54 protein-coding genes (2 of these 54 running past the window's edge) are annotated in these 55,609 nt (G+C 68.2%); 36 read left to right on the forward strand and 18 right to left on the reverse strand.

Going from position 1 to position 55,609, the window contains the following annotated elements; all coding sequences use genetic code 11:
• Positions 1-532, forward strand: partial view of an NAD(P)-dependent oxidoreductase gene (locus G7A98_RS05475; protein ID WP_163648475.1) — the 3' portion only. The gene continues 269 nt to the left of window position 1, outside the view; the window shows 532 of its 801 coding nt (coding positions 270-801); its start codon lies off the left edge, out of view; it ends in the stop codon at positions 530-532.
• A 177-nt stretch (positions 533-709) separates the two neighbouring features.
• Entirely contained in the window at positions 710-1,432 is a 723-nt protein-coding gene (locus G7A98_RS05480) for a FadR/GntR family transcriptional regulator (RefSeq protein WP_163648476.1), read from the forward strand.
• Between the two features lie 263 nt (positions 1,433-1,695).
• Here G7A98_RS05480 and G7A98_RS05485 read toward each other — a convergent pair whose 3' ends face one another.
• Together G7A98_RS05485 and G7A98_RS05490 are read right to left on the reverse strand one after the other, a co-directional pair.
• The gene (locus G7A98_RS05485) at positions 1,696-2,121 is read right to left on the reverse strand and encodes a universal stress protein (protein WP_163648477.1); all 426 of its coding nucleotides are present in this window, start codon (positions 2,119-2,121) and stop codon (positions 1,696-1,698) included.
• 113 nt (positions 2,122-2,234) lie between these two features.
• Positions 2,235-3,182: an AEC family transporter gene (locus G7A98_RS05490; protein WP_163648478.1), complete on the reverse strand. Its 948-nt coding sequence runs from the start codon at positions 3,180-3,182 to the stop codon at positions 2,235-2,237.
• Positions 3,183-3,454: 272 nt separating this feature from the next.
• Between G7A98_RS05490 and G7A98_RS05495 the strand changes: the two genes are divergently transcribed.
• Entirely contained in the window at positions 3,455-4,321 is an 867-nt protein-coding gene (locus G7A98_RS05495) for an alpha/beta fold hydrolase (protein WP_163648479.1), read from the forward strand.
• Between the two features lie 20 nt (positions 4,322-4,341).
• Complete coding sequence (locus tag G7A98_RS05500; protein ID WP_163648480.1) at positions 4,342-5,376, forward strand: patatin-like phospholipase family protein; 1,035 nt, start codon at positions 4,342-4,344, stop codon at positions 5,374-5,376.
• A gap of 6 nt (positions 5,377-5,382) precedes the next feature.
• On the opposite strand, the gene G7A98_RS05505 is transcribed toward G7A98_RS05500, so the two are convergent.
• Positions 5,383-5,955 (reverse strand): Smr/MutS family protein, encoded by a 573-nt coding sequence (locus tag G7A98_RS05505; RefSeq protein WP_163648481.1) that lies wholly within the window; start codon positions 5,953-5,955, stop codon positions 5,383-5,385.
• Between the two features lie 136 nt (positions 5,956-6,091).
• Between G7A98_RS05505 and prmB the strand changes: the two genes are divergently transcribed.
• From prmB to phaC, 5 genes are all read left to right on the forward strand, one after another.
• Entirely contained in the window at positions 6,092-7,045 is a 954-nt protein-coding gene (gene prmB, locus G7A98_RS05510; RefSeq protein WP_163648482.1) for a 50S ribosomal protein L3 N(5)-glutamine methyltransferase, read from the forward strand.
• A gap of 20 nt (positions 7,046-7,065) precedes the next feature.
• On the forward strand, positions 7,066-8,151 hold the full coding sequence (gene aroC / locus G7A98_RS05515) for a chorismate synthase (RefSeq protein ID WP_163648483.1): 1,086 nt from the start codon (positions 7,066-7,068) through the stop codon (positions 8,149-8,151).
• Positions 8,152-8,283: 132 nt separating this feature from the next.
• Positions 8,284-8,652, forward strand: a complete 369-nt coding sequence (locus G7A98_RS05520) for a hypothetical protein (RefSeq protein ID WP_163648484.1) — start codon at positions 8,284-8,286, stop codon at positions 8,650-8,652.
• Between the two features lie 105 nt (positions 8,653-8,757).
• Positions 8,758-9,291, forward strand: a complete 534-nt coding sequence (locus tag G7A98_RS05525; RefSeq protein WP_163648485.1) for a phasin family protein — start codon at positions 8,758-8,760, stop codon at positions 9,289-9,291.
• A gap of 127 nt (positions 9,292-9,418) precedes the next feature.
• Entirely contained in the window at positions 9,419-11,257 is a 1,839-nt protein-coding gene (phaC, locus tag G7A98_RS05530; protein WP_163648486.1) for a class I poly(R)-hydroxyalkanoic acid synthase, read from the forward strand.
• A 33-nt stretch (positions 11,258-11,290) separates the two neighbouring features.
• Here the strand turns inward: phaC and G7A98_RS05535 are convergent, their stop codons facing one another.
• Positions 11,291-12,184 carry a LysR family transcriptional regulator gene (locus G7A98_RS05535; protein ID WP_163648487.1) on the reverse strand — a complete coding sequence of 298 codons (894 nt, stop codon included), beginning with the start codon at positions 12,182-12,184 and terminating at the stop codon, positions 11,291-11,293.
• Positions 12,185-12,355: 171 nt separating this feature from the next.
• Here G7A98_RS05535 and leuC point away from each other — a divergent pair, with 171 nt between their 5' ends.
• From leuC to G7A98_RS05615, 16 genes are all read left to right on the forward strand, one after another.
• Positions 12,356-13,795: a 3-isopropylmalate dehydratase large subunit gene (gene leuC / locus G7A98_RS05540; protein WP_163648488.1), complete on the forward strand. Its 1,440-nt coding sequence runs from the start codon at positions 12,356-12,358 to the stop codon at positions 13,793-13,795.
• Positions 13,796-13,798: 3 nt separating this feature from the next.
• Complete coding sequence (gene leuD, locus G7A98_RS05545) at positions 13,799-14,446, forward strand: 3-isopropylmalate dehydratase small subunit (RefSeq protein WP_163648489.1); 648 nt, start codon at positions 13,799-13,801, stop codon at positions 14,444-14,446.
• A gap of 130 nt (positions 14,447-14,576) precedes the next feature.
• On the forward strand, positions 14,577-15,656 hold the full coding sequence (gene leuB / locus G7A98_RS05550) for a 3-isopropylmalate dehydrogenase (RefSeq protein WP_163648490.1): 1,080 nt from the start codon (positions 14,577-14,579) through the stop codon (positions 15,654-15,656).
• A 295-nt stretch (positions 15,657-15,951) separates the two neighbouring features.
• On the forward strand, positions 15,952-17,067 hold the full coding sequence (asd, locus tag G7A98_RS05555; RefSeq protein ID WP_163648491.1) for an aspartate-semialdehyde dehydrogenase: 1,116 nt from the start codon (positions 15,952-15,954) through the stop codon (positions 17,065-17,067).
• Between the two features lie 204 nt (positions 17,068-17,271).
• Positions 17,272-19,437: a FimV/HubP family polar landmark protein gene (locus G7A98_RS16585; protein ID WP_205596224.1), complete on the forward strand. Its 2,166-nt coding sequence runs from the start codon at positions 17,272-17,274 to the stop codon at positions 19,435-19,437.
• A gap of 115 nt (positions 19,438-19,552) precedes the next feature.
• Entirely contained in the window at positions 19,553-20,488 is a 936-nt protein-coding gene (gene truA / locus G7A98_RS05565) for a tRNA pseudouridine(38-40) synthase TruA (protein WP_163648492.1), read from the forward strand.
• Between the two features lie 29 nt (positions 20,489-20,517).
• Positions 20,518-21,141, forward strand: a complete 624-nt coding sequence (locus tag G7A98_RS05570; RefSeq protein ID WP_163648493.1) for a phosphoribosylanthranilate isomerase — start codon at positions 20,518-20,520, stop codon at positions 21,139-21,141.
• A gap of 28 nt (positions 21,142-21,169) precedes the next feature.
• Positions 21,170-22,384 carry a tryptophan synthase subunit beta gene (gene trpB / locus G7A98_RS05575; RefSeq protein ID WP_163648494.1) on the forward strand — a complete coding sequence of 405 codons (1,215 nt, stop codon included), beginning with the start codon at positions 21,170-21,172 and terminating at the stop codon, positions 22,382-22,384.
• A gap of 10 nt (positions 22,385-22,394) precedes the next feature.
• On the forward strand, positions 22,395-23,198 hold the full coding sequence (trpA, locus tag G7A98_RS05580; RefSeq protein WP_163648495.1) for a tryptophan synthase subunit alpha: 804 nt from the start codon (positions 22,395-22,397) through the stop codon (positions 23,196-23,198).
• 83 nt (positions 23,199-23,281) lie between these two features.
• On the forward strand, positions 23,282-24,283 hold the full coding sequence (gene accD / locus G7A98_RS05585; protein WP_163648496.1) for an acetyl-CoA carboxylase, carboxyltransferase subunit beta: 1,002 nt from the start codon (positions 23,282-23,284) through the stop codon (positions 24,281-24,283).
• The gene (folC, locus tag G7A98_RS05590) at positions 24,284-25,573 is read left to right on the forward strand and encodes a bifunctional tetrahydrofolate synthase/dihydrofolate synthase (RefSeq protein WP_163648497.1); all 1,290 of its coding nucleotides are present in this window, start codon (positions 24,284-24,286) and stop codon (positions 25,571-25,573) included. It begins immediately after the preceding gene.
• 35 nt (positions 25,574-25,608) lie between these two features.
• Positions 25,609-26,271: an SPOR domain-containing protein gene (locus tag G7A98_RS05595; RefSeq protein ID WP_163648498.1), complete on the forward strand. Its 663-nt coding sequence runs from the start codon at positions 25,609-25,611 to the stop codon at positions 26,269-26,271.
• Positions 26,268-26,879: a CvpA family protein gene (locus tag G7A98_RS05600; protein WP_163648499.1), complete on the forward strand. Its 612-nt coding sequence runs from the start codon at positions 26,268-26,270 to the stop codon at positions 26,877-26,879. Before G7A98_RS05595 ends, G7A98_RS05600 begins: the two co-directional genes overlap by 4 nt.
• A 6-nt stretch (positions 26,880-26,885) precedes the next feature.
• Positions 26,886-28,403 (forward strand): amidophosphoribosyltransferase, encoded by a 1,518-nt coding sequence (gene purF / locus G7A98_RS05605; RefSeq protein WP_163648500.1) that lies wholly within the window; start codon positions 26,886-26,888, stop codon positions 28,401-28,403.
• 13 nt (positions 28,404-28,416) lie between these two features.
• Positions 28,417-29,613: an O-succinylhomoserine sulfhydrylase gene (locus G7A98_RS05610; RefSeq protein WP_163648501.1), complete on the forward strand. Its 1,197-nt coding sequence runs from the start codon at positions 28,417-28,419 to the stop codon at positions 29,611-29,613.
• Between the two features lie 139 nt (positions 29,614-29,752).
• Positions 29,753-30,436 carry a type 1 glutamine amidotransferase domain-containing protein gene (locus G7A98_RS05615; RefSeq protein ID WP_163648502.1) on the forward strand — a complete coding sequence of 228 codons (684 nt, stop codon included), beginning with the start codon at positions 29,753-29,755 and terminating at the stop codon, positions 30,434-30,436.
• An 87-nt stretch (positions 30,437-30,523) separates the two neighbouring features.
• Here G7A98_RS05615 and G7A98_RS05620 read toward each other — a convergent pair whose 3' ends face one another.
• Complete coding sequence (locus G7A98_RS05620) at positions 30,524-31,660, reverse strand: FAD-dependent oxidoreductase (protein ID WP_163648503.1); 1,137 nt, start codon at positions 31,658-31,660, stop codon at positions 30,524-30,526.
• Positions 31,661-31,841: 181 nt separating this feature from the next.
• On the opposite strand from G7A98_RS05620, the gene dkgB reads away from it, so the two are divergent.
• Complete coding sequence (gene dkgB / locus G7A98_RS05625; protein ID WP_163648504.1) at positions 31,842-32,654, forward strand: 2,5-didehydrogluconate reductase DkgB; 813 nt, start codon at positions 31,842-31,844, stop codon at positions 32,652-32,654.
• Positions 32,655-32,839: 185 nt separating this feature from the next.
• On the forward strand, positions 32,840-34,129 hold the full coding sequence (locus tag G7A98_RS05630) for an MATE family efflux transporter (protein WP_163648571.1): 1,290 nt from the start codon (positions 32,840-32,842) through the stop codon (positions 34,127-34,129).
• A 167-nt stretch (positions 34,130-34,296) separates the two neighbouring features.
• Here G7A98_RS05630 and G7A98_RS05635 read toward each other — a convergent pair whose 3' ends face one another.
• The 4 genes from G7A98_RS05635 to G7A98_RS05650 all read right to left on the reverse strand — a co-directional run bounded on the left by G7A98_RS05635 (position 34,297) and on the right by G7A98_RS05650 (position 36,923).
• The gene (locus G7A98_RS05635; protein ID WP_163648505.1) at positions 34,297-34,938 is read right to left on the reverse strand and encodes a LysE family translocator; all 642 of its coding nucleotides are present in this window, start codon (positions 34,936-34,938) and stop codon (positions 34,297-34,299) included.
• A gap of 27 nt (positions 34,939-34,965) precedes the next feature.
• Positions 34,966-35,547, reverse strand: a complete 582-nt coding sequence (locus G7A98_RS05640; RefSeq protein WP_163648506.1) for an exopolysaccharide biosynthesis protein — start codon at positions 35,545-35,547, stop codon at positions 34,966-34,968.
• 55 nt (positions 35,548-35,602) lie between these two features.
• Positions 35,603-36,013: an NINE protein gene (locus G7A98_RS05645; protein ID WP_163648507.1), complete on the reverse strand. Its 411-nt coding sequence runs from the start codon at positions 36,011-36,013 to the stop codon at positions 35,603-35,605.
• A 67-nt stretch (positions 36,014-36,080) separates the two neighbouring features.
• Positions 36,081-36,923 carry an isopenicillin N synthase family oxygenase gene (locus tag G7A98_RS05650; protein WP_163648508.1) on the reverse strand — a complete coding sequence of 281 codons (843 nt, stop codon included), beginning with the start codon at positions 36,921-36,923 and terminating at the stop codon, positions 36,081-36,083.
• Between the two features lie 253 nt (positions 36,924-37,176).
• Between G7A98_RS05650 and G7A98_RS05655 the strand changes: the two genes are divergently transcribed.
• Positions 37,177-37,380: a cold-shock protein gene (locus tag G7A98_RS05655; RefSeq protein WP_163648509.1), complete on the forward strand. Its 204-nt coding sequence runs from the start codon at positions 37,177-37,179 to the stop codon at positions 37,378-37,380.
• Between the two features lie 87 nt (positions 37,381-37,467).
• Here the strand turns inward: G7A98_RS05655 and G7A98_RS05660 are convergent, their stop codons facing one another.
• Entirely contained in the window at positions 37,468-38,640 is a 1,173-nt protein-coding gene (locus G7A98_RS05660; RefSeq protein ID WP_163648510.1) for a fumarylacetoacetate hydrolase family protein, read from the reverse strand.
• Between the two features lie 147 nt (positions 38,641-38,787).
• Between G7A98_RS05660 and G7A98_RS05665 the strand changes: the two genes are divergently transcribed.
• The 8 genes from G7A98_RS05665 to nanR all read left to right on the forward strand — a co-directional run bounded on the left by G7A98_RS05665 (position 38,788) and on the right by nanR (position 46,708).
• Positions 38,788-39,552: a glucose 1-dehydrogenase gene (locus G7A98_RS05665; RefSeq protein WP_163648511.1), complete on the forward strand. Its 765-nt coding sequence runs from the start codon at positions 38,788-38,790 to the stop codon at positions 39,550-39,552.
• Entirely contained in the window at positions 39,549-40,544 is a 996-nt protein-coding gene (gene pdxA / locus G7A98_RS05670) for a 4-hydroxythreonine-4-phosphate dehydrogenase PdxA (RefSeq protein WP_224414479.1), read from the forward strand. The genes G7A98_RS05665 and pdxA overlap by 4 nt, the downstream gene beginning before the upstream one ends.
• Positions 40,537-41,685 carry a four-carbon acid sugar kinase family protein gene (locus G7A98_RS05675; RefSeq protein WP_163648512.1) on the forward strand — a complete coding sequence of 383 codons (1,149 nt, stop codon included), beginning with the start codon at positions 40,537-40,539 and terminating at the stop codon, positions 41,683-41,685. The genes pdxA and G7A98_RS05675 overlap by 8 nt, the downstream gene beginning before the upstream one ends.
• 128 nt (positions 41,686-41,813) lie before the next feature.
• Positions 41,814-42,812, forward strand: coding sequence for a sialic acid TRAP transporter substrate-binding protein SiaP (locus G7A98_RS05680; protein ID WP_163648513.1), 999 nt, complete (start codon positions 41,814-41,816; stop codon positions 42,810-42,812).
• Between the two features lie 75 nt (positions 42,813-42,887).
• Positions 42,888-43,442, forward strand: coding sequence for a TRAP transporter small permease (locus G7A98_RS05685; protein ID WP_163648514.1), 555 nt, complete (start codon positions 42,888-42,890; stop codon positions 43,440-43,442).
• A gap of 58 nt (positions 43,443-43,500) precedes the next feature.
• Positions 43,501-44,844, forward strand: a complete 1,344-nt coding sequence (locus tag G7A98_RS05690; protein ID WP_276207476.1) for a TRAP transporter large permease — start codon at positions 43,501-43,503, stop codon at positions 44,842-44,844.
• Between the two features lie 13 nt (positions 44,845-44,857).
• Positions 44,858-45,928: an Ldh family oxidoreductase gene (locus G7A98_RS05695; protein ID WP_163648516.1), complete on the forward strand. Its 1,071-nt coding sequence runs from the start codon at positions 44,858-44,860 to the stop codon at positions 45,926-45,928.
• Positions 45,929-45,985: 57 nt separating this feature from the next.
• Complete coding sequence (gene nanR, locus G7A98_RS05700) at positions 45,986-46,708, forward strand: transcriptional regulator NanR (protein WP_163648517.1); 723 nt, start codon at positions 45,986-45,988, stop codon at positions 46,706-46,708.
• Between the two features lie 112 nt (positions 46,709-46,820).
• Here the strand turns inward: nanR and G7A98_RS05705 are convergent, their stop codons facing one another.
• The 8 genes from G7A98_RS05705 to G7A98_RS05740 form a co-directional block, all read right to left on the reverse strand.
• Positions 46,821-48,461, reverse strand: coding sequence for an altronate dehydratase family protein (locus G7A98_RS05705; protein ID WP_163648518.1), 1,641 nt, complete (start codon positions 48,459-48,461; stop codon positions 46,821-46,823).
• Between the two features lie 51 nt (positions 48,462-48,512).
• Positions 48,513-49,355, reverse strand: coding sequence for a fumarylacetoacetate hydrolase family protein (locus tag G7A98_RS05710; RefSeq protein ID WP_163648519.1), 843 nt, complete (start codon positions 49,353-49,355; stop codon positions 48,513-48,515).
• Positions 49,356-49,411: 56 nt separating this feature from the next.
• Positions 49,412-50,161, reverse strand: a complete 750-nt coding sequence (locus tag G7A98_RS05715; protein WP_163648520.1) for an SDR family oxidoreductase — start codon at positions 50,159-50,161, stop codon at positions 49,412-49,414.
• A gap of 234 nt (positions 50,162-50,395) precedes the next feature.
• Complete coding sequence (locus G7A98_RS05720; RefSeq protein WP_163648521.1) at positions 50,396-51,823, reverse strand: FAD-binding oxidoreductase; 1,428 nt, start codon at positions 51,821-51,823, stop codon at positions 50,396-50,398.
• A gap of 19 nt (positions 51,824-51,842) precedes the next feature.
• Positions 51,843-53,099 (reverse strand): TRAP transporter large permease, encoded by a 1,257-nt coding sequence (locus G7A98_RS05725; protein WP_163648522.1) that lies wholly within the window; start codon positions 53,097-53,099, stop codon positions 51,843-51,845.
• Positions 53,096-53,581, reverse strand: coding sequence for a TRAP transporter small permease (locus G7A98_RS05730; protein WP_163648523.1), 486 nt, complete (start codon positions 53,579-53,581; stop codon positions 53,096-53,098). Before G7A98_RS05730 ends, G7A98_RS05725 begins: the two co-directional genes overlap by 4 nt.
• Positions 53,582-53,642: 61 nt before the next feature.
• On the reverse strand, positions 53,643-54,695 hold the full coding sequence (locus G7A98_RS05735) for a TRAP transporter substrate-binding protein (protein ID WP_163648524.1): 1,053 nt from the start codon (positions 54,693-54,695) through the stop codon (positions 53,643-53,645).
• A 193-nt stretch (positions 54,696-54,888) separates the two neighbouring features.
• Positions 54,889-55,609: the 3' portion of an L-fuconate dehydratase gene (locus tag G7A98_RS05740; protein WP_163648525.1), read on the reverse strand. 584 nt of this gene lie beyond the right edge of the window; the window shows 721 of its 1,305 coding nt (coding positions 585-1,305); its start codon lies beyond the right edge, outside the window — the gene reads right to left on this strand; its stop codon occupies positions 54,889-54,891.

Genomic DNA, 55,609 nt, shown 5'->3' on the forward strand with positions numbered 1-55,609 from the left:
GTACAACCTCTACGAGGCGGCTCGTCATGCCGGCCGGCCCCGCATCGTGTTCGCCAGCTCCAACCACGCTATCGGCTTCTACCCGCGCACGCAGACCCTCGACACCGAGGTGCCGCACCGGCCCGATTCACTGTATGGCGTTTCCAAGTGCTTCGGCGAGGATCTGGCCAGCCTGTATTTCGACAAGTTCGGGGTCGAGACGCTGAGCGTGCGCATCGGTTCCTGTTTCCCCGAACCCGCGGATACGCGGATGATGGCCACCTGGATGAGTGTCGATGACTTCGTGGCCCTGCTGCAGCGCGCCTTCTGCACGCCGAAGCTGGGCAATACGGTGATCTACGGGGTCTCGGACAACAGCGAGACGTGGTGGGACAACCGCAAGTCGAGCTTCCTCGGCTGGCGCCCTCGGGACAGCTCTGAGCCCTGGCGCGCGCAGGTCGAGGCCCGGGACACCGGCCTGGACCCGCAGGACCCGGTCGTTGTCTACCAGGGCGGCAAGTTCGCCGCGGCGGGGCATCCCGATGATGCCTGAAGCAACCGGGTGGCGGGTCAGGGGAGCCCCGGAAGACCGGGTGATGGACAACGGCAGCGGTGCCTGACATGCGATACTGGGGCGTCGGATCTGGGCAACCGGGGGACAGCGTTCCCGGCCGGGTCGGGCAGAGCAGATGACAGGGGTTGGAATCCGGTACAGGCAATGGAACAAGCAATGAATCAGCTCGGTGTCTCACGTGTCTCGCAGTCGGGCAGCCTTTCGGGCCAGGTCTCGAAGCAGCTGGAGCAGCTGATCCGCGAGCAGCGCATCGCCGTCGGCGACAAGCTGCCGCCAGAGAATGCCCTGTGCGAGATGTTCGGGGTCAGCCGCACCGTGGTCCGCGAGGCGATCACGCATCTCAAGTCGCTGGGGCTGGTCGAGACGCGGCGCGGCATCGGCACCCGGGTGCTGCGTGCGACGCCGCTCGAGGCGTTGCCGGCCAAGCGCATCAGCTTGACCACCGTCGAGGACATCCTGCATATCCTGGAACTGCGCCTGACGCTGGAACCCGAGGCGGCGGCCCTGGCGGCGGCCCGTCACGATGCCGAGGATCGCCGTCGCCTCGAGGTGGCGCATCAGGCTTTCGTGACGGCATGCCGGGACAACTCCCAGGCACGCGAGGAAGACTTCGTGTTTCATTTCGCGATCGCCCGCGCCACGCACAATCCGGCCTTCGCCACCTTCTACGAGCAGTTCGACCAGGGGGCGATTCCCCGGGCCAAGCTGCTGGACGTCGAGCTGGATGTCGAGGCCACGCGACGCTATCTCGAGCGAGTCGGCGAGGAGCACGCCGAGATTCTCGACGCGATCCTCGCGCGGCGGGTCGAGGCAGCCCGCGAGGCCATGCGCTATCACCTGACGCGGGCTCGCGACAACTACGCCTCCTATCGCCAATGACCTTCATTTTTCACCGACACGGGAGAGGCTCATGACCCTGGAAGGCAAGCAACTCATCGGCCAGCAGGCGGTGCGCGGCACCCGCGGCGAGGCGTTCGATGACGCCGATGACGACGGCGTCCGGTGACGGGGCCCGCGCGACTGACGTCGCTGCCACGGCCAGGCACCGGATGAACAGCCCGCCGAGACAGCACCGCTGGCGCATGAACCCGACGGGACGGCTTCGGCCGTCCCGTCGCTGTTCCGGGGGCGCGTCGCCGGCTTCAGTCCCGGGGAGGGCGTACCAGAAACACCGAAGCCCGGGTATGGGTGGCGACCTTGCCGCCGTGGGAGGGGATCACCACATCCAGATGCTTCGGCGGGTGCGTCGGCATGATCACCAGGTCGGCCCCGGATTCGTCGATGGCGTCGATCAGCCGGTCGTCCAGGTCGGCGATGGGGTCCGGGCAGATGATGAGGCGCGTGCTGACCGGCTGGCCATGCACCTCGGCGCGCTCCTGCGCGAAGGCGTCGAGTTTCTGCTGATGCTCCTCGGGGGTGCGCGCCACGGCCCCCGGGGTGTTGGCGGCGACCGCCACGTAACAGACTTCCGCATCGTAGAACTTGGCCTGGTCGGCGACCACCTGCAGCGAGGGCTCGATCACGTCGAAATGGGCGAGATCCACTGGCACCAGGATCTTCTTGAACATGCCTGTGCTCCTTGCGGCTTGCGAGAGTATCCACCAATGACACTCCCAGTGTGGCTGCTGGATGCGAAATCGGGCAATGGCCTTTTCAACGCAATCCGGTGGCCGGGCCGGGCTCAGATCAGGCCGGCGGCCTTGAGCAGGAAGACGCCCGCGCTGATGGTGAACAGCGACGCCAGGGTGGTGATGACGATGACGTTGGCGGCGAGCTGGGCGTTGCCGTTCACCGCCTTGGCCATCACGAAGCTGGCGGCGGCGCCGGGGCTGCCCAGGAACAGGAACAGGATGCCCAGTTCGGCGCCGCGGAAGCCCAGGGCCAGGGCGCCGAGCACCCCGAGCAGGGGGATCCACACGATCTTCCAGAGGCTGGCGTCCAGCGCCAGGCGGCTGCCGCGCTTGACCGACGTGAACGACAGGGTGCCGCCGATGCATATCAGGGCCAGGGGCAGCGACATGGCGCCGAAGTAGTCGCCGGAGGTCATCAGCCAGGAGGGCAGGTCGATGCCGAAATAGGCGAAGGGAATGGCCAGCAGGACGCTCAGGATCAACGGATTCCTGGCGATGTGCTTGAGGATCGAGCCGATCCCGGATTTCGCGCTGGCGCTGTAGTAGGCGAGGATCGCCGCCGCCAGCACGTTGTAGACGATGATGATGCCGCCGGCGAGGATGCCGCCCAGCGACAGGCCGTAGTCGCCGTACTGGCTGGCGGCGAGCGCCAGGCCGACGATGCCGCAGTTGCCGCGGAAGGCACCCTGGGCGAACACGCCGCGATCGGCGAACGGGCAGCGCAGGATGGCCCAGCCCCAGGCCAGGAAGAAGCTGAACGCCGAGAATCCCAGGAAATAGAGAATCACGTCCGGCTTGAAGGCGACATCCAGGTCGGCGCGGACGATACTCAAAAAGATCAGCGTCGGCATGGTGGCCTTGAACACTAGGGTCGAGGCGGTGGAGACGAACTGGGCGTCGATCCAGCCGATGCGCTTGAACAGCACGCCCAGGAAGACCATGGCGAAGACCGGCAGGGTGACATCGAGGGTGTGCAGGAAGACCCCGAGAAGATTCATCGAGCCGCCTCCTAGCGAACCAGCCAGAAGCCGACGATCAGGGCTGCCGTGACGGTGGCGATGAACAGGGTATTGCGCAGGCGAGTGGGGCGGGGGGCTCGGGGCACGATGCACTCCTGGGTGGATGCGAAAACGACGAGGGGCCGGCGCGTGCGCTGGCATGCCCATGATAAACCCGATAGCCTGCTAAACCCAGTCGACGCCCGTCACCAGCGCTTTCCAGCGGCGTGACGCGGCCTCGACGATCGTGTACTGCCGACTGAGAGAATGCCATGATCTGCGAGGAATTGAGTCTGGCCGACGGCCGCCTGGCGGCGTTGAGCTGGGGTCGCGACGGCGCGCCCGTGTGGCTGGCCCTGCATGGCTGGCTGGACAATGCGGCCAGTTTCACGCGGCTCGCCCCTCGCCTGGCCGAGGCCTTGGACATCCGGCTCGTCGCCCTCGACTTCTCCGGGCACGGCCACTCCCGCCATCACCCGGCGGGGAGCGACTATGCCATCTGGGACTACCTGCACGATGTGCTCGATGCCATGGCCGATCTGACGCTCGAGTCCGCCGTGCTGGTCGGGCATTCCATGGGGGCCGGGGTCGCCGGGCTGATGGCGGCGGCCCTGCCCGAGAAGGTCACGCGGCTGATCCTGCTCGATGGCCTGGGCACCCTGACCACGCCGGACGAGGCCACCGCCGACCAGTTGCGTCGCGGGCTGCTGGGGCATCGCCGGCCGCCCCGGGGCGTGCCCGCCTACGCCGGACTCGACGAGGCCGTGGCGGCACGGGTCGCCGGCGGCGTGACGCCCATCGATGCGGCGACGGCGCAGCCGCTGGTCGCGCGCAATCTGGCGCCGCTGACCGAGGGCGGCTATCGGCTGCGCACCGATTCACGGCTGATGCGCCCCTCGCTGGTGCGCTTCAGTCCCGGGCAGGCGCTGGGGCTGCTGGCGAGCATCGAGGCGCCGGTGCTGCTGATCGAGGGCGATCGCGGCATACTGGCGGAGCGGGCCTTCGCGCGCCGGGCGCGGGAGGCCGTGACGAGCCTGACACGGTGCGTGATGCCGGGCGGCCATCACCTGCACCTGGAGCCGGAGCGAGTCGATGCCGTCGCCGCGGCCATCATCGACTCGATCGTGGCGTCGCCCTGAGCAGCTGGCAGGAGGCGGTCATGAGCAAGCGTGTCGCACTGGTGCTGGGCAGCGGAGGCGCCCGGGGCTATGCGCATATCGGTGTCATCGACGAGCTGGAACGGCGCGGCTACGAGATCGTGGCCATCGCCGGCTGCTCGATGGGCGCGGTGATCGGTGGCGTCCATGCGGCCGGTCAGCTGGAGGGGTATCGGGAATGGGTCACTCAGCTGGACTACTTCGACGTGCTGCGCCTGGTGGACGTGACCTGGAGCCCGATGGGCGCGATGCGGGCCAGCAAGGTGATGGCCCGGCTCGGCGGCCTGATCGGCGAGCGCGAGATCGAGGACCTGCCGATTCCCTTCACCGCGGTGGCCACCGACCTGAAGCGTCAGCGCGAGGTCTGGTTCCAGACCGGCTCGCTGCTGCGGGCGATCCGTGCCTCCATGGCCGTGCCCGGCCTGATCACCCCCGTGCATCAGGGCGACCAGGTGCTGGTCGACGGCGGGCTGCTCAATCCGTTGCCGATCATTCCCACCGTGGCCTCGCACGCCGACCTGATCCTGGCGGTCAATGCCACGGCGCAGACCCACCAGCCCGTCTCGCTCGAGGAGCTGCTGCCCGACGACGAGGCGGCCGAGGAACGCGAGCGCGAGGCGCGGCTGGAGGCCGAGGGCCGGGGGCTCGGCGAGTGGTTCAACGGCGTGCGCGACCGGGCCCAGAAGATGTTCGGCAACGGCAATGGCAGCGAAGCGAGCTGGGACGAGGAGAAGGCGCCGCCGGGACGCGACAGCGTGCGGGCCTGGGGCAAGCTCGATATCATGCTCACCTCCTTCGAGATCACCCAGGCGGCGCTGGCCAAGTACAAGGTGGCCGGCTACCCGCCGGACGTGCTGGTGGAGATTCCCAAGACGGTCTGCGGCGCCTACGAGTTTCATCGTGCCAATGCGCTGATCTGTCTGGGGCGGCATCTGGCTGCCCAGGCGCTGGATCGCTACGAACGCCCCGGCTACGGACATGCCCAGGGCGGGCAGGTGATGGTCAGCGAGCCGCCCACCGGTAAGCCGGCCAACTGACGGCGATCACTCGCCGCCGCGGCGGCGCAGCAGGACATAGGCCGCGCCGGTGCCGCCGTCGGCATCGGTGGCCGAGCAGAATGCCAGCACGCTCGGCCACTCGCGCAGCCAGGCGTTGACGTGGCTCTTGATCACCGGGTAGTCGGCCATGCCGGTCCAGGCCTTGCCGTGGACCACCAGCACGCAGCGCTGCCGCTGATGGCGGGCATCGTGGAGGAACTGCTCGAGCTGTGCCCGGGCCTCCTCGAGCGTGTAGCCGTGCAGGTCGAGGCCGGCTTCCCAGGCGATGCGGCCGCGTTTCAGGGCACTGTGGGTGCGGTAGGGCAGGTCGGGCACGGCGAAGTCGAGCGGCGTGCTGGGGCGCAGCGGCTCCACGCGCCCGTCGCTGGTGCGGCTGTGGCCGGCATCGGTCGCGGCGGAGACGGCGGCATCGCGGCGCGCGGCCAGCCGTTGCGGATCGTCGCGACGCGGCGTGCCGGGGTCGGCGCGATCGCTGAACAGGCGCTGGACACCGGCCTCCTGCAGGGCCTGGCGAAACAGCGATACCTCTTCATCTGGCGTGCCGCGTCGACGGCTCATGCGACCCTCTCTTTCCAGCCGGGGGAACGGTTGCTCGAACGGCGCTCCAGTATAGCGGCTGACACGCGACTGTGAAGCGCGCCGGCGGCCGGTTACAATCGCCGTTCACTCTTGGCACCCCGACAGGTTCTATTCCGTGGCTGTTTCCCCGCTCCCCGCCGCTTCCACCCTGACGCTGGACGACCAGCGCCTGGCCGACCAGCTGCTGACCCTGCGCGACTGCCTGCGCTGGGCGACCAGCGAGTTTCATGTCGGCCGGCTGCATTTCGGTCATGGCACGGCCAGTGCCTGGGACGAGGCGGTGGCGCTGGTGCTGGGGGCGCTGCACCTGCCCTGGGATGTCGATCCCGCGGTCCTCGACGCCCGGCTGCTGGACGTGGAGCGGGCGCGGATCGTGGCGCTGGTGCGTTCGCGCATCGAGACCCGCACGCCCTTGCCCTACCTGCTGGGCGAGGCGTTCTTCGCCGGCTACCCCTTCACGGTGGACGAGCGCGTGCTGATTCCGCGCTCGCCGATCGCCGAGCTGATCGAGCACGACTTCGCGGCCTGGTTCCCCGAGCAGCCGCCGGCACGGGTGCTGGATCTGTGCACCGGGTCGGGCTGCATCGGCATCGCCACCGCGCTGCACCTGCCGACCGCCGAGGTCGACCTGGCCGACATCAGCCCCGAGGCGCTGGCCGTGGCCAAGGTCAACATCACCCGTCACGACGTGGGCGCGCGGGTGCGCGCCGTGGCCTCGGACCTGTTCGAGGGCCTGGCCGGGCAGCGCTACGACCTGATCGTCGCCAACCCGCCCTATGTGGATGCCCGCGATCTGGCCACCATGCCCGCCGAGTTCCGGCATGAACCCGCCCTGGCGCTGGGCGCCGGCGCGGACGGCCTGGATATCGTGCGTCGCCTGCTGCGTGAGGCGCGCGACTATCTCACCGACGAGGGCGTGCTGATCGTCGAGGTGGGCAACTCCGATGCGCACCTCGAGGCCGCCTATCCCGAGGTGCCGTTTCTGTGGCTGGAGTTCGAGCGGGGCGGGCACGGCGTGTTCGCGCTGACCGCCCGGGAACTCGACGACCACGCCGCCTGTTTCGTCTGATCGATTGCGAGGAACGCTGAATGTCCGGCAACACCTACGGCAAGCTGTTTACCGTCACCACCTTCGGCGAAAGCCACGGCCCGGCGCTGGGCGCGATCGTCGACGGCTGCCCGCCGGGCCTGCCCCTCAGCGAGGCCGACCTGCAGCGCGACCTCGATCGCCGGCGGCCGGGCACGTCGCGCCATACCACCCAGCGTCGCGAGCCGGATCAGGTGCGCATCCTCTCCGGGGTCTTCGACGGCGAGACCACCGGCACGGCGATCGGCCTGCTGATCGAGAACACCGACCAGCGTTCCAGGGACTACTCCGAGATCAAGGATCGCTTTCGCCCGGCCCACGCCGACTACACCTACCATCACAAGTACGGCCGGCGCGACTACCGGGGCGGTGGCCGCTCCAGCGCCCGCGAGACGGCGATGCGCGTCGCCGCCGGGGCCATCGCCAGGAAGTACCTGGCCAGCCGGGGGATCGTGGTGCGTGGCTACATGAGCCAGCTCGGCCCCATCACCCTCGACTTCAAGAGCTGGGAGGCCGTCGACGACAACGCCTTCTTCTGCCCGGACCCGGAACGGGTGCCCGAGCTCGAGGCCTTCATGGACCAGCTGCGTCGTGACCAGGACTCGGTGGGCGCGCGGATCAGCGTGGTCGCCGAAGGGGTGCCGGTGGGGCTCGGCGAGCCGGTGTTCGATCGCCTGGACGCGGAGCTGGCCCACGGGTTGATGAGCATCAACGCCGTCAAGGGTGTCGAGTTCGGCGACGGCTTCGCCTCGGTCAGCCAGCGCGGCAGCGAGCATCGCGACGAGATGACTCCCGGGGGCTTTCTCTCCAACCACGCCGGCGGGGTGCTGGGCGGCATCAGCTCGGGGCAGACGCTGATCGCTCATCTCGCCCTCAAGCCCACCTCGAGCATCACCGTGCCCGGCCACTCGATCGATGTCGACGGCAATCCCGTCGAGGTGGTCACCAAGGGGCGCCACGATCCCTGTGTGGGGATTCGCGCCACGCCGATCGCCGAGGCGATGATGGCTCTGACGCTGATGGATCACCTGCTGCGCCATCGGGCCCAGAACCTGGATGTCGAGGTCGCCACCCCCCGCCTGCGCTGAACGATGGCCGGACCCGGTCGCGCGACCGGGTCCGCTCCCGACCCTCTTCCCGTCATACGCCATTCGGTCGCGCGCCAACCGCCGTGGCGAGCCTGCTACACTCAGGGCAATCCGAAGCGACCGAGTCATGCCATGAAAATCAATGTCGAATTCGACCTGACTCCCGCCGAGTTTCGCCAGGCGCTGGGGCTGCCCGATGTCGATGCCTTTCAGCGCGAGATGCTCGCGCGCATTCAGGAGCAGATGGAAGCCGGGGTCGATGGCTACGATCCCTGGAGCCTGATGCAGCCCTTCTTCCAGCAGGGGGTGACTCAGGGGATGAGCCATTTCGGCAACTACCAGCAGATGATGCTCGACCTGCTGCGTCGCGCCGGCAGCGCGCGCCCCGAGTCCGCGGCGTCGTCGGGGGACGAGAGTGCCGCATCGTCCCGGGAGCCGTCCCGGGAGAAGGAAGGCAGCGCCCGGGCCACCTCGCGTCAGTCTCGCCGCCCCAAGGAGTGATCCGGCAAGCGGTTGCCGGACAGGGCGCGGTGCAGTATTTTTTTGCACTGCAGCAAAAGTGCGCTATTGTCATCTCCACGCCGTTTCCAAAGGGAGGAATGCGTGATGCCACAGGATCCGATGTTCGATGCCTTCACCGACCAGACACAACGTCTGTTCGAGCCCATGCGCAAGCTCAACGGGCTGATGCTGAACAACCTGGAAAAGCTGACCCAGCAGCAGCTCGAGTCCATGAAGCGCTATACCCAGATGGGCACCGAGCGCATGCGGGCGGCGGCGGACGTGCAGAACGCCGACGACATGCGTGACTTCGCCGCGCGTCAGGCCGAACTGATGAACGAGCTGTCCCGGCAGATGATCGAGGACGCCCGGGCGATGACCGAGCTGAGCCTGACGTTCCGCTCGCAGCTCGAGTCCGCCTTCGGCGAACTCTCCGCGGCGGCCACGGAAGCCGCAGACCAGGCCACGCAGACCGCCGAGAAGGCGGCAGGCCAGGCCACCCAGGCTGCCGAGAAGACGACAGGTCAGGCCGCCGGACAGTCGACGGGCGCCTCTGCGACAGCCGGCAAGGAGAAGGAAAAGGACAGTGCCCAGCCGGCCCGGTCCAGCAGTCAGGCCTCGCGCGGCAAGTCGAGCTGACCTGTCGGCGTACATGAAATGTCTTGCCCGGTCCGAGTGGAGCGGGTAGAGGAAGATGGCGACTCGGGTACCGCTCCTGGCGGTAGCCGGGTCGTCAGCGTGGGGTGAGGGTGTCGAAGGAGGGGCTATGACCTCGGAGTTGCCCAACGATCTGGATGTGTCCGTCGATCCGGAGCTGGCCGCACGGCTCGAGTCCATCGGCCAGGATTATCACAGTCTGCTGCAGGAGATGCTGACCCGGATCTGGCCGAGCGATGCAGCGGCCGCCGTGTACAGCGACATGCAGCGCAGCCTGCTGGCTGGTATCGAGGCGCTGGCGCTGCGCCCCGATGCGCTGCAGAGTACGCAACAGCAGTGGTTCCAGGACCAGCTGCGGCTCTGGCAGCAGGCCGTCGGCGACCTGAGCGGCGAACCGGGAGAGCCGGTGGTCGAGCCCGACGCCCGGGATCGCCGCTTCCGGGACGATGCCTGGCAGCGCGATCCCTACTATCGCCACGTCCTGCAGCAGTACCTGCTGTTCTCGCGCTATGTCGATCAGCTGCTGGCCGCCACCGATGACCTGCCCGAGTCGCGCCGGCAGAGCCTGAGCTTCTATGCCCGGCAGATCGTCAGCGCCCTGGCGCCGAGCAACTTCATCGCCACCAATCCCGAGGTGATGCGCCTGACCCAGGAGACCCGTGGCCAGAACCTGGCCGATGGGCTTTCCCGGCTGCGTGACGATCTGGCCAACTCGGCCGAGGGCGTCAACGTGGCGATGACCGATCGCGAGGCCTTCGAGGTGGGCGGCAATATCGCGGTCACGCCCGGCGAGGTGATCTACGAGAACGAGCTGATTCAGCTCATCCAGTACGCCCCCACCACCGAGCAGGTGTTCAAGACGCCGCTGCTGGTGATCCCGCCCTGGATCAACAAGTACTACATCCTCGATCTTCGTCAGGACAATTCGCTGATGAAGTGGCTGGTGGATCAGGGCCACACGGTGTTCCTGATCTCCTGGCGCAATCCCGGGCCCGAGCAGCGTGACCTGACCTGGGCCGACTACATGCAGTCGGGGCCGATCGCCGCCATGGGAGCGATTGAGCAGGCCTGCGGCGAGAAGTCGGTGAACCTGCTCAGCTACTGCGTGGGCGGTACCCTGGCCGCGACCACGCTGGCCTACCTGACCAGCACCCGGCGTGGCCGCAAGGTCCGCTCGGTAACCTACATGGCCACGCTGCAGGACTTCAGCGATCCCGGCGAGATCGGCGTGTTCATCAACGAGCCGGTTCTCGAGGGCATCGAGCGCCAGCTCGAGGCCGACGGTTATCTGGACGGCCGGGTGATGGCCTTCAGCTTCAACCTGCTGCGCGAGAATGACCTGTTCTGGTCCTTCTACGTCAACAACTACCTCAAGGGCGAGACACCCGCCGCCTTCGACCTGCTCTACTGGAACACCGACGGCACCAACCTGCCGGCGGCGACCCATGGCTGGTACCTGCGTCACATGTATCTGGACAACCGCCTGATCGAGCCCGGCGGCATCGAGCTCGACGGCGTCCGCATCGACCTGCGCAAGATCGCCACCCCCAGCTACTTCGTGTCGGCCCGCGACGACCACATCGCCAAGTGGACCTCCACCTACTACGGCACCCGGTATCCCAAGGGGCCGGTGACCTTCGTGCTCGGCGGATCCGGCCACATCGCCGGGATCGTCAACCCGCCGAGCAAGAACAAGTACGGCTACTGGACCAATGATTCCCTGCCGGACACGCCGGAGGAATGGTTCGCGGGGGCCACCCAGCACGAGGGATCCTGGTGGCCGCACTGGCAGGCCTGGATGATCGACAACAAGTACGCCGACCCCGAGCGCATGGTGGCGGCCCGTCTGCCCGGCGACGGCGAGCTCGCACCCATCGAGCCGGCGCCCGGGCGCTACGTGAGGCAGAGCATTCCCGAGGTGCTGGCCGAGCAGGGCGTCGACGACTGACGCCGAGGCCAGCGAGCACGCGACGCCCGCCCGTCACCGACGTCGGCGGGCGTCGTGCGTTCGGGCTTCGTCGAGCATGGCGATCATCGAGCGAGCCGCGTTGGACAGGGTGCGGCTCTTGTGAAACAGGTAGCCCAGCGGCCGCTCGATGGGGCGGTGCGGAATCGGCAGCACGTGCAGGTCACCGTCGATCATCGAGGCCGGCAGCACGCTCCAGCCCAGGCCGATGGCGACCATCATCTTCAGTGTTTCCAGATAGTTGGTCGACAGCGACACGCGGACCTGCAGCCCCTCGCGGGCAAAGGTATCGACGACGATGCCGCGGGTGAAGGTCAGCGGCCCCGGCAGCACGGCATCGTGGTCGGTGAGGGCATTCAGCGGCAGCGACGCGCTCCCGGCCAGGGGATGGTCCTTTCCGCAGACGAAGTGCAGGGTGTCGATCCATACCGGCACCACGGTCAGTCGCGGGTCGGGCGAGGGGGCCAGGGTCACCACGGCCAGCTCCAGCTCGCCATCCAGCACGCCCTGATAGGCCTGTTCCGAGTCCAGGAAGCGCAGATCCAGGCGCACCTCCGGGTGGGCCCGGGTGTAGGTCTTGAGCAGCGGCGGCAGGCGGTGCAGGCCGATATGGTGGCTGGTGGCCAGCGTCAGGCTGCCGCCGACATCGCCGGACAGGTTGGCCAGCGCCCGGCGGCTGTCATCGACCATCACCAGGATCTCGCGGGCCCGGGGCAGCAGCAGCCGGCCGGCCTCGGTCAGGGTGACGCGCCGCCCGATGCGGTCGAACAGCCGCGAGCCGACCTGGTCCTCGAGGGCGGCGATGCGCTTGCTGACCGCCGGCTGGGTGAGAAACAGCGCCTCGGCCGCCAGTGAGAAGGATTCCCGGTCGGCGACGGCGACGAAGGCCTGCAGGCTTTGCGTGTCCATGATGGCGCCTTCCTCCTATTCCCTTATGGAATCCGAAGAATAAATAACATGAATTGCTTTCATGCGGGCAACTTCTTAGTCTGTGAGCACAGACAAGGCAAGCCGACACGTCGCCCACGGGCGCGTCAGGCCCCGTGATGCAAGGCTCATCGAGCACGCTGGAGGAGTTTCATGGCAGGTCAGACCCTTTACGACAAATTGTGGTCGCAGCATCTGGTCAAGCAGCGCGACGACGGCAGCGCGCTGATCTACATCGACCGTCACCTGCTGCACGAGGTGACCTCGCCGCAGGCCTTCGAGGGGCTGCGCCTGGCCGGCCGCACCCCGTGGCGCCTCGACGCCAACCTGGCCACCCCGGACCACAACGTGCCGACCACCGTGCTCGAGCGTGCCGAGGGCAACGCCGGCATCAAGGACCCGGTGTCGCTGATCCAGGTCCAGACGCTCGATGACAACTGCGAGAGCTTCGGCATCGAGGAGTTCCGCATCAACGACGCCCGCCAGGGCATTGTCCACGTGGTCGGTCCCGAGCAGGGCGCCACGCTCCCCGGCATGACCGTGGTCTGCGGTGACTCGCACACCGCGACCCATGGCGCCTTCGCGGCGCTGGCCCACGGCATCGGCACTTCCGAGGTCGAGCACGTGCTGGCCACCCAGTGCCTGATCGCCCAGAAGATGAAGAACCTGCGCGTGCGCGTCGAGGGCGAGCTGGGCGACGGCGTCACCGCCAAGGACATCGTGCTGGCGGTGATCGGCCGCATCGGCACCGCCGGCGGTACCGGCTACGCCATCGAGTTTGCCGGCAGCGCGATCCGCGAGCTGTCGATGGAAGGCCGCATGACCATCTGCAACATGGCCATCGAGGCCGGCGCCCGCGTCGGCCTGGTGGGCGTCGATGACACCACCATCGAGTACCTGCGCGAGCGTCCCTACGCGCCCGGCGCCGACCTCTGGGACGCCGCGGTGGCCGACTGGCGCGAGCTGGTCTCCGACACCGATGCGGTGTTCGACAAGGAGGTGGTGCTCGACGCCGCCGAGATCGCCCCGCAGGTGACCTGGGGCACCAGCCCCGAGATGGTCGCGCCGGTGACCGGCGAGGTGCCCGATCCCGCCGCGCAAGACGATGAAACCGTGCGCGGCGGCATCACCCGGGCGCTTGAGTACATGGGCCTCGCGCCGCGCCAGAAGATCACCGATATCCGCCTCGACAAGGTGTTCATCGGCTCCTGCACCAACTCGCGCATCGAGGACCTGCGCGAGGCGGCCCGGGTAGCACGCGGCGGCAAGGTGGCCGACTCGGTCAAGCTGGCGATGGTGGTGCCGGGCTCGGGCCTGGTCAAGCGCCAGGCCGAGGCCGAGGGGCTCGACAAGGTCTTCATCGAGGCCGGCTTCGAATGGCGCGAGCCGGGCTGCTCGATGTGCCTGGCGATGAACGCCGACAAGCTGGAGCCGGGCGAGCACTGTGCCTCGACCTCGAACCGCAACTTCGAGGGGCGCCAGGGCTACGGCGGTCGCACGCACCTGGTCAGTCCGGCGATGGCCGCTGCCGCCGCCCTGGCCGGGCACTTCGTCGATGTCCGTGAATTCAACCGTCAGCCCGAGGAGGCCTGAGCCATGCACGCACTGAAACAGCACCAGGGCCTGGTGGCGCCGCTCGACCGGGCCAACGTCGATACCGACCTGATCATTCCCAAGCAGTTCCTGAAGTCGATCAAGCGCACCGGCTTCGGCCCCAACCTGTTCGACGAGCTGCGCTATCTCGACGAGGGGTACCCGGGTCAGGACACCAGCCAGCGTCCGCTCAACCCCGACTTCGTGCTCAACCAGCCGCGTTATCAGGGGGCCAGCGTGCTGCTGGCCCGGCGCAACTTCGGCTGCGGCAGCTCCCGCGAACACGCCCCCTGGGCGCTCGAGGACTTCGGCTTCCGGGTGGTCATTGCCCCGAGCTTCGCCGACATCTTCTACAACAACGCGTTCAAGAACGGCATCCTGCTGATCACCCTCGACGAGGCCACCGTCGAGCGACTGTTCCAGGAAGTCGAGGCCAGCGAGGGCTATCGGCTCGACGTCGACCTCGAAACGCAGACCGTGACCACACCGAGCGGCGAGGTGCTGACATTCGAGATCGACGCCTTCCGCAAGCACTGCCTGCTCAATGGCCTCGACGACATCGGCCTGACCCTGCAGCACGAGGACGCGATCCGCGAATTCGAGCAGGCGCACCGGCAGAAGCGCCCCTGGCTGTTCCGCCAAGCGGGCTGAGCCGGTTGCCGGGATATAACCACAACGCTGGACGCAAAAAAGGGATACCGTCGACGGGCGGCCGCGCAGGGACAGCGCCCCATTCACGACACTTCGACCCGCCAGGGCCGAAGCCACTCAGGAAACATGCATGAGCCGCAAGATTCTCGTTCTGCCGGGTGACGGTATCGGCCCGGAAATCACCGCCGAGGCGGTCAAGGTCCTCGACGCCTGCCGCGAGCAGGGCCTCGATGTCGTCCTCGAGCAAGGCCTGGTCGGCGGTGCCGGCTATGATGCCCACGGCGAGCCGCTGCCGGCCGAGACGCTGGACAAGGCGAAGGCCGCCGATGCCATCCTGCTGGGCGCCGTGGGCGGGCCCCGGTGGGACAAGCTCGAGGACATCAGCAAGCGTCCCGAGAAGGGACTGCTGGGCCTGCGCAAGCAGCTCAACCTGTTCGGCAACCTGCGCCCGGCGCTGCTCTACCCGCAGCTCGCCGAGGCCTCGAGCCTCAAGCCGGAGGTGGTCTCGGGGCTCGATATCATGATCGTCCGCGAGCTGACGGGGGGCATCTACTTCGGTCAGCCGCGGGGCATCGAGGAGCGTGACGGCCAGCGCGTCGGCTACAACACCTACGTCTATTCGGAAGCCGAGATCGAGCGCATCGGTCGCGTGGCCTTCGAGATGGCCCGGAAGCGCGGCAAGAAGCTGTGCTCGGTCGACAAGGCCAACGTGCTCGAGGTCACCATGCTGTGGCGCGAGGTGATCGAGCGCCTGGCGCCGGAATACCCGGACGTCGAACTGTCGCACATGTATGTCGACAACGCTGCCATGCAGCTGGTGCGCGCGCCCAAGCAGTTCGACGTGATCGTTACCGGCAACATGTTCGGTGATATCCTCTCCGATGCCGCGGCGATGCTGACCGGCTCGATCGGCATGCTGCCGTCGGCCTCGCTCAACGAGCAGGGGCAGGGCATGTACGAGCCGTGTCACGGCAGCGCGCCGGACATCGCCGGCCAGGGCAAGGCCAACCCGCTGGCCACCATCCTCTCGGTGGCCATGCTGCTGCGCTACTCGCTCGGCGAGGCGGCGCTGGCCGAGCGCATCGAGCGTGCCGTGGGCCAGGTGCTCGACGACGGCCTGCGTACCGCCGATATTGCCTATGAAGGCACGCGTCAGGTCAGCACCGCCGAAATGGGCGATGCCGTGGTCGCCGCCTTCCGGGAAGTTTGATAGCGGCAGCGAGCAGGGCAATCGCCGTTGGCTTTGACGAGGGCGCCGGGGGGCAGGTTGAAGAGGGGGGCCTACGCCATGGAGGGCGTAGGTAGCGCCCATGGAGGGGGTTACAGCGCTCCCCTCGCGAACCTGCCGACGGATCAGCTCGAGTCATGTTGCAGCTATCTGCAATAGCCCTTCGGCAGCGAGTCGATTGCAAGCATATCGAAAAATTATCTGTTACCATGCCTGTCAATAACATACGATTATCCCGGTTCACGGGGAAACCCCAGAACGTCAGGAGGACAGTTTCATGTTGAAAGTCGGTTTTGTCGGTTGGCGGGGCATGGTGGGTTCCGTGCTCATGCACCGCATGCGCGAGGCCAATGATTTCGCCGGCATCGAGCCGATCTTCTTCACCACCTCCCAGGTCGGCCAGCCCGGCCCGGACGTGGGTGTCGACGTGCCGCCGCTCAAGGACGCCTTCGACATCGAGGCGCTCAAGGCGCTCGACGTCGTCGTCACCTGCCAGGGCGGTGACTACACCGAGAAGGTCTACCAGCCGCTGCGCGAGTCCGGCTGGAAGGGCTACTGGCTGGATGCCGCCAGTACCCTGCGCATGAGCGACGACGCGACCATCGTGCTCGACCCGGTCAACCGTCACGTGATCGACGCCCAGCTGGCCCGCGGTACCCGGACCTTCGTCGGCGGCAACTGCACGGTCAGCCTGATGCTCATGGGCCTGGGCGGTCTTTTCGAGGCCGACCTGATCGAGTGGATGACCTCCATGACCTATCAGGCCGCGTCCGGCTCCGGCGCCAAGCACATGCGCGAACTGCTCAACCAGATGGGCTCGCTGCGCGATGCCGTGGCTACCGAGCTCGCCGACCCGGCCAGCGCGATCCTCGACATCGACCGCAAGGTCTCCGCGGCCATGCGCGGCGACGGCTTCCCGATCGACAACTTCGGCGCGCCGCTGGCCGGCGGGCTGCTGCCGTGGATCGACAAGCCGATGGAAAACGGCCAGAGCAAGGAAGAGTGGAAGGGCGGCGTCGAGACCAACAAGATCCTGGGTCACGGCGACAACCCGATCCCCATCGACGGGCTCTGCGTGCGTATCGGCGCCATGCGCTCGCACAGTCAGGCCTTCACCATCAAGCTCAAGAAGGATGTGCCGCTCGACGAGATCGAGGATCGCATCGCCCGGCACAATGACTGGGTCAAGGTGATCCCCAACGAGAAGGAAGCCACCCTGCGCGAGCTCACGCCCGCCGCGGTGACCGGCACCATGAACGTGCCGGTGGGACGCCTGCGCAAGCTGGCGATGGGCGGTGAGTACCTGACCGCCTTCTCGGTGGGCGACCAGCTGTTGTGGGGGGCTGCCGAGCCGCTCAAGCGCATGCTGGCGATCCTGCGCGAATCGCGGTGAAGCTGCCCGTTGCATCGGGCCGATGAACGCATCGAACGCCTCCTTCGGGAGGCGTTTGCGTTTCCGGAGAAGAAAATCGGCCGGTTTCCTGCGTTGTCGAGGCGTTTGCCGCGGCCGCGACATGATAATGATAAAGTGGCACAACGCTGATTCTCGATAATGACGTCGCTTCATGCCGAAAGCGGCGCACCAGGCGTGGGGAACATGATGAGACGTGTATTTTCCTGGGGGGCGCTGGCCGGTCTGGCGGTGGTCAGCCCCGTGACCCTGGCGCTGGGCCTCGGAGCGCCGCAGGTGGCGTCCACGCTCGATGCGCCGCTTCAGGCGCGCCTGCCGTTGACCGGCCTGGGGGATATCGATCCATCGTTGATCCGGGTGCATATCGCCGACCGTACCGCCTTCGCCGAGGCCGGGATCCCGCGCACGACCCTGGTCGAGAGTATCGGCACGGCGATCGCCCGCAAGGCCGGGCAGCCGGCGGTGGTGCTGTCGACACAGCAGCCCGTCCGGGAGCCCTATCTCGATTTCCTGGTGACCCTGGAGTGGCCGGGCGGGCAGCAGCAGCGCGAGGTGACCCTGCTGCTGGACCCGCCGGGCTACGCGAGCATGCCGGCGCTGCAGCCGTCGCCGAATGCGACGACGGTCACCACGAATGCCGAGCCTGCTGCGTCCCGTGCAGCGCCGGCCGAGTCCGCCACGCCGCCTTCGCGGCTGACCGTGGCCCCCGGCGATACCCTGTGGCAACTGGCCGGCCGGGTGCGACCGGAAGGGGCGAGCATGGAGCAGACCATGCTCGCGCTTCAGCAGGCCAATCCCGAGGCCTTCGTTGATGGCAACATCAATGCGCTGCGGGTCGGCGCAACGCTGGATGTGCCCTCGGCCCGCGTCATCCTCGGGCGTGCGCCGGAAGCCGCCGACCGCCGCGTGCGCGAACAGAATCGCCAGTGGCAGGGAAGCCGGGAAGCGATGGCCACGACCACCGGCCAGGCTGGTGCAGAGGGCGGCAATTCCCGGGTGGAGGCGCCGGGCGAGGCGCGTCGCCTCCAGGTACTCAGCGACCGGGAACTGGGCGCGACGCCTCCGGAGCCGGTGCTGTCCACGACCAGTGTCGATGCAGCACGGCGGCTGGCTCGAGAGGCGCGGTTGGGCACGCTCGAATCGCGCCTGCGCACGACGCAACAGCAGCTCGCCGACGCCCGCGCCCAGCGCCGCGAACTGGCCGACCAGCTGGCGGCACTGGGCAACCAGTTGTCCGCCCTGCGTGAACAGCTGGATTCACGGGCCGCGGTACCGCAGAGTCGGGTCGTGGCGAAACCCGTCTCGACACCCGGAGCGCTGCCGGCATCCCGAAAGTCCGAGGCGTCGTCGGCATCGCCGGGCTGGTTGAGCCGCCTGCGTGACATCGCGCCGTGGCTGGGCGGTGGAGCTGTCCTGCTGCTGCTCGCCGCCCTGGCGGTTCTGCGGCGTCGTGCACGTCGGGAAGCCCGTGACGAGTCCTGGTCGATGCCCTTTCCAGCACAACGTTCGGCAGCGGCTTTCGCGCCGGTTGACGATGGCTCGTCGACGGAAGACGTGGCCGACGCCCCGGCGTCGGACGACACGCAAAGCGAGACACTGCGCGCCGAAGTCATCAACGAGGCCGATATCTACATGGCCTATGGCCGCTATGACGAAGCCCGGGAGTCCCTGCAGGACATGCTGTCCCGTGCCCCTGAGCGCCATGACCTGCGCCTGAAACTGCTGGCCGCACTGGTGGCGCTGGGGGATCGCCCGGCGGCGACCCGCGAGGCGGAGCGGCTGGCGCGTGACGGCGACGAGGCCCAGTGCCAGGAAGCCCGGGCGCTGCTGGCCCGTGTCGCCCCCGGGGACGGTGGTGCTTTCTCGGACGCCGACCCCGAGGAGCGCGAGCCGGTGACGGCCACCGGGCCGGAAGCTGAAGAGTGGCTGGCCGATGCCGTCTCGGCGGCGTCGACTTCTGCCGAGCCCGAGCCCGAGCCCGAGCCCGAGCCCGAGCCCGAGCCCGAGCCCGAGCCCGAGCCCGAGCCCGAGCCCGAGCCGCGTGACAGCGGGGCGGCGGAAGGCGAGACGGCGGATGATGCGCTGGTGATCGATTACGAACCGCCACGCCTCGATCCGGAGGCGGTAACGGATCGGGAGCCACACCTGGAGCTGCCGGTCGTCGATTTCTCGCCGGATGCGGCGGATGCGACCGAGGGGAAAGCGGACGCGGCCGAGGCCGCCGACGCGGAACACGCGGGCTGGGTGCTCGAGGAGGTGGCGTTCGATCCGCTCGATCTGGATAATGACCGCTCCATGGCCCCCGCGCCGGCGAGCGGCTCCCGCTTGCGGTATCGGCACGATGAAGCCTGATCCGGTCTGACGCGAGCAAGGCAGCCGGCGACGGGGGCAGTGAGCGAACACCATGGCCCGCGAGCGAGCCCCGATGGGCGGGCTCCGGGTCGATGAATCACGAGCCGTGGTGGACATGCCCCTTTTCGAGTTCCTCGACGAAAAACACCCGCTGACCGGCCGTCTCGCCATGGCGGTCGAATATGACGGGACAGGCTACTGCGGCTGGCAGCGCCTCAAGCACGCCCCATCGGTGCAGGAGGCGCTGGAAACCGCACTGGGCCGGGTGGCCAGCGCCCCGGTGCGGGTACTGTGCAGCGGCCGCACCGACTCCGGGGTGCATGCCACCCGGCAGATCGTGCACTTCGATTCGCCGGTACCCCGCAGCGAGAAGGCCTGGGTATTCGGTGCCAACGCCAATCTGCCGCGTGATATCGCGGTGCGCTGGGTCAAGCCGGTGCCCGATGACTTCCACGCGCGCTTTCTGGCCCTGGCGCGGCGCTACCGCTACCTGATTCTCAACCAGCCCAGCCGCCCGGTGCTCGAGCGTGCCAATGCCACCTGGTGCCGCGAGCCGCTGGACGCGCCCCGCATGCACGCCGCCGCCCAGGCGCTGGTCGGCGAGCATGACTTCTCCAGCTTTCGCGCGGCGGGGTGTCAGTCGAAATCGCCGATCCGGCATGTCCATTTCATCGAGGTCAACCGCTACGGGCCGTTGATCGCCATCGACATTCAGGCCAATGCCTTCCTGCACCACATGATCCGCAACATCGCCGGGGCACTGGTGTCGGTGGGGCGTGGCGAGCAGGGCGAGGCCTATCTCGCCGAGCTGCTCGCCATGCGTGACCGGGCGCGCGGCGACGTCACCGCGCCGGGCTGTGGGCTGCATTTCGTCGATTCCGTCTACGACGAGCGCTTCGACCTGCCCCGGGAGCCGCTGGGTCCCAACCTGCTGGCCTTTCTCGGCGAGTGGACCGGCGAACGCCCCTTGCCGGACACGCCGATGGTCCGCTACCGCCGCGGCGAGGCCGGCGCCCGACATCCGGCGGCGGTCGCCAACGGCGCCGGCTGACGCCGCTTACCCCAGCAAGGAGAGTCGACATGCCGCGAACCCGCATCAAGATCTGCGGTCTCACCCGCGAAGAGGACGTCGATGTCGCGGTCGACGCCGGGGCCGATGCGCTGGGCTTCGTGCTCTGGCCGGGCAGCTCGCGGGCCGTCGATATCGATCGCCTGGCCCATCTCGCGGCCCGGGTGCCGGCCTTCGTGACCCGGGTGGGCCTGTTTGTCGACCAGGACCCGGCGTTCGTCGAACGCTGCGCCCCCTGGCTGGATCTGATCCAGTATCACGGCGACGAGACGCCAGAGCAGTGCCGCCGCTCGCCGCGCGACTGGATCAAGGCATTGCGCATGCGCGACGATATCGACCTGCCGGCCGCCGCCGCGGCCTATCGCGAGGCTCGGGCGCTGCTGCTCGACGCCTACAAGCCGGGCGTGCCGGGCGGGACCGGCGAGGTCTTCGACTGGTCGCGGATCCCCGCAAGCCTGGCAAAACCTGTTATCCTCGCCGGAGGCCTCGGCCCGCACAATGTCGGCGAGGCGATACGCACGGTGCGCCCCTTTGCCGTCGACGTCTCGGGTGGCGTCGAGCGCGAGCGGGGCGTCAAGGATCCCGCCAAGCTTCGTGCGTTCATTCACCAAGTGACCCTGTCTCAAGACTCTTGAGCCCAAGCGACCCTGTGAGGTGTCTTTCGTGACCAAGTTCAGCGACCTGACCCGACTGCCCGATGCCCGCGGCCACTTCGGCCCGTACGGCGGCCGGTTCGTATCGGAGACCCTGAGCTTCGCGCTGGAAGAGCTGGAGAAGGCCTACCAGAGCCTTCGCGACGACCCGGACTTCCAGGCGGAATTCGACCGTGACCTGGCGACCTACGTGGGCCGCCCGTCTCCGCTGTATCATGCTGAGCGATGGTCCCGGCAGCTTGGTGGTGCGCAGATCTGGCTCAAGCGCGAGGATCTCAACCACACCGGCGCGCACAAGGTGAACAACACCATTGGTCAGGCGTTGCTGGCCAAGAAGAGCGGCAAGCCGCGGGTGATCGCCGAAACCGGCGCCGGCCAGCACGGCGTGGCCACCGCCACCGTTGCCGCGCGCCTGGGCCTGCAGTGCGACGTCTACATGGGTGCCGAGGATGTCGAGCGCCAGAAGCTCAACGTCTACCGCATGCGCCTGCTCGGCGCCAACGTGATCCCCGTGGAGTCCGGCTCGCGGACCCTCAAGGACGCCATGAACGAGGCGCTGCGCGACTGGGTCACCAACGTCGACGACACCTTCTACATCATCGGCACCGTGGCCGGGCCGCATCCCTACCCGATGCTGGTGCGTGACTTCAACGCCGTGGTCGGCCGCGAGGCGCGCGAGCAGTCGCTGGCGCAGATCGGGCGGCTGCCCGACGCCCTGGTGGCCTGTGTCGGCGGCGGCTCCAACGCCATGGGGCTGTTCTACCCGTTCGTCGAGGACGAGGACGTGGCCATGTACGGCGTCGAGGCCGGTGGCGACGGGGTCGAGACCGGCCGCCACGCCGCACCGCTCACCGCCAATGCGCCGCGTGGGGTGCTGCACGGCAATCGCACCTACCTGATGTCCGACGAGGGCGGCCAGGTGACCGACACGCACTCCATCTCGGCCGGGCTCGACTACCCGGGAGTGGGCCCCGAGCACGCCCTGTGGAAGGACGTCGGGCGCGTCCAGTACGTGGCCGCCAACGACGACAAGGTGCTCGAGGCATTCCGCGAGCTGACCCGGATGGAGGGCATCATGCCCGCCCTGGAGTCGGCGCACGCCCTGGCGCATGCCAAGGTGCTGGCGCCCACGATGCGTCCCGACCAGCACATTGTCGTCAATCTCTCCGGGCGTGGCGACAAGGATATCCTGACCGTCGCCAAGATCGACGGCGTCGAATTCTGAGAGGGTGAGCATGAACCGTATCGACCAACGTTTTGCGGCCCTCAAGGAGCAGGGCCAAACCGCATTGATTCCCTACATCACCGCCGGCGACCCGGCCCCGCAACACACCGCCGGGCTGATGCATGCCCTGGTCGAGTCCGGGGCCGACATCATCGAGCTGGGCGTGCCGTTCTCGGACCCGATGGCCGACGGCCCGGTGATCCAGAAGGCCTGCGAGCGGGCGCTGCGTCACCATACGCGCCTGACCGATGTCTTCGAGATGGTGCGCGAGTTCCGCCGCGACGACGCCGAGACCCCGGTGGTGCTGATGGGGTATCTCAATCCCATCGAGCGTTTCGGCTATGAACGCTTTGCCGAGCAGGCCGCCGCCGCCGGAGTCGACGGGGTGCTGGCGGTGGACATGCCGCCCGAGGAGGCCGAGGAACTGGCGCCGCTGTTCAAGGCGCACGGCCTTCAGGCGATCTTCCTGGTCGCCCCTACCACCTCGCGTGCGCGTGCCGCTACAATATGCGACCACGGTGAAGGGTACCTGTACTACGTGTCCCTGAAAGGGGTCACCGGATCCGCCTCGCTGGATGTCGATGCCGTCAGCGAACAGCTCGACGGCCTGCGCGAGCTGACCGAACTGCCGCTGTGCGTGGGCTTCGGCATCCGTGACGGTGCCTCGGCCGCCGCGGTGGGCCGCATCGCCGACGGCGTGATCGTCGGCAGCGCACTGGTGTCGCGTATCGCCGAGCATGCCGAGCAGCCCGAGCAGATCCCCGATGCGCTGAAGCGCGTGCTTGGCGAGATGCGCCAGGCGCTGGACGCGTGAACGCAGACCCTTCGTAACCAACTCGTCGGGCCCGGTACGCCTGTCCGGGCCCTTGACCGCAGCAGAACGGATATCCTCTGACCATGAGCTGGCTAGACAAGATCGTGCCGTCCATGGGACGCATTCAGCGCAAGGACCGGCGTACCAGCGTGCCGGACGGCCTGTGGCGCAAGTGTCCCAAGTGCGACGGGGTGCTCTATCTCCCCGAGCTGGAGAAACACCAGAACGTCTGCCCCAAGTGCGACCATCACCTGCGCCTCACGGCCCGCAAGCGTCTCGACTGGTTCCTCGATGACGAGGGACGTGAAGAGATCGCCGCCGACCTGCAGCCGGTCGATCGTCTCAAGTTTCGCGATTCCAAGAAGTACAAGGATCGCCTGGCCGCGGCACAGAAGGCCACCGACGAGAACGATGCGCTGATCGCCATGCACGGCCGGCTCGGCGGCCTGCCGGTGATCGCGGTGGCCTTCGAGTTCACCTTCATGGGCGGCTCGATGGGCGCCGTGGTCGGCGAGAAGTTCGTGCGTGCGGCGACTGCAGCCCTGGAGGAGGGGGTTCCGCTGGTCTGCTTCGCCGCCTCCGGCGGCGCGCGCATGCAGGAGGCCCTGTTCTCGCTGATGCAGATGGCCAAGACCTCGGCGGCGCTCGAAAAGCTCAAGCAGGCAGGGGTGCCCTACATTTCGGTACTCACCGATCCGGTGTTCGGCGGCGTATCGGCGTCACTGGCGATGCTCGGCGATCTCAACGTGGCCGAACCCAATGCCCTGATCGGCTTTGCCGGGCCGCGGGTCATCGAGCAGACCGTGCGCGAGCAGTTGCCGGAAGGCTTCCAGCGCAGCGAATTCCTGCTCGAGCACGGCACCGTCGACATGATCGTGCACCGTCACGACATGCGCGAGCGGCTCGGCGGCGTGCTGCGCAAGCTGACCGGCTGGCCGGTGGAAGGGGTGCCCGAGTCGGCGGCGGAGGTCGAAGTCGAAGAGCCCGTCGACGCCGAGCCGGCGACGGAAGAAGACGAGATGGCGCCGGTGGCCGAGACCCCGGAAACCGCCAGCGACGACACGCCGCGGGACGACCAGCGCTGAATGGACGCATCCGCTCGACTCAATGACTGGCTGAGCCGCCTCGAGCGCCAGCATCCGGTGAGCATCGATCTGGGCCTCGAGCGCGTGGCGGTAGTGGCCGAACGCCTGGGGCTGACCGAGCGGCCGATCGCCGGCCGGGTCATCACCGTCGCCGGTACCAACGGCAAGGGCTCCACGGTGGCGATGTGCGAGGCGCTGGCGCGAGCTCACGGCCTGTCGACCGCGACCTATACCTCACCGCACCTGCTGCGCTACAACGAGCGGCTGCGTTTCGACGGTAGCGAAGCCGAGGACGCCGTGCTCGTCGAGGGCTTCGAGCGCGTCGAGGCGGCCCGTCTGGCGCCGTCGGCGGTGAGCCTGACCTATTTCGAGGCGGGCACGCTGGCGGCGCTGTGGGCGATCGCCGAGCGCCATCCCGAGGTGGCGATTCTCGAGGTCGGCCTGGGCGGACGGCTCGACGCCACCAACGTCATCGACCCCGACGTGGCGGTCATCACCACCGTGGCCCTCGACCATGCCGACTTCCTGGGCAGTGACCTGGAGACGATCGGCCGCGAGAAGGCCGGCATCCTGCGTCCGGCACGCCCGGCGGTGCTGGGTCACGACCTGACCGACAGCGTCTTCCGGGTCGCCGACGCGCTGGGCTGTCCGGTCTGGCGGCTGGGCGAGACGATCCGCCGTCGCGAGGCGCCGTCGGGCTGGCACTGGGAAGGGCAGGGCCCTCGGGGCGACGAGCTGTCGCTGGCGGCGCTGCCCGATCCGGGGCTGCCGCTCGACAATGCCGCCCTGGCCCTGCAGGCGCTCGCGCTGGCCGGTGTTCCGCTCGATATCGATGCCTGTCGGCATGGCCTGGCTAGCGTGTCGCTGCCGGGGCGCATGCAGTGGCTGGACCGCTGGTGCCTGGACGTGGCCCACAACCCTCACGCCGCCACGTATCTGGCGGCGCGGCTGGCCGCGCAGCCCCGCCCGCCGCGACGCATCGCCCTGCTGGGCATGCTGGCGGACAAGGATGCGCCGGGCGTCATCGAGGCGCTATCCTCGCAGGTGGATGCCTGGGTGGCCGTGGGTCTCGAGGGGCCGCGGGGGCGCGATGGCGACGAGCTGGCTGCGCTGCTGGCGGCCCGCGGCCAGGCGGTGCTGCACGTGGCCGGCACGCCGCGGGAGGGCGCCGAGTGGCTGGCGAGCCGGCTGGCCGTCGGGGAGCAGGCGCTGGTCTGCGGCTCCTTCCTGACCGTGGCCGAGGTTCTGGCGTGGCACGAAGACCGGGGGCAGGGACGCTGCCCGTCATGAGGTGAGGCCCGCACCCGGGCCGCGAGGAGGGACGCATGAAATACGGAATGCGCGAACGGGTCAGCGGGGCCGTCATCCTGCTGGCGCTGGGGGTCATCTTCATTCCCATGCTCTTCGACGAGCCGCCGGCGCGCGAGCCGCGCCCGCAGCCGGCCCTGTCCATCGAGCAGCCCGTCGAGGTCGAGCAGGCCCCGGTGGCCGAACCGGAGCCGCCGTCGAGCCTGGGCCAGATTCAGTCGCCCCAGGCCGGCGGCGAGCCGGCGCCGCAACCTTCCACCACGACCGACGGCGCATCGCCGGCGGGCGCCGGCCAGGAATCCGCCGGCGACGCCCGGAGCGATACCGGCACCGACAGCAAGCCCGATCCGATCGCCGAACTGGCCCGCAATGCGGAAGATCGCCAGCGCCAGGCGGCGAGCGCGCCGTCCGCCAGCCCCAACGAGGGCAAGCCGGCGGCGAAGGCCGGCGAGTGGGCGGTGCAGGTGGGCAGCTTCGGAGAGCCGGGCAACGCCGAACGGCTCGAGAAGAAGCTCGATGCCCAGGGCTTCAACGCCTATCGTCGCCCGCGCGACAACAACCTGACCTCCGTCTATGTGGGGCCCTTCGCCACCTCCGAAGCGGGCGAGAAGGCGCGCACCGAGCTCAAGAAGAAGGTCAACCTCCAGGGCCTGCTGATCCGTATCCAGGAGGAGCAATGACCCTGACCTGGCTGGACTGGGTCTTTCTGGCGGTGCTCGGCGCCTCGATGCTGGCCGGCTTCATGCGCGGGCTGGTGCGCGAGGCGCTGGGGCTGGGCGCCTGGATCACGGCCCTGTTCGCCTCGCGCTGGCTGGCGCCGCCGGTGGCCGAGCTGCTGGGTGGCTGGATCGATTCGCCGGATATCCGTCTGATCGTGGCCTTCGTGGTGGTGATCTTCGGGGTGATTATGCTCTGCGGCATGGTCATCCGCGGTGTCCAGGCGGCCGTCGAGTGGGTGGGCATGGGCTTTTTCAATCGCGTGGCCGGTGCGGGCTTCGGCCTGCTGCGCGGCGGGGCGATCCTGGTGCTGGCGACGGTGCTGATCAGCCTGACCCCGTTGATGCAGCTTCAGGCCTGGCAGCAGGCGCGACTGCGGCCCACCTTCGAGTCGCTGCGCGACCAGGCGGTGGCGCGCTTCAGCGACTGGCAGCAGCGTCATCCCCAAAAGCTTGATGAATGGCGGGCGTTTTCCCTGCCGGACGACCTGTCCGGCGGCGCGACCCGCGCCGAATCACTGTTATCGATCGGTGCCGACGACGGCACCGCGAGTCCATCGCAAGCGAGGTAAGGCGGAATGTGCGGTATCGTGGGCCTCATGGCCACTCAGCCGGTCAATCAGGCGCTCTATGATGCATTGACGGTGCTCCAGCACCGGGGGCAGGACGCCGCCGGAATGATGACCTGGCACGAGGGACGCTTTCTGCTGCGCAAGAGCAATGGACTGGTGCGCGACGTCTTTCACACGCGTCACATGACGCGTCTCAAGGGCCACCTGGGCATCGGTCACGTGCGCTACCCGACGGCCGGCTCCTCCAGCGAGGCGGAGTCCCAGCCGTTCTACGTCAACTCGCCCTACGGGCTGGCGCTGGCGCACAACGGCAATCTCACCAACGCCGATCAGCTCAAGCAGGAGCTCTACTCCACGGATCTGCGCCATATCAACACCAGCTCGGACTCCGAGGTGCTGCTCAACGTCTTCGCCCACGAACTGGGCAAGCAGGGCCACCATCTCAATCCCGAGGACGTGTTCGATGCGGTGCGCCGCGTCCATCGCCGCTGTCGCGGCGGCTATGCGGCGGTGGCCATGATCAACGGCTTCGGCATGGTCGCGTTCCGCGATCCGCACGGCATCCGCCCGGTGGTGTTCGGCACCCGCGAGACGGTGACCGGGCAGGACGTGATGATCGCCTCCGAGTCGGTGGCGCTGGATGTCGGCGGCTTCGAGCTGGCCCGTGACCTGGCGCCGGGCGAGGCGATCTTCGTCGACATGGACGGGGTGGTGCACACCCAGCAGTGCGCCGATCGGCCCTCGCTGGTGCCGTGCATCTTCGAGCACGTCTACCTGGCGCGCCCGGACTCGATCCTCGACGGCGCCTACGTCTACGGCACGCGCATGCAGATGGGGCGCAAGCTCGGCGACCGGATCCTCCGCGAGTGGCCGGAGCACGACATCGACGTGGTGATCCCGATTCCCGACACCTCGCGGACCTCGGCGCTGGAGCTGGCCCAGCACCTGGGGGTGACCTACCGCGAAGGCTTCATGAAGAACCGCTACATCGGGCGGACCTTCATCATGCCGGGGCAGACCCAGCGCAAGAAGTCGGTGCGCCAGAAGCTCAATGCCATCGATATCGAGTTCGCCGGCAAGAACGTGCTGCTGGTCGACGACTCGATCGTGCGCGGCACTACCTGCAAGCAGATCATCCAGATGGCCCGTGAGGCCGGGGCCAATCGGGTGTACTTCGCCTCGGCGGCGCCGCCGGTGCGCTACCCCAACGTCTACGGCATCGACATGCCGGCCGCCGGCGAGCTGATCGCCCACGGGCGCAGCGAGGTGGAGGTCGGCGAGCTGATCGGTGCCGACCGGATCTTCTACCAGGACCTGGAGGATCTCAAGGACGCCTGCCGCGAGGTCAACCCGGCCCTCGAGCGCTTCGACTGCTCGGTATTCGACGGGCAGTACGTGACCGGCGACATCGACGACGCCTACCTGGCCGCCCTGGAGGCCTCGCGCAACGACGCGGCCAAGACGCAGGACGGCAGCGTGCATGCCGTGGTCGATCTGCACAACGACGTCGAGGACTACGGCTGAGGGGGCCCGCACCATGCAGCAAGACGACTTTCACGCCGATGCCCTGTCGCTGGAGACGCTGGCGGTTCGTGCCGGCCATGTGCGTACCGCCGAGCAGGAGCACGGCGAGCCGATCTTCACTACCTCGAGCTTCGTCTATCGCAGTGCGGCGGAGGCGGCGCGCAAGTTCGGCGGCGAGGAGCCGGGCAACATCTACTCGCGCTTCACTAACCCCACGGTGCGGATCTTCGAGCAGCGCCTGGCGGCGCTCGAGGGCGGCGAGCGCTGTGTGGCCACCAGCTCGGGCATGGCGGCCATCCTGTCCACGGTACTGGCCCTGCTCGAGGCGGGTGACGAGATCGTCGCCTCGCGCTCGCTGTTCGGCTCCACGGTGAGCCTGTTCAGCAAGTACCTGGGCAAGTTCGGCATTACCACCCGCTACGTGGAACTCGGCAATCTCGAGGCCTGGGAGGCGGCGATCACCCCGCGTACGAAGCTGCTGTTCGCCGAGACGCCCTCCAACCCGCTCTCCGAGCTGGTCGACATCGCCGCGCTGGCGGAGATCGCCCATCATCACGGGGCCCTGCTGGCGATCGACAACTGCTTTCTGACGCCGGCGCTGCAGCGTCCGCTGGCGCTGGGCGCCGACCTGGTGATCCATTCCGCCACCAAGTACCTGGACGGCCAGGGACGCGCCATCGGCGGCGCGGTGGTGGGGCGCGACAAGGAGCTCGAGGAGGTATTCGGCGTGGTGCGCACCTGCGGGCCCTGCCTGAGCCCGTTCAACGCCTGGATCTTCCTCAAGGGGCTCGAGACGCTCAGCCTGCGCATGCGCGCCCATTGCGACAACGCCCTGGCGCTGGCCCAGTGGCTCGAGGCCCATCCGGCGGTGGAGCGGGTCCATTACAGCGGCCTCGAGAGCCATCCGCAGCATGCGCTGGCGCGCCAGCAGCAGTCGGGCTTCGGCGCCGTGCTCGGCGTCGAGATCCGCGGCGAGCGCGAGGGCGCCTGGTCGGTGATCGACGCCACCCAGCTGATGTCGATCACCGGCAACCTGGGCGACGTCAAGACCACCATCACGCACCCGGCGACCACCACGCACGGGCGGTTGTCCGACGAGCAGAAGGCCTCCGCCGGCATCCGCGAGGGGCTGGTCCGCATCGCCGTGGGGCTCGAGGCCCTCGACGATCTCAAGGCGGATCTGGCGCGCGGCCTCGACGCCCTGGCCTGAGCATTCGGCGCGCTCCGTGGCGGGGTGGCGGGCGCGCCGTCCCGTCCGCGTGTGCCGATCGGCTGCGCGCCTTGAAGTTTCCCGGAACGTCTCCATCTAGGGGGTGAAGTTGAAGCCAATCGGATTCAAGGAGACCTCGATGAAGATCCTGATGGTGCTGACGTCCCATGACCGCATGGGTGACACCGGCCACAAGACCGGATTCTGGCTCGAGGAGTTCGCCGCGCCCTATTACGTGTTCAAGGATGCCGGCGTCGAGATCACCCTCGCGTCCCCCGCCGGCGGCCAGCCCCCCGTCGATCCCAACTCCACCCAGGAAGATGCCCTGACCGAGGCGACCCGTCGCTTCGAGGCCGATGAGGAGGCGCGCGAGCAGCTGGCCCATACCCGGCCGCTGGATTCGGTCAATGCCGAGGACTTCGACGCGGTCTTCTACCCCGGCGGCCACGGCCCGCTGTGGGACCTGACCGACAACCCCGATTCTCAGCGCCTGATCCAGGCCTTCCTGACCGCCGAGAAGCCGGTGGCCACGGTCTGTCACGCGCCCACCGTGCTGCTCAACGTGCGTGACGCCTCCGGCAAGCCGATCGTCGAGGGACGCCGGGTCACCGGTTTCACCAACAGCGAGGAAGCGGCCGTGGGCCTGACCGAGGTGGTGCCGCACCTGCTCGAGGAGGAGCTGGTCAAGCGTGGTGCCCGGTTCGAGCGCAGCGAAGGCGACTTCACCGCCTTCCAGCTGCGCGACGGCCTGCTGATCACCGGCCAGAATCCGGCCTCCAGCGCCCCCACAGCCGAACTGCTGCTGCAGGTGCTGCGCGGCTGAGCGGCCACCGCACAACGTCGCTGTTGATTGGCCCCGGGAGCCCGGCTCCCGGGGCCGTTGCGTGTCAGGGCGGGTGCCCGAGTGGCGTCAGTCGGTGTCGTCTTCCGCCCGGTAGGTCGCCATGAAGCGGTGATCCAGGTGGCGCTTGAGCCACAGCGCCGAGCGCCCCCGCCACCACAGGCGCCCGCGCAGCGCCAGCCCGCGACCATCGCCCAGGTTGAGTATCGACAGGTAGCGCCGCTGCGGATGAAAGGGCTGCAGGGGCTCGTCGCTAAGCCGGGCCTCCAGGTTGGCCAGGAGCACCGGAGCCTGACGCACGCCGAACACCCCGAGCTTGGGATAGGGCGCCGAGGCCAGCCAGGCGCAGTCGCCGACGGCGAAGAGGCGGGGGTCGTCGGGCGAATGCAGGGCGGGCGTGATCGCCAGCCCCTGATGGGCGTCCTGAGGCAGGTCCAGGGTGGCGATCAGTTCGGGCGCCACCAGTCCCGTGGCCAGCAGCAGCTGGTCGGCCGCGACCTGGCTGCCGTCGTCCAGATGCAGCGTGCCCGGCTCCCAGGCCATGGCCGAGGCGGCGAGTTCCAGCCGGGCGCCGCGTCGCATCAGCCGTCGGGCGACCCAGCGCCCGGCGCCGCGCGGCGCCCCCGGGAGCAGGCGCGCGTCGTTGCCGACCAGCGTGACGCGGGGCGAGCGGCCATAGCGCTCGAACAGCGCCAGCAGGTTGGCGGTGAGCTCGACGCCCGTGGGGCCGCCGCCGATGACCGCCAGCCGGGGCGGCGGGGCGGACGTCGCCAGGGTGCTTTCCAGCTGCTGGCGCAACTGCCAGAGGCGGTGGACGGGCTTGGCCGCCCAGACATCGGGGGTGCCCGGCGGGGCGAGGCGTGATGGCCGATAGACCTCGCTGCCCAGGTTGAGTGACAGCAGGTCGTAGGCGAGCGGCTCGTGGTTGGCCAGATGCAGTCGACGCTGGCGGCGGTCGATGCTCACCACGCGGTCCTGCACCACGTCGCCGCCCCGGGCACGCATCAGCGCCGTCGGGTCGAGTCGATCCTCGTCATCGCGATAGTCGCCGCCGAGCATGCCGCTGGCCATGCCCGAATACCAGAAGGCGCCCGGCGTCACCAGGGTGACGTGGGCACCCCGGGCGATGAGCCGGTCGACGTTCGCCGCCAGATGCAGGTGGGCGTGACCGGCGCCGACCAGCACCACTCGCGTGATCTCGTCCATCGGATAGTCTCGTGGAAGCCTTGTCACCAACCTACCATTGTGTCGGTGGGCGGGGGGATTTTCGTGCACGGAATACCGCCGGGGCACCTGCGGGCTTGAAAAGCCGGAGGCTCGGCCGCAGGACGGATACCGGGCGGCCGCTTCCGGCGCGTCCCGATCCACGCAACGAAAGGAGTCCCGCATGGCCTCGTCAATCATTCCGCAGCCGGGTATCGGCACCTTCCGGCTCAAGGGGCAGGATGCCATCGATTCGGTGACCTCGGCGCTGGCGCAGGGGTACCGGCATGTCGACACGGCGCAGATGTACGACAACGAGGAAGCGGTCGGCGAGGCGATCCGCCGCAGCGAGGTGCCGCGCGACGAGCTGTTCCTGACCACCAAGGTGTGGTGGGATCGTCTGCAGCATGATGCGCTGATCGCCAGCCTCGAGGAAAGCGTCCGCAAGCTGGGCGTCGACCACGTGGACCTGGCGCTGATCCACTGGCCGTCTCCCGGTGACGAGGTTGCCATGTCCGAATACATCGGCGCCCTGGCCGAAGCCCGCGAACGCGGCCTGACCCGGCACATCGGGGTGTCGAACTTCACGATCGCCCATCTCAACGAGGCGCTCTCGGTCCCCGGCGGCGAGCATATCGTCACCAACCAGATCGAGGTACATCCCTTCCTGGCCAATCACAAGCTGGCCCGGCACTGTCAGGACAAGGGCATCCAGGTGACCGGCTACATGCCGTTGGCGGTGGGCAAGGTCCTGCACGAACCGGTCCTGCAGCAGATCGCCGCCAATCATGAGGCCACGCCCGCCCAGGTGGCGCTGGCCTGGGTCGCCGCCCGGGATATCGTGGTGATTCCCTCCTCGACGCGCCCCGAGCATCAGCGGGCCAACCTGGCCGCGCTGGACCTCACGCTGAGCGATGACGAGATGGCGCGCATCGAGACGCTGGACATCGGCGAGCGGATCGCCAACCCCGATTTCGCCCCCAGCTGGGACACCTGAGCCCCGCCAGCCCGGGCACGAGGCCGGCACGGCATGACAAGGAGCGGTCGGTCGGCTTCCGTCGCGTGATGCCTGCCGGGCGTGTTGGGTTGTATCGATGGACATGCCAGAATGCGCGCTTTTCCTGAACAGAAGAGGCCGTGTTGTCTCCACTGGCGCATCAACTCTGGCGACAGACCTGGCCGATGGCGGTCGGGGTGCTGTCCCTGCTGGGCTTTCAACTGGTCGACAGCGCCTTCATCGCGCGGCTGGGCACGGCGCCGCTGGCGGCGCAGTCGTTCACCTTTCCGCTGTCGTTTCTGATCATCGGCGTGCAGGTGGGCATCGGCATCGCCATCGCCGCGCTGATCTCCCGGGCGCTGGGCGCCGGCGAGACGGCCCGGGCGCGACGACTGGGCGCACTGGTGCTGCTCGGCGGGAGTGCCCTGATCGCCTGCCTGGTGGTGGGGCTGCATGTCGCTCAGACGCCGCTGTTTCGCCAGATCGGCGCGCGCCCGGCGCTGCTGCCGCTGATTCGCGACTACTGGGCCCCCCAGCTGCTGGCGGCCTGGCTGGGCGCCGTGCTGTATTTCGGCTACAGCCTGTTCCGCGCCCACGGCGATACCCGCCTGCCGGGCAAGCTGATGGTGCTGACCAGCCTGCTCAATCTGCTGCTCGACCCCCTGCTGATCTTCGGCGTCGGCCCCTGGGCGGGGCTGGGGCTGCCCGGGGCGGCCTGGGCCACCAGCCTGGCCTTCGGCAGCGGGCTGGCCATCGTCGGCTGGCGCCTGGGCCGTTCCGACTGGCTGACCGCCAGCGGTCTCGTCGCCGAGGCGCGCCGGTCGACACGCCCCTTCTTGGGCATCGCCATGCCGGCCATGGTCAGCCAGCTGATGCCGCCGCTGGCGGCCATGCTGGCGACGGCGGTGGTCGCCACGCTGGGCGATGAGCGCGTGGCGGCCTGGGGGCTGGCCAGCCGCCTGGAGACGGTGTCGCTGATGGTGGTGCTGGCGCTGACCATGTCGCTGCCGCCCTGGCTCGGGCGCTGCTACGGGGCCGGGCACTGGCAGGAGATCCGTCGGCTGATGGCGCTGGCCTTCAGGGTGGTGGTGGTCTGGCAGCTGGCGCTGGGCGTGGTCATGGCGCTGCTGGCCCCGTGGCTGGCCGCCGTGCTGTCGGGCAATCCCGAGGTGCGAGATGGACTCGAGGCGCTGATCCGGGCCCTGCTGCCCAGTTATGCGCTGCTCGGGGTGTGCATGGTCGTGGTGTCTGCCGCCAATGCGCTGGGCTGGCCGCTGCGGGCCATGCTGATGTCGGCGGCTCGGCTGTTCGTCTGCTACCTGCCATGCCTGTGGCTGGGCACGCAGTGGGGCGGCGACATCGTCGGCACGGCCTGGGGGGCGGCGCTGGGCAACCTGCTGGCGGGGGCGCTGGCCTATGCGCTGTTCCGGCACTCGCTGGGCGATCGAGGAAAGCTGGTGGAAAGCACTGCATGAAAGTCATTTTTATATGTTTTTAACCGAAATATTGGCCAAATTCGCACTGAAAATTATTATCGAGAGCGATAAGTAGCATAATTTCCCGGGCCTGCCCCGCCAGAGACTGCGCGCTCGTGGCCGTGGTGGCCTCGGTCATGCAACCCGAGGGCGGCGTCGTTGATGGGTCAGGGGCGCTGGGCCAGCGCCAGCTTGACGCCGAACAGCACCAGCACCGAGCCGGTCACGCCATCCAGCGTGCGCGACAGCCAGCGCTTGGCCAGCCAGTGTCCGGCGCGATCCACCATCAGGGCGATGCCGATCTGCCAGAGGTTGGCGATCACGAAATGCACGCTCGCCAGCCACAGCGACTTCAGCAGCGCCGGATCCCCCGGCGCGATGAACTGCGGCAGGAAGGCCATGTAGAAGACCACGGTCTTGGGGTTGAGCACGTTCGACAGCAGGCCTTCCCGGATCGGTTGCCAGAGGCCGACCGGGCGCTGCGCGCCCGTCACCCCGGCGACCGGCAGCGGGTTGCCGCGGCGCGCACTGCGCAGGCTCTGGAGGCCCAGCCAGACCAGATAGGCGGCCCCGGCCAGCTTGAGCGCGCTGAACGCCCAGGCCGACTGCAGCAGGATCAATGAGATACCCAGTGCCGACACCGTGGCGTGGACGAACAGGCCGCAGCAGATCGCCAGGCTGGTGAGTATGCCGTCGCGCACGCCGCCGCGGGCCGTGTTGCGGATCACCAGCAGGGTATCCACGCCCGGGGTGATGCTCAGCAGGGTGATGGCCAGCAGGAAAGACAGGAACTGGGTATCGAACAGCATCGGGGCCTCATATCGAAAGCGTGAGGGTCAGGGCAGCAGCCAGCGCCAGATCACGAAGGCGCCGATCATCACCACCGCCAGGCCGAACAGCATCAGCAGGCCGTCCTCGGCGGCCAGGCCCAGCCCCATGAGCACGATGGCCAGCGCCGGCAGGGCGGCGGCGAAGGGCAGCAGCTCCAGGGGCATCATCGACAGGCCGAGCAGGACGGCCAGCAGGGCGATCAACCGCCGCGAGACCGGGTTCACCAGCACCCGTAGGCGCACCTTGAGCAGCCGGTCGAAGCGCCGTGTCCAGGGACGCAGGCGGGTGACGACGGCGTGCAGGCGGTCATGGTCGATGCCGCGTTCGCGCAGCCGGCGCGGCAGCCAGGGGCTGCGCTTGTCGAGGGCCAGCTGGCCGGCCACGGTGGCGATGAACAGGCCGCACAGCGTGGGCACGCCGGGGATGGCGCCGGTGGGCAGGGCCGCGATCAGTGCCGGGGCGACCAGCAGAGGGCCGAAGCCGCGAGAGGCGAAGGTGTCGATGATGTCCTGCAGGTGAATGGTGCGCCCGGCGTTGGCCTCGTCCATGCCGTCGAGCAACTGGGTCAGTGTCATGCGTTCGGCCATCGTGAAACCTCCCTGGTGGATGGCGGGCAGCTCCGTTGCCCCGTGCCGTGCGCGGTCAGAGGCCGCGACGGGCGTTCTTGTAGGTGATCTGGTCGTTGAGCGTCCAGAAGTCGTAGAGAATGCCCACCAGAAACAGGCCGCCGGTGAGCAGGTAGAGCAGGCCGGTCAGCCACTTGCCCATGTACATGCGGTGGATGCCGAACACGCCGAGAAAGGTCAGCAGCACCCAGGCGACCGTGTAGTCGATCGGCCCGGCTCGATAGCGAATGTCGGCCTGGCGATCCATCAGCGGAATCAGGAACAGGTCGATCAGCCAGCCGATGCCCAGCAGGCCGAGGGTCAGAAACCAGATTGTCCCGGTGACCGGCTTGCCGTAGTAGAAGCGGTGGGCGCCGGTGAAGCCGAAGAGCCACAGCAGGTAGCCGATGGCCTTGCTGTGGGTGTTCGAGGATGCCAGTTGTGTCACGCCAACTCCTGTGGTCGTTTCGCGGTTTCGGAGGGCGAGCCGCGTCGGGCTCGCCCGTGAATCGGGGTCACGACACCACGCCCAGTTCCCGCAGGCGCTCCTGCAGATAGGCGTCGGCCGTGTATCGCTCGGACAATACCACGTCCGGGCGCGGATGGAGGAACAGCGGCAGCGACAGGCGCCCCCGATGGCGGCTGTCGTCGCCGGGGTTGGTGACGCGGTGCGTGGTCGAGGGAAAATAGCCGTGCGAGGCCTCCTGCAGCATGTCGCCGACATTGATGATCAGCTGCCCGGGGTCGCAGGGGACCGGGTGCCAGTCGCCGTGGCGGTCGCGAACCTCGAGCCCCGGCGCGTTGGCCGCGGGCAGCACGGTCAACAGGTTGATGTCCTCGTGGGCGGCGGCGCGCACCGCGCCCTCGGGCTCGTCGCCGGCCAGCGGCGGATAGTGCAGGACCCGCAGCAGCGTCTGCTCGCTGCCGTCGATCATCCGTGACAGGGGCTCGTGAAAGCCCTCGGCCACCTCGGCCGGGGCCTCGCGCTCGATCCAGCCGAGCAGGGTCCGTGCCAGACTCTCGGCACGACGATAGTAGGCGAGGATATCGTCGCGCAGGGGCTCCGGGAGACGTCCCCATGGGTAGACATGGTAGTACTCCTTGAGGTCGCGCTGGCCATGGCCCTTGGCGGTCTCCGAGATCTCGGGGGGAAAGTAGCCGTCCTGGCGCTGCGGGTCGAAGCGCCATCGGTATTTGTCGGGCGAGGCGAAGAAGGCCTCCCAGCGGGCGTAGATCGTTTCCACCTGCGAGAAGGGGATCGGGTGGTTGCGCAGCACCGCGAATCCCGTCTCCTTGAGCGATGTCATGAAACGTTGCGGCGCATCGGGCGAGGTGTAATCGACGTTCTGGACGTGCATGGTTTTTCCATCTATGTTGCGTATTGCGGGCGTGGCGTGATCGGCGAGATCCAGTTCAGCGTAGCTTGACACGGTTCGAAACGATCATGCATGATCCGCTGCGTAGGTTAGCAAGTTGAATGGCGTCGGTTGGTTGTCGATTCTCGAAACTCTTCAGTGCGCATTCCCCCCTTGTCTTACCACGCACTTCGGGCCCGAGGCGAGACGGTCTTGCCCACCCGGTATCATATTTAGCTAGTTAAGGAAATCGACAATGGCAACTGGCACTGTCAAGTGGTTCAACGACACCAAAGGCTACGGCTTCATCTCTCCGGACGACGGTGGTGACGACCTCTTCGCTCACTTCTCCGAAATCCAGGCAGACGGATTCAAGAGCCTGCAGGACGGTCAGAAAGTCTCCTTCGAGGTGACTCAGGGCAAGAAAGGCCTTCAGGCTGCCAAGATCAAGGCTCTCTAAGTCTTGATGGCGGGGCCGGCGAGCCATCGTCGGCCCAAGCGATCTCGAATCGCGAGACCCCGGTCAATCGACCGGGGTCTTTTCGTTTCAGCGCGTCTGGGTCGCGGCCAGGTGACGGTAGAGTTCCCGGATGCCGAAGGTCCAGGGCGGCAGGGCGTCGCTGCGATCGACGTGGTTGACCAGGGCGCCGAGGCTCGGGGTGGCGATGGTCACACGATCACCGATGTGGTGGGTGAAGCCCTGGCCCTCGCCGTCACGGTCGAGGATCGGCGAGAACATCGTGCCCAGAAACAGCATGAATCCGTCGGGGTACTGATGATGGGCGCCCAGCGTCTGCGCCACCAGGTCGAGCGGATCGCGGCTGATCTGGCGCATGTCGCTGGCATCCTCGAGCAGGAAGTCGTCGTCGCTGCCCTCGATGCGCAGGGACACCTGCGCCCCGCGGATCGTGTCCAGGGTGAAGTGCTCGTCGAACAGGCGCACGAAGGGGCCGACCGCACAGGACGCATTGTTGTCCTTCGCCTTGCCCAGCAGCAGCGCGCTGCGCCCCTCGATGTCGCGGAGGTTGACGTCGTTGCCCAGGGTGGCGCCGCGGGCCTGTCCCCGGCTGTCGACGGCCAGCACCACCTCCGGTTCCGGGTTGTTCCACTGCGACGCCGGGTGCAGTCCGACCCCCTGCCCGAACCCCACGGCCGAAAGCGGTTGTGACTTGGTGAAGACTTCCGCGTCGGGGCCGATTCCCACCTCCATGTACTGCGACCAGGCGCCCCGGGCCTGGAGCTCGCGTTTCAGCGCCTGGGCGTCCGGAGAGCCCGGCCGGATGCGCGACAGGTCGGTACCGATCAGCGACTGCAGCTCCTCGCGCAGGGCATGGGCGCGCGAGGCGTCGCCGCCGGCCTGTTCCTCGATGACGCGTTCCAGCATCGACACGGCAAAGGTGACCCCGCAGGCCTTGATCGCCTGCACATCGCAGGGCGCCAGCAGGTAGAGAGCGCTGGGCTCATCGCGCAGCGAGTTGGCAAGCAGGGTCTCCACGCTGCCGAGGACGTCGCCGTCGGCCGTGGCGACGAGTTCATGGGCGCGGGGATCTTCCAGCAGGTCGGCGAGGGTGGCGGCGTGCGCGGAGAGGTCGATCACGTCCCCGCCGCGAACGGCGACGACGGCGGGGCCGGGACGTGGGACGTCGCGCCAGACGCGGCCCACCAGCAGGGCGCGCGCGTGATCGTCGGGCAGATAGCGCTCGCTCAAGGGTGACGACATGAAAAAGCCTCCTGTTCGGATGAGAGGGCCGACAAACGTCGCACTGACGTGTCGAAGCGATGGTCTATCATTGTCAGCATGTATGACAGGTATGCCAAGTGTGAGGCAATCCACTTCCGCTGGCGACCCCTTCACCAGGAGAAATCCATGTTCGAATCCATCGCGGGAAAACGCATCCTGATCACCGGTGCCAGCCGGGGGATCGGCGCGGCCGTGGCCACCCGTCTCGGGGCGCTGGGTGCCCGGGTCGGCGTTCACTATCATGCCAGCGAGGCGGCGGCGCGTCAGGTGGCCGAAGCCATCGAGTCCGCGGGCGGTGAGGCGCACCTGATCCGGGGCGACGTCAGCCGCTCGGCCACGGCGGTGGCGGTGGTCGATCAGGCCGCCGAGGCGCTGGGCGGCCTGGACGTGCTGATCAACAATGCCGGCGACCTGCTGGGCCGGGTGCCGCTGGCCGAGATGGACGACGATCAGTACGACCGGGTGATGGACCTCAACGTGCGCTCGGTGGTGATGGCCAGTCGCGCCGCGGTGGCGCACTTCCGGCGCCAGGGCGGCGGCAACCTCGTGCATACCACCTCGATCGCCGCGCGCAACGGCGGCGGGCCGGGCGTCGGCCTGTACGCGTCCGCCAAGGGCTGCGTGAGCACCCTGACCCGGGCCATGGCCAAGGAGCTGGCGGCCGACAACATCCGCGTCAATGCCGTGGCACCCGGCGTCATCGCCACCGATTTCCATGGGCGCTACTCCAGCGAGGAACAGCTCGAGGCGATGCGCGCCACCATCCCCATGGGGCGGCTGGGCAATGCCGAGGACTGCGTCGGCGCCTACCTGTTCCTGGTCAACGATGCGCTCAGCGCCTACGTGACCGGCCAGGTGATCGAGGTCAACGGCGGGCAGCTGATGCCATGACCGCGCCGCGCTTCTATCCCCTCGCCGTCACCATGGGCGACCCGGCCGGCATCGGCCCGGAGATCATCTGCCGTGCGCTGGCCGCCATGACACCGGAGCAGCGCCGCGAGACGCTGCTGGTCGGTGACATCCCCACCTTCGAGCGTGCCGCCGGCCTGGTCGACGCCTCGCTGCGCTTTGGCGAGCTCGATGATGCCCCGGGCGATGATGTCGTCGCCGTGGCGTCGATCGCGCGTCCCGCCGGTCCCATCATCGACGGCCGGGTCAGTGCGGCGGCGGGGGAGACGGCCTTTCGCTGCGTCGCGCGGGCGGTGGAATGCGTGCAGGCCGGCCGGGCCGGGGTCATCGTCACCGCGCCGCTCAACAAGGCGGCGCTCCACGCCGCACAGCGCTTCTATGACGGGCACACCGGCATGCTGGCCGCGCTGACCGGCGCGCCGTCCTCGTTCATGCTGCTGGCCTCGGCCACGCTGTCGACGATCCATGTCTCGACCCATGTCTCCCTGGCCGAGGCCATCGAGCGCGTCACCGAGGCGCGCATCGCCGAGACTGTGCGGGCCGGCCATGCGCATCTCGAGTCGCTGGGCGTGGCGAATCCGCGCATCGCCGTGGCCGGGCTCAACCCGCACTGCGGCGAGGGCGGCATCTTCGGCGATCAGGACGAGCGCATCATCCGGCCTGCCGTGAGTGCCCTGCAGCAGGAGGGCTACACGGTCCAGGGGCCAATCTCGGCCGACACCGTCTTCTACCGCGCCCATCGCGGCGAGTTCGATCTGGTAGTGGCCCAGTACCACGACCAGGGCCACATCCCCGTCAAGCTCATCGCCTTCGATACCACCGTCAACGTCAGCCTGGGGCTGCCGGTCCAGCGTACCTCGGTCGATCACGGCACCGCCTTCGACATCGCCTGGCAGGGCCGGGCCGATGCCACCAACCTGTCGGCGGCGCTGGCCTATGCCCGGCGGCTGGCGAGGGGAGGCAGGCATGCCTGAATGGCGCGTGGTGATCGTCGCCGATGACCTGACCGGCGCCCTCGACGCCGCCGCACCGTTCGCCGGCCGGGGGGCGCGTACCCGGGTGGTGGTGTCGCCCACGGACCTGGCCGCCGTGCTGGACGATGTCGGCGACTGCGAGGTGCTGGCGGTCAACACCGAGACCCGCCATGCCCCGGTCGCCGAGGCGGCCGCCCGGGTGGCCGAGGTGTTCAACGCGGTGAAAGCGCTGTCCCCGGCGCTGGTGATCAAGAAGATCGATTCCACCCTGCGCGGTCATGTGGTGGCCGAGAGCCTGGCGGCAAGGCGGGTGCTCGGTTACCCACTGATCGTGGCGCCGGCGGTGCCGTCCCAGGGACGCACCGTGCGCCACGGCCGGGTGCAGGTGCACGGCCGGGCGCTGGCAGAGAGCGATTTCGCGCGGGATGCCCGCTCGGCCCCCCCGGACGGGGCGCTGCCCGAGCTGTTCGCCGCCGCCGGGCTGACGATGGTTTGCCGTGGCGCGGACGACACGCGCCTGGACGGCGATGTCGTCTGGGATGCCGAGGACGAGGCGGCGCTCGAGGCGCTGGCGGAGGCTCAGGAAACCGCGCCGGCCCCCGCTCTCCTGGTGGGCGCGGCAGGGCTGTGTCAGGCCCTGGCGCGGCGGCACTTCCGGGGGCAGGGGCCGGCACTCTCGCCCGGCGGAAGCTGGCTGCTGGTGGTCGGGTCGCGCTGCGAGCAGGCCCGTCGTCAGATGGCGCGACTGCGCGAGTCCCGGGGGAGCTGGCAGGAGGCCGAGGCGCCCGCCGTCCAGCCGCCGCCGCAGGGCTGGCAGGGGGCGACGCTGCTGCGGCCGGGACCTGTCGGCCCCGAGTGGACGGCGGATGATGTCGCCCGCGCCCTGGCGGTGCAGGCACAGGCCTGGCTGACGCGGGCGGCCTCCCCGCCCTGGCTGTTCCTGACCGGCGGCGACACCGCCACGGCACTGCTCCAGCAGCGGGGCGTGCGGGTGATCGAGGTGGCCGGCGAGCGGGAGCCCGGGGTCGCCTGGGGCTGGCTGGACGGCGAGCGCCGGCAGCCCGTGGTGACCAAGGCCGGCGGCTTCGGTGACGACGACCTGCTGGTACGGTTGCTGGCGGCGTCTACGACCAGAGGATAATACACGGGCCGTTGCGCCATGACGTGACGACGGCTAGGTTTCCTTATGATGGTATGACACGTATACATTTGCGCCATCGAGCCAACATCGGGCAGTGACCTGCCATGTCTTTCAAGGGAGAACAATAAATGGGCAACACGCGCACCCGCCACACTCGAATCAACCGCTGGATCTCGACCGCCATGCTGCTGGCCGGCATCAGCGCGGCCGGCATGGCCAGTGCCGAGACACTGCGCTTCGCGCACGTCTACGAGACGTCCGAGCCCTATCACAAGTGGGCCGTGTGGGCCGGCGACGAGATCGAGAAGCGCACCGACGGGCGCTACACGGTCGAGGTGTATCCGGCCTCGTCGCTGGGCAAGGAGGCCGACATCAACGAGGGGCTGTCGCTCGGCACCATCGACCTGATCTTCACCGGCAACCAGTTCGCCGGCCGGTCCTACGGGCCCATCGGCATCGCCGGGGCGCCCTACATGTTCCGCGACTTCGATCACTGGAAGGCCTACGCGCACAGCGACCTGTTCAAGGAGATCGCCAAGGGCTACCAGGACGCGACCGGCAACGTGCCGCTGGCGCTCAACTACTACGGCAAGCGTCACACCACCTCCAACAAGCCGATCAACACCCCCGCGGACATGAAGGGGCTGAAGATCCGCGTGCCCAACGCGCCGATGTACATGATGTTCCCGGAGGCCGTCGGCGCGAACCCGACCCCGATCGCCTTCTCGGAGGTCTATCTGGCGCTGCAGCAGGGCGTGGTGGATGCCCAGGAGAATCCGCTGCCGACCATCAAGGCCAAGAAGTTCTACGAGGTGCAGGACTACATCAACCTCACCGGGCATATCACTGATTCGCTGCTGACCATCGCCGGCGGGCCGTTCTGGAACCGGCTCTCCGACGAGGACAAGAAGATCTTCCGTGAGGTCTACCAGGAGGCCGGCGAGCACATCACCCAGGACGTCCGCCAGTCCGAGGCAGAGCTGGTGAGCTGGTTCGAGGACCAGGGCGTGACCGTCAACAAGGTGGATACCAAGCCCTTCCGCGAGGCCGTGATGCCCTACCACAACGGGGACGCCGCCACCTGGGACCAGGAGACCTACGACCGTCTGCAGGCACTCGGTCAGTAACGCCACCGCGTGAACACCGCCTTCCCTTCATTACCCGCCCGGCGGCCATGCCCCGGGCGGGGTTCGGAGACCGCGATGACGGAACAACGCCAGTCCCATGACAGCGAGGCGCTCGAGGCCCTGGCCGCCCCCGACGAGGCCCCGTTCGACCCGCGCGACTACCGAATCGAGGACTACGTCACCCTGGGCATCTTCTGGGTGCTCGCCCTCGATGTCTTTCTCCAGTTCTTCAGCCGCTATGTGCTCGGCGACTCGGTCGCCTGGACCGAGGAGATGGCGCGCTACCTGCTGATCCTGGTGTGCTTCATCGGCGGGTCCATGGCGGTACGCCGCAACTCGCACATCATGGTCGAGTTCTTCTACCGCTACATGCCGCCGGCGATGGGGCGCCTGCTCTCGACGTTTGTCGATCTGGCGCGGATCGTCTTCTTCGCCGCCGCCGCCTGGATCACCTACGGGCTCGCCGGCCGCACGCACTCGATGATGGTCTCGGTGGACATTCCCAAGAGCTATCTCTACTACGCCGTCATGGCCGGCTTCCTGCTGATGCTGTTGCGGGCCGTGCAGGTGGCGATGCGCCACTGGCGGGACGGCACCAGCGAGCTGCTGGCCGGCGACGACGACCGATAACCCTCCCTGGAGCTGCGCGACAATGTCCTCCACGCTGTCACTTCGCCACGGGCGATTCATGGTCCCCCCGGTCGTCGCCATCCTGGCGGTGGCCTTCTGTGTCGTGCTGGCCCTCCAGGGCCAGTACATCGGCTTTCTCTTCGCCACCCTGTTCACGCTGCTGGTGATGGGGGTGCCGATCGCCATCTGCCTGGCGGGCTCCTGCCTGCTCTATGTCTATCTCAGCGGCCAGGTGCCCGACATCATCGTCGCCCACCGCATGATCAACGGCGTGGACAGCTTTCCGCTGCTGGCCATTCCCTTCTTCATCCTGGCCGGCAACCTGATGAACAACGGCGGCATCACCAACCGCATCTTCGACTTCGCGCTGGCGCTGATGGGCTGGATGCGCGGCGGCCTGGGCCACGTCAACGTCGGGGCGAGCATCGTCTTCTCCGGCATGTCCGGGGCGGCGGTGGCCGACGCCGGCGGGCTGGGCACCATCGAGATCAAGGCCATGCGCGACGCCGGCTACGATCAGGAATTCGCGGTGGGCATCACCGCCGCCTCGTCGACCATCGGGCCGATCATTCCCCCCAGCCTGCCGATGGTGATCTACGGCGTCATGGCCGGCGCCTCGGTGGGGCAGCTGTTCGTGGCCGGCCTGGTGCCGGGGCTGCTGATGGGCGTGGTGCTGATGGTGATGATCGCCATCCTGGCGCGGCGGCGCGGCTATCGGCGCGACACCACCTTCGCCCTGAAGACGCTGCGGGTCACCTTCGCCCGGGCCTTCCTCTCCCTGCTGACGCCGGTGATCATCGTCGGCGGCATCATCACCGGCATGTTCACGCCCACCGAGGCGGCGATTGCCGCGGTGGTGTACGCCCTGTTCCTGGGCACCGTGGTCTATCGCACCCTGACCTGGCGGCGTCTCGTGCAGGTCAGCATGGAAACCATCGAAACCACCGCGATCATCCTGCTGATCGTCGCCGGGGCCTCGATCTTCGCCTGGATCCTGACCAGCAACCAGGTGACCCAGCAGGTCGTGGCGCTGTTCGGACCGATCGCCGACAACCCGGTCGCCGTGCTGCTGCTGATCAACCTGGTGCTGATCATCGTCGGCTGCTTCATGGAGACGATCGCCGCCATCACCATCCTGGTGCCGGTCCTGCTGCCGGTGGCGGTCAACGCCGGCATCGACCCCGTGCACTTCGGCGTGATCATGGTCCTCAACCTGATGATCGGCCTGCTCACGCCGCCGGTGGGCATGGTGATCTACGTGCTGTCGCGGGTGTCGAACATTCCCTTCGAGCGCTGCATGCGCGGCACGCTGCCGTTTCTGGTGCCGCTGTTCCTGGCGCTGCTGCTGGTCACCTTCATTCCCGCGCTGTCCATGTGGCTGCCGACACTGATCTACCGCTAGGAGACTCTTGACCATGACCCAGGATATCGCCGCCCGCGTCTCCGCGGAGGAACTCGGGCGCTTCATGCGCGAGGCGCTGCGCCGCTGCGACGTCGACGAGACCGCCGCCGAGGCGGTCGCCCGGGCCCTGCTGACCGCATCGCGCATGGGCACCGACAGCCACGGGCTGCGCCTGCTGCCGCACTACATCCGGGCGCTGCAGGGCGGGCGCATCCAGGCCCGGCCGGCCATGCGCTTCACGCGGCGCCTGCCGGCGACGGGCTACCTGGACGCCGGCGACGGGCTCGGCCATCCGGCGGGGTACCAGGCCATCGAGCGGGCGATCGAGATGGCCGAGGAGACCGGCATGGGGGCGGTGGCGGTCGGCAACTCGTCGCACTTCGGTGCCGCCGGCTGCTACGCGCTGGAAGCCGCCCGGCGGGGCTACATGGGGATGGCGTTCTGTACCGCCGACGCCCTGGTGAACCTGCACGACGGTACCCACGCCTTCCATGGCACCAATCCCATCGCCTTCGCGGCGCCGGTGGCCGCGGGCCAGCCCTACCTGGTCGACATGGCGACCAGCTCGATTCCCTGGAATCGCGTCCAGCAGTATCGCGCCATCGACCGCACCCTGCCGTCGAACGTGGTGGTCGATGACCGCGGCGGCCTGACCACCGACCCGCACACGGCCGCCTCGCTGCTGCCGCTGGGCGGTGCCGACTTCGGCTTCAAGGGGGCCGCGCTGGCCGGCATGGTCGAGGTGCTCAGCGCCAGCCTGTCGGGCATGCTGCACGGGTTCCGGCTGCTGCCGATGCTCGGCGAGGACATGCACACCCCGCGGGGCATCGGGCACTTCTTCCTGGTCATGAATCCCGGGGCCTTCGTGGAACGCGAGGTCTACGAGCGTGCCATCGCGGCCTACCTCGAGGATCTGCGTGCCCAGCCCGCCGTCGAGGGACGCGAGGTGCTGGCGCCGGGCGACCGCGAGTGGCGCTGCCAGGCGCAGCGTGACGCCGAGGGGATCCCGCTGGACTCGGCCAACGTCGCGGCCTATCGGCAACTGGCCGAGGCGCTGGACGTGGAACCGTTGCCGCTGACCTGACCGGGGGGCAATGCAGTACCATAGGGCGCAGACACGGTTGGCGAGGAGTCGCAGCGAATGACGAAATACAAGGTAGAACGCAAGACGCTGTCCGAGCAGGTGGCCGAGCAGCTCGAGAAGGACATTCTCGAGGGGCGGCTCAAGGCGGACGATCAACTGCCCGCCGAGCGCGAGCTCATGGAGCAGTTCGGCGTCGGCCGGCCGGCGGTGCGCGAGGCGCTGTTCTACCTGCAACGTCTGGGGCTCATCGCCATCAACAGCGGCACGCGCGCCCGGGTCATCCGGCCCACCGCCGAGGCCGTGATGGCGCGGCTGTCCGGCGTGACCCGCCAGCTGCTCGCCCAGTCGGAAGGGCAGCAGTACTTCCAGGAAGCCCGCGCCATGTTCGAGATCTCCATGGCGCGCTACGCGGCCCAGCACGCCAGCGCCGAGGACATCGACAGCCTGCGCCGCGCCCTGGACGAGAACCGCGCGGCGCTCGACGACGATACCCGCTTCAAGCGCAGCGACAACGACTTCCACGGCGTGCTGGCGGCGATTGCCCGCAACCCGATCTTCACTGCCGTGCACGAGGCGCTGTCGGAGTGGCTCGACGACCGTCGCGCCCATGTGCTGCAGCGCGAGGGCGAGGACCATGCCGCCCTGCAGGCGCATATCGACATCGTCGAGGCCATCGCCTCCGGCGACCCGGACGCCGCCGAGGCGGCGATGCGCCGTCATCTCGATCGCCACTACGGTACCTACCGGCAGCTGAAGGAACGCCTGTCCGACGAGGACTGATCCGGGGCGGTACCGGTACATCGTCAGGTCCAGGAGTCAGGTGGTAACAGGGGCGCCCATCGGCGCCCCTGTTCGTTGTTGGGGCCGTGCTTCCGGCCCGCGGTGAGGCGACCTACAGCGAGACGCCGCGCTTCCAGGGAATGAAGTCGTGCTGCGCCAGGCGCACGGCCCGGGGCTGATAGCGTCCCGAGGCGGTGTCGATGCACAGCTGCAGCAGTTCATCGGCCAGTTCGCCGATCCGCGCCTCGCCGCGGATGATCGGCCCGGCGTCGAAGTCGATGAGATCCGGCAGGCGCTGCGCCATCTCGCTGTTGCTGGCGACCTTGAGCACCGGGGCGATGGGGTTGCCGGTGGGTGTGCCCAGGCCGGTGGTGAACATCACCAGGTTGGCCCCCGAGCCGACCAGCGCCGTGGTGGATTCCACGTCGTTGCCCGGGGTGCACAGCAGGTTGAGTCCCTGGCGCACGGTCGGCTCGGTGTAGTCGAGCACGTCGACCACCGGGCTGTCGCCGCCCTTCTTCGCGGCGCCGGCGGATTTCATGGCGTCGGTGATCAGCCCGTCGCGAATGTTGCCGGGCGAGGGATTCATCGAGAAGTGGGCGCCGACGGCGGCGGCATGACGCTGGTAGGCGTCCATCAGCTCGCGGAAGCGCTCGGCCACATGATCGTCGCGACAGCGGGCGACCAGTTTGTGTTCCACGCCGCACAGCTCGGGAAATTCGCTGAGGATGCCGCTGCCGCCCAGCGTGACCAGGCGGTCGATGACCGCCCCCACCAGCGGGTTGGCCGACAGCCCCGAGAAGCCGTCGGAGCCGCCGCACTCCACGCCGATGGTCAGCGCCGACAGCGGCGCCGGCCGGCGCGTGACCCGGTCGGCTTCCTTGATGCCGTCGAAGATGGTGGTCAGGGCCTCGCGGATCAGCGCGTCCTCGCCCTGGGCGGCCTGCTGCTCGAAGTAGTGCACCGGGCGCAGCCCCTGCGGGTCGCGCTGCGCGACGGCCTGCCGGAGCATCTCGATCTGCGCCTTCTGGCAGCCCAGACTGAGCACGGTGGCGCCGGCGACGTTGGGGTGACAGATGTAGCCGGCGAGCAGCTGGCACAGGGCCCGGGCGTCGTCGTCGGTGCCGCCGCAGCCCAGGGTGTGAGTCAAAAAGCGCACGCCGTCGACGTTGGGAAAGAGTGGCTGCGAGGGCGGGGCGTCCCTGGCGGCACCGGCCTCGCCGTGGAGCAGCTCGCGCGCCATGCGCTTGTAGTCGCGATAGGGGTCCTCGCCCAGCGCATCGGCGACACACTGGCGCAGCACCTCGATGTTGCGGTTCTCGCAGAACACCAGCGGCACCACCAGCCAGACGTTGCTGGTGCCGACCCGGCCGTCCGGACGGTGGTAGCCGTCGAAGGTGATGCCGCTGAAGCGGCTCACGTCCGGGGCGCTCCAGTGGTCGCGGTGGGCCTGGGCGGGGTGGCTGTCGGTGGAGTGCTCGGTGTTCTCCGTGGTGATCGCGGCGCCTTCGGCGATCGCCCGGGTGGCCCGGCCGACGGTGACGCCGTACATGATGACCAGCTCGCCCTCGGCCAGCGGGGCGAGCGTGAACTTGTGCTTGTGGCGCACGGCTTCCGTCAGGCGCACGGTCCGCCCGTCGTCGTCGATCTCGGTGCCGGCCGGCAGGTCCTTGAGGGCCACATGCACGTTGTCGAGTGCATGCACGCGCAGGCTGGGGCGCTGAAAGGTGTCGCTGATGATGGTCTGGCTCATTGCAGGATGCTCCGTCCCGGGGCGGTTCTGGCGCCGCCCCGGTAGTCTCGTTCAGTCGGCCACGACACGCTGGCGCTGCTCGCCCAGGCCGTCGATGCCCAGGCGCATGGTCTGCCCGGCCCGCAGGTAGGTGGGCGGTGTCTGACCCATGCCCACGCCGGGAGGCGTGCCGGTGGAGATCACGTCGCCGGGCTGCAGGCTCATGAAGCGGCTGAGGTAGCTGATCAGGAAGGGCACCTTGTAGACCATGGTGCGCGTCGAACCGTCCTGATAGCGCTTGCCGTCGACCTCGAGCCACAGGTTCAGGTCGTGGGGGTCGGTGATCTCGTCGGGCGTGACCAGCCACGGGCCCAGCGGGCCGAAGGTGTCGCAGCCCTTGCCCTTGTCCCAGCTGCCGCAGCGCTCGAGCTGATACTCGCGCTCCGAGACGTCGTTGACCACGCAGAAGCCGGCGACATGCGACATCGCCTCCGCTTCCTCGATGTAGCGGCCGCCCTTGCCGATCACCACGCCCAGCTCGACCTCCCAGTCGGTCTTCTGCGAGCCGCGCGGCAGGACGACGTCGTCGTCGGGGCCGCAGACCGCGCTGGTCCACTTGTTGAAGACCACGGGTTCGGCGGGAACCTCGGCACCGCTTTCGGCGGCGTGGTCGGCGTAGTTGAGGCCGATGCAGATGAACTTGCCGATCCGGCCCACGCAGGGGCCGATGCGGGTATCGGCGTCGATCATCGGCAGGCTGTCGATCGGCAGCGCCGCGAGCGCGCGCAGTCGCGCGGCCGCCAGCACGTCGCCGGCGAGATCGTCGATCTGCCCGGACAGGTCGCGAAGGGTGCCGTCCTCGGCGAGCAGGGCGGGTTTTTCCTGGCCCGGAGGGCCGACGCGCAGCAGTTTCATGCGTGGGTATTCCTTGTGATCGAGAGAGTGTCCATGGTCGAGAGTGTCCAGCGAAATCAGGCCAGCCAGCCGCCGTCGATGACCGAGAAGGTACCGGTGGTGTAGGCCGACTCGTCCGCGGCGAGGTAGGTCGCCAGTGCGGCGATCTCCTCCGGCGTGCCCAGGCGCCCCAGGGGCTGGCGCGCGATGAACTCGGCGTGGACGTCGGCCTCGCTGCGGCCCTGAGCGGCGGCCTGGTCGGCGATGCGCTGCATCAGCGAGGGCGAGCTGACGGTGCCCGGGCAGATGGCGTTGCAGCGAATGCCCCGGGCCAGATAGTCCACCGCCACCGACTTCGTCAGGCCCAGCACGGCGGCCTTGGTGGTGCCGTAGGCGAAGCGGTTGGGCACGCCCTTCAGGCTCGAGGCCACCGAGGCCATGTTGATGATGCTGCCGTGCTCCCGCTCCAGCATGCCGGGCAGGAAGGCACGGATCATCCGATACATGGCCGTGACGTTGAGCGACAGGGAGCGTTCCCAGTCGTCCTCGTCACACTCGAGCAGCGAGCCGTTGGCGACATGGCCGGCACAGTTGAACAGGATGTCGATCCCGGGCAGGGCCCGGGCCAGTTGCGCGATGGCCCGGGCGTCGAGCACGTCGAGCCGGTGGATCTCGATGCCGGGCACGTCCGCCAGGCTTTCCAGCGCGTCGGTGGCAATATCCGTGGCATGGACACGGGCGCCCTCGGCCGCGAAGCGTCGCGCGGTCGCGTTGCCGATGCCCTGACCGGCGGCGGTCACCAGGGCGGTCTTGTCTCGAAGTCGCATGGCGGCCTCATGGTGGCGGTGTCATTGACTGACTTATTGTATGACAGGATAACAGCCTGACTGTCACGTCGAGTATGGTACAGCCGTCGTCGACTTGCCATACCCGGCGGCACGGCGGGCATTGGCTTTTCGTCGGGGAATGCGGGAACGCGCGGGAGCGGGGAAAAGGGAGACGACGGAACGGACGGCCTGTCCCGGGTGCCGCGGCGGCATCCGGGACGCCGGGTGACGGGCTCAGTGACGCCGGGGCAGGATACGCCCCGGGCTCATCAGCTCCTCGGGGTCGAACAGCCGCTTGATGCCCTCGAGCAGCTCGCGCTCCACCGGGGCCAGGCCGGCCAGGTAGGGGGCCTGCTTGACCCGGCCGATGCCGTGTTCGGCACTGATGCTGCCGTGATGGTCGTCGACCAGCGCGAACAGTTCGGTTTCCAGCTCGTGCAGCAGGGCCTTCTTGTCGGCCAGCGTGAGCCCGGCTGGCGGCAGCAGGTTGAAGTGCAGGTTGCCGTCGCCGATGTGGCCGTAGGCGATCACCGTGGTGTCCGGCGAGTGGTCGGCCATCAATTGGCTGGCGGCCGTGAAGAAGTCCGCCAGGGTCGAGATGGGCAGGGCGATGTCGGTGCGCAGGTGTTCCCCGCGCAGCTGCTGGCCCTCGACCATGCGCTCGCGGATCTGCCACAGGCGCTCGGCCTGGGTGTCGCTGCCGGCCAGCACGCCGTCGAGAATCTGTCCGGCCGCCATGCCGGTCTCGAAGAGATGTTCGATCATGGCGTCGAGATCCAGCGGGCCGCTGGCGGCGACCTCCAGCAGCACGTAGACGGGATAGGGGCTGTCCAGCGGATCGGGCAGCGAGGGATCGGCCTCGAAGGCGAGTTCCAGGCAGGCGCGCGGGATCAGCTCGAAGGCGCTGAGCAGGTCGCAGCAACTGCGTCGCGCCTGGCCGTAAAGGGCCATCGCCGCGTTCACGTCGGGCACGGCCACCAGGGCGGTACGCGTGTTGTGCGTCCGGGGAGAGAGCTTGAGCACCGCACCGGTGACGATGCCCAGGGTGCCCTCCGCGCCGATGAACAGCTGCTTGAGGTCGTAGCCGCGGTTGTCCTTGTGCAGGGCGTGCATGGCGTTCCACACGCGGCCGTCGGGCAGCACCACCTCCAGGCCCAGCACCAGCTGGCGCATCATGCCGTGGCGCAGCACGTTGAGGCCGCCGGCGTTGGTGGCGACGTTGCCGCCGATCTGGCAACTGCCCTGGGCGCCGAGGCTCAGCGGGAAGTCGCAGTCGTGCTCGGCGGCAGCGTCCTTGACCGTCTGCAGTACGCAGCCGGCGTCCACGCTCAGGGTGAAGTTGAGCGGGTCGATGGCGCGAATCCGGTTCAGCCGCTCGAGGCTGATCACCAGCTCAGGGCGTTCGGCGTCGGGAAGGGCGCCGCCCACCAGCCCGGAATGCCCGCCCTGGGGCACCATGGGGATGCCGTGGCGGTGGCAGTGGGCGACGACCGCCGCCACCTCGTCGGTGGTGCGTGGCCGGGCGACGAGCAGCGGTTCGCCACGTCGGTCACCGGCCCAGTCGGTGGTGTAGCGGGGCAGGTCGGCCGGGTCGTCGACCACCCCGGCATCGCCGATACGCTCGACGAGGAAGGCCTTCAGGGACGCGGGATCGAGGGGCATGGCGGGCTCCTTTGCAGCGTTACCGATACCAGAGAATCAGGTCAGGGAAGATCAGGAAGGCGGCCAGCAGCAGCAACAGGGTCAGGTAGAAGGGCAGCAGGCTCTTGACCAGATGTTCCATGCCCACCTTGCCCACGCCGCAGCCGACGTAGAGCACCGTACCCACCGGCGGGGTGATCAGTCCCAGACCGAGGATGAACGACATCAGCACGCCGAAGTACACCGGGTCGATGCCCAGCTTGACCACCACCGGCGTCATCAGCGGCGCCAGGATCACCATCGCCGGCGTCAGATCCATGAAGAAGCCCACCACCAGCAGGAACAGCGACAGCAGCAGGAGCAGCAGCAGCTTGTTCTCGGTGATCGCCGACAGGCTGACGACCAGTTGCTGCGGAATCATGTTGGCGGTCAGCAGCCAGGCCAGCACGCTGGCGAAGGCCAGCAGCAGCATGACCACGCCGGTCAGCCGGCCGGTGGCGATGCACAGCTGGAAGAAGCGTTTCAGGGACAGGCTGCGGTAGATGAACATCGACACCGCGATGGCGTAGATCAGGGCGATCGCCGCACTCTCGGTGGGGGTGAACACCCCGGAGAGGATGCCGCCGACGATGATCACCGGCAGCAGCAGCGCGAGCAGCGAATCCTTGAGTGCCAGCCACAGCTCGCGGAGCTCGAAGGGCTGGCCCTTGCCGGTCTTGCGGGCCTGCAGGAAGGTGGTGACTGCCAGCCCCAGGGTGATCAGCACGCCGGGCACGATGCCGGCCATGAACAGCTGCGAGATCGAGGTATTGGTGACCACCCCGAACAGGATCATCGGGATCGACGGCGGAATGATGATGCCCACCACCGAGGCGGCGACCACGATCGCCGTGGCCAGCGGGCCGCTGTAGCGGTGCTGCTTCATCGGCTCGATCATCATGCTGCCCACCGCGGAGGCGTCGGCCACCGCCGAGCCGCTGATGCCGCCGAAGAACATCGAGGTCAGCACCGCCACCTGGCCCAGCCCGCCGGCGACGAAGCCCACCAGGGCGCTGGCCAGCCGTACCAGGCGCTGGGCGATGCCGCCCTGACTCATCACCTCGCCGACCAGGATGAACAGCGGAATCGCCAGCAGCGGAAAGGAGTCGAGCCCGTTGACCGCCTGGGCGACGATGGGTGACAGCGAGTAGTCGGCGGCGAAGAAGATGAACAGGCTGATGGCCGCCAGCCCGAACGAGATCGGTAGGCCGATGACGATGCAGATCGCCAGCCCGACGAGAATGCTCCAGAGAATCATGAGGCGGTCCCCCGCAACAGCTTGACGAGCGCCAGGGTATTGGCGATCAGGGTGAGCACGGCCATGACCGGCATGGCGCTGTAGAGCACGGTTCTGGGTATCTGCAGCATTGGCGTGGCGCTGGTGAAGCCCGACAGCTGGTCACGGAAGCCGAGCAGGATGCACACGCAGACGATATAGATCACTGCGATGCACAGCAGGGCGAACAGCTTGCGCAACGGCGCCGGGGCCTTGTCCTGAAAGTAGGTGACCGCGACGTGCTCGCGGTCGATGCTGCCCAGTCCGGCGCCGAGCAGCACCAGCCAGATGAACAACACGCGGGAGAGTTCCTCGGCCCAGGCGTAGGAGTAGTTGAGCACGAAGCGGCCGAAGACGTTGGCCGCCACGCAGAACACCACGCCCAGTACCAGCAGGCCGACGGCGATTTCCAGGGTGGTCTTGAGCAGGGCGAGCGCACTGCGGGAAGAATGGGATGCGTTCATGGCGCCCTCCGAATACGGCGCGTCGGGCGAGCGTCAGCGCCCGCCCGACGCCGGTCGGTGATTACTGGGAGACCGCGCGGACCTTGTCGATCAGCTCGCCGCCGATCTTGTCGCGCCAGTCGTCGTAGACCGGGGCCACCGTGTCCTGGAAGGTCTTCATCTGCTCCGGGGTCAGCTCGGTGATCTGCATGCCCGAGTCGGCCAGCTCCTGCTTGATCTGGTCGTTCATGGTGCGGCTGACGTGGCGTTCGTAGTCGCCCATCTGCTTGGCCGCCTCACGCAGCAGCTGCTGGTAATCCGCCGGCAGCTTGTTCCAGAAGCGCTCCGACACCAGGGTGATGAACGGGGTGTAGACGTGGTTGGTCTCGGTGGCGTAGTCCTGCACCTCGTTGAACTTGGAGGACTGGATGGTGATCCAGGGGTTCTCCTGACCGTCGACCACACCCTGTTCCAGCGCCGTGAACAGCTCGGCGAAGGACATCGGCGTGGGGTTGGCCCCCAGCGTACGCCAGATATCCAGGTGAATCGGGTTCTGCATGGTGCGGATCTTGAGGCCGTCGAGATCCTCCGGCGAGCTGACCGGGTGCTGGCTGTTGGTCAGCTGACGGTAGCCGTTCTCCGCCCAGCCGATCGCCACCAGGCCGTTGGTCGAGGCGTCCTTGAGCATCTGTTGGCCGATCTCGCCGTCCAGGACCTCGTCGGCGACTTCCGGCGTGGGGAACAGGAAGGGCAGGTCGAAGAGGGCGAACTTGGGGAACATGCTGACCAGCGGCGAGGTCGACGGCGCGGTCATCTCCAGGGTACCGGACTGCAGGGCGCTGACCGCCTGCAGGTCGTCGCCCAGCTGGGCGCCGGGGAACAGTTCGACCTGAATGTGGCCGTCACTGCGTTTCTCGACGATCTTCTCGAAGTACTCGAGCCCGCGATACTGGGCGCCGGACTGGGTGGTGCCGATGCTGAACTTGATCTTGAAGTCGCCGTCGGCCTTCACGACGTCGCCCTTGACGTCGGGAATCGGCGGCATCTCGCTGGCGGCACTGGCCTGCAGGGTGGTCAGGCCCAGCAGGGCGCCACCGATCAGCGAGGTCACGCGGGTCATTGTGGTTGTTTTCATGCTTGGCTCCTTGGGTAGCTGACGTGTCCGGGACACGTGCGTGTGGGCCGGGCGGGCAGGTGCCGCAACCCGGTCACAAATGAACAAACTATGCTGAAGAATGTTTGCTTCGTTATTGTCTATGTTGAACCTACACGACTTCGGCGCTCGACGAGACTTGATCGTTGGTCGAACATGCCCCGGGCGGATGCGCTCATGACTGCCAGGCATCACCGTCGGGAAAGACATGGCGCTCGAGTGACTCGGCGTGCATGGTGATGCTGTAGCCGGGGGCCTCGGGCAGCCGGTAGCGGCCGCGCTCGATGCGCACCGGATCAATAAAGTGCTCGTGCAGGTGGTCGACGTACTCGAGCAGGCGCCCCTCCAGCGAGCCGGAGACGGCGATGTAGTCGAACGCCGAAATGTGCTGGGTGTATTCGCAAAGCCCTACGCCGCCGCCATGGGGGCAGACCGGCACGTCGTACTTGGCGGCCAGCAGCAGCACCACGATCACTTCGTTGAGGCCGCCGAGCCGCGCGGCATCGAGCTGGCAGTAGTCGATCGCCCCGGCCTGCAGCAGCTGCTTGAACATCACCCGGTTGTGGCAGTGCTCGCCGGTGGCGACCCCGATGGCCGGTGCCAGGCGCTCGCGAATGGCGGCGTGGCCGAGGATGTCGTCCGGGCTGGTGGGCTCCTCGATCCACAGCGGGTCGAACTCGGCCAGATCGCGCATCTTGGCGATCGCCTCGTCGACGTCCCACATCTGGTTGGCATCCATCATCAGGCTGCGCTGCCAGCCGATCTCCTCGCGCAGGATCTGCGCCCGGCGCCGGTCCTCCGCGAGGTCGCCGCCGACCTTCTGCTTGAAGTGCTCCCAGCCTTCCTCCAGGGCCTCGCGGGCCAGGTGGCGCATCTTGTCTTCCGAATACCCCAGC

Origin of the sequence: Modicisalibacter sp. 'Wilcox', from assembly GCF_010993675.1 — a bacterium.
GTDB lineage: Bacteria > Pseudomonadota > Gammaproteobacteria > Pseudomonadales > Halomonadaceae > Modicisalibacter > Modicisalibacter tunisiensis.

What these genes read in the sequence shown, in the direction of transcription:
- G7A98_RS05675 (WP_163648512.1), top strand. Translation starts at nt 40,537, where the DNA reads ATGCCTGAATGGCGCGTGGTGATCGTCGCCGATGACCTGACCGGCGCC.
- leuB (WP_163648490.1), top strand. Translation starts at nt 14,577, where the DNA reads ATGAGCCGCAAGATTCTCGTTCTGCCGGGTGACGGTATCGGCCCGGAA.
- G7A98_RS05505 (WP_163648481.1), bottom strand. Translation starts at nt 5,955, where the DNA reads ATGAGCCGTCGACGCGGCACGCCAGATGAAGAGGTATCGCTGTTTCGC.
- dkgB (WP_163648504.1), top strand. Translation starts at nt 31,842, where the DNA reads ATGGCCTCGTCAATCATTCCGCAGCCGGGTATCGGCACCTTCCGGCTC.
- G7A98_RS05620 (WP_163648503.1), bottom strand. Translation starts at nt 31,660, where the DNA reads ATGGACGAGATCACGCGAGTGGTGCTGGTCGGCGCCGGTCACGCCCAC.
- G7A98_RS05500 (WP_163648480.1), top strand. Translation starts at nt 4,342, where the DNA reads ATGAGCAAGCGTGTCGCACTGGTGCTGGGCAGCGGAGGCGCCCGGGGC.
- G7A98_RS05485 (WP_163648477.1), bottom strand. Translation starts at nt 2,121, where the DNA reads ATGTTCAAGAAGATCCTGGTGCCAGTGGATCTCGCCCATTTCGACGTG.
- G7A98_RS05720 (WP_163648521.1), bottom strand. Translation starts at nt 51,823, where the DNA reads ATGCCCCTCGATCCCGCGTCCCTGAAGGCCTTCCTCGTCGAGCGTATC.
- G7A98_RS05650 (WP_163648508.1), bottom strand. Translation starts at nt 36,923, where the DNA reads ATGCACGTCCAGAACGTCGATTACACCTCGCCCGATGCGCCGCAACGT.
- G7A98_RS05600 (WP_163648499.1), top strand. Translation starts at nt 26,268, where the DNA reads ATGACCCTGACCTGGCTGGACTGGGTCTTTCTGGCGGTGCTCGGCGCC.
- G7A98_RS05490 (WP_163648478.1), bottom strand. Translation starts at nt 3,182, where the DNA reads ATGAATCTTCTCGGGGTCTTCCTGCACACCCTCGATGTCACCCTGCCG.
- G7A98_RS05525 (WP_163648485.1), top strand. Translation starts at nt 8,758, where the DNA reads ATGCCACAGGATCCGATGTTCGATGCCTTCACCGACCAGACACAACGT.
- G7A98_RS16585 (WP_205596224.1), top strand. Translation starts at nt 17,272, where the DNA reads ATGATGAGACGTGTATTTTCCTGGGGGGCGCTGGCCGGTCTGGCGGTG.
- leuC (WP_163648488.1), top strand. Translation starts at nt 12,356, where the DNA reads ATGGCAGGTCAGACCCTTTACGACAAATTGTGGTCGCAGCATCTGGTC.
- G7A98_RS05705 (WP_163648518.1), bottom strand. Translation starts at nt 48,461, where the DNA reads ATGAGCCAGACCATCATCAGCGACACCTTTCAGCGCCCCAGCCTGCGC.
- G7A98_RS05635 (WP_163648505.1), bottom strand. Translation starts at nt 34,938, where the DNA reads ATGCTGTTCGATACCCAGTTCCTGTCTTTCCTGCTGGCCATCACCCTG.
- G7A98_RS05480 (WP_163648476.1), top strand. Translation starts at nt 710, where the DNA reads ATGAATCAGCTCGGTGTCTCACGTGTCTCGCAGTCGGGCAGCCTTTCG.
- G7A98_RS05535 (WP_163648487.1), bottom strand. Translation starts at nt 12,184, where the DNA reads ATGGACACGCAAAGCCTGCAGGCCTTCGTCGCCGTCGCCGACCGGGAA.
- G7A98_RS05715 (WP_163648520.1), bottom strand. Translation starts at nt 50,161, where the DNA reads ATGCGACTTCGAGACAAGACCGCCCTGGTGACCGCCGCCGGTCAGGGC.
- G7A98_RS05640 (WP_163648506.1), bottom strand. Translation starts at nt 35,547, where the DNA reads ATGGCCGAACGCATGACACTGACCCAGTTGCTCGACGGCATGGACGAG.
- G7A98_RS05615 (WP_163648502.1), top strand. Translation starts at nt 29,753, where the DNA reads ATGAAGATCCTGATGGTGCTGACGTCCCATGACCGCATGGGTGACACC.
- trpA (WP_163648495.1), top strand. Translation starts at nt 22,395, where the DNA reads ATGAACCGTATCGACCAACGTTTTGCGGCCCTCAAGGAGCAGGGCCAA.
- G7A98_RS05655 (WP_163648509.1), top strand. Translation starts at nt 37,177, where the DNA reads ATGGCAACTGGCACTGTCAAGTGGTTCAACGACACCAAAGGCTACGGC.
- asd (WP_163648491.1), top strand. Translation starts at nt 15,952, where the DNA reads ATGTTGAAAGTCGGTTTTGTCGGTTGGCGGGGCATGGTGGGTTCCGTG.
- pdxA (WP_224414479.1), top strand. Translation starts at nt 39,549, where the DNA reads ATGACCGCGCCGCGCTTCTATCCCCTCGCCGTCACCATGGGCGACCCG.
- G7A98_RS05595 (WP_163648498.1), top strand. Translation starts at nt 25,609, where the DNA reads ATGAAATACGGAATGCGCGAACGGGTCAGCGGGGCCGTCATCCTGCTG.
- leuD (WP_163648489.1), top strand. Translation starts at nt 13,799, where the DNA reads ATGCACGCACTGAAACAGCACCAGGGCCTGGTGGCGCCGCTCGACCGG.
- G7A98_RS05680 (WP_163648513.1), top strand. Translation starts at nt 41,814, where the DNA reads ATGGGCAACACGCGCACCCGCCACACTCGAATCAACCGCTGGATCTCG.
- purF (WP_163648500.1), top strand. Translation starts at nt 26,886, where the DNA reads ATGTGCGGTATCGTGGGCCTCATGGCCACTCAGCCGGTCAATCAGGCG.
- G7A98_RS05695 (WP_163648516.1), top strand. Translation starts at nt 44,858, where the DNA reads ATGACCCAGGATATCGCCGCCCGCGTCTCCGCGGAGGAACTCGGGCGC.
- accD (WP_163648496.1), top strand. Translation starts at nt 23,282, where the DNA reads ATGAGCTGGCTAGACAAGATCGTGCCGTCCATGGGACGCATTCAGCGC.
- G7A98_RS05710 (WP_163648519.1), bottom strand. Translation starts at nt 49,355, where the DNA reads ATGAAACTGCTGCGCGTCGGCCCTCCGGGCCAGGAAAAACCCGCCCTG.
- G7A98_RS05685 (WP_163648514.1), top strand. Translation starts at nt 42,888, where the DNA reads ATGACGGAACAACGCCAGTCCCATGACAGCGAGGCGCTCGAGGCCCTG.
- aroC (WP_163648483.1), top strand. Translation starts at nt 7,066, where the DNA reads ATGTCCGGCAACACCTACGGCAAGCTGTTTACCGTCACCACCTTCGGC.
- G7A98_RS05735 (WP_163648524.1), bottom strand. Translation starts at nt 54,695, where the DNA reads ATGAAAACAACCACAATGACCCGCGTGACCTCGCTGATCGGTGGCGCC.
- G7A98_RS05630 (WP_163648571.1), top strand. Translation starts at nt 32,840, where the DNA reads ATGGCGGTCGGGGTGCTGTCCCTGCTGGGCTTTCAACTGGTCGACAGC.
- G7A98_RS05690 (WP_276207476.1), top strand. Translation starts at nt 43,501, where the DNA reads ATGGTCCCCCCGGTCGTCGCCATCCTGGCGGTGGCCTTCTGTGTCGTG.
- G7A98_RS05730 (WP_163648523.1), bottom strand. Translation starts at nt 53,581, where the DNA reads ATGAACGCATCCCATTCTTCCCGCAGTGCGCTCGCCCTGCTCAAGACC.
- truA (WP_163648492.1), top strand. Translation starts at nt 19,553, where the DNA reads ATGCCCCTTTTCGAGTTCCTCGACGAAAAACACCCGCTGACCGGCCGT.
- G7A98_RS05660 (WP_163648510.1), bottom strand. Translation starts at nt 38,640, where the DNA reads ATGTCGTCACCCTTGAGCGAGCGCTATCTGCCCGACGATCACGCGCGC.
- folC (WP_163648497.1), top strand. Translation starts at nt 24,284, where the DNA reads ATGGACGCATCCGCTCGACTCAATGACTGGCTGAGCCGCCTCGAGCGC.
- G7A98_RS05665 (WP_163648511.1), top strand. Translation starts at nt 38,788, where the DNA reads ATGTTCGAATCCATCGCGGGAAAACGCATCCTGATCACCGGTGCCAGC.
- nanR (WP_163648517.1), top strand. Translation starts at nt 45,986, where the DNA reads ATGACGAAATACAAGGTAGAACGCAAGACGCTGTCCGAGCAGGTGGCC.
- phaC (WP_163648486.1), top strand. Translation starts at nt 9,419, where the DNA reads ATGACCTCGGAGTTGCCCAACGATCTGGATGTGTCCGTCGATCCGGAG.
- G7A98_RS05520 (WP_163648484.1), top strand. Translation starts at nt 8,284, where the DNA reads ATGAAAATCAATGTCGAATTCGACCTGACTCCCGCCGAGTTTCGCCAG.
- G7A98_RS05610 (WP_163648501.1), top strand. Translation starts at nt 28,417, where the DNA reads ATGCAGCAAGACGACTTTCACGCCGATGCCCTGTCGCTGGAGACGCTG.
- G7A98_RS05495 (WP_163648479.1), top strand. Translation starts at nt 3,455, where the DNA reads ATGATCTGCGAGGAATTGAGTCTGGCCGACGGCCGCCTGGCGGCGTTG.
- G7A98_RS05725 (WP_163648522.1), bottom strand. Translation starts at nt 53,099, where the DNA reads ATGATTCTCTGGAGCATTCTCGTCGGGCTGGCGATCTGCATCGTCATC.
- G7A98_RS05570 (WP_163648493.1), top strand. Translation starts at nt 20,518, where the DNA reads ATGCCGCGAACCCGCATCAAGATCTGCGGTCTCACCCGCGAAGAGGAC.